Raw genomic sequence first — 57,109 nt, 5'->3', positions numbered from 1 at the left:
CAGACTGCAAAAGAAATGCTTGCCCTTTTAGTGGACGATGAATCAGAATTGATCAGTCTGTATTATGGTCAAGACATTTTGGAAGAAGATGCAGTCAGGTTCGCAAAAGAAGTAGAAGAGCTTTATCCGGACGTAGATGTGGATATGCATGCAGGAGGACAGCCGATCTACTATTACGTGCTCTCTGTGGAGTAAGCCGATGGATATAAATTCCAGGATTAGTGCTTTAAAGGGTGTAGGAGAAAAGACAGAGAAATTGTTTGCTAAATTAGGTGTCCATACAATACAGGAACTTCTTTCTTTTTACCCACGTAGTTATGAAGTGTATGAAAAGCCGGTGCCGATCAAAGAGGCAGAAGAAGGAAAGACGGTCACGATATCCGGCGTGATCTTTGGCAGAGTGATGACAGGAGGCAGCCGCTCCCTGCAGATCACAACACTCCACGTCAAAGATTTGACGGGAACGATGAAAGTAGTCTGGTTTCGCATGCCATTTTTGAAAAGTACACTGTCAAAAGGTGGAACAGTTACCCTGCGGGGGCGGGTCGTAAAGCGAAAAGGGCAGATTCTGATGGAACATCCGGAGTTTTTTTATCCGGCTTGTGATTACGAAAAAAAATTAGATACTCTGCAGCCGGTCTATTCTTTAACTGCGGGTCTTACAAATAATATGATAGGAAAACTTGTGAAACAGGCAATGGGTGTTTTGGATGACAAGTGGGACTTCCTGCCTGAAGAAATCCGCAGGAAATATGAATTGGCCGGTTATGCAGAGGCTGTAAAAGAGATGCATTTTCCTAGAGAAAAGGCATCTTTTTATCATGCCAGGAAGCGGATCGTCTTTGATGAGTTCCTGATATTTATCTTGTCTTTACGACAGGGAAAAAATAGAGAAGATCGGGCTGTAAATTCGTTTTGTTTTAAAAAGTGTCCTGAAATAGACGTTTTTTTGCATTCTCTTCCGTATGAATTGACAAGTGCGCAGAAAAGGGTATGGAAAGAAATATACAAGGATCTGGGGAGCAGACATGTAATGTCTAGATTGGTACAAGGTGATGTAGGGTCAGGAAAAACGATCGTAGCGGTGCTGGGTCTTTTATATGCAGCGCTAAATGGTTATCAGGGGGCACTTATGGCGCCTACGGAAGTTCTTGCTCGTCAACATTATGCAAATATTACCAATATGTTGGAGCAATACGGTTTTTCTGTAACAGCAGAGCTTCTGACGGGTTCTATGAGCGCAAAAGAAAAACGGCTTGCCTACGAGCGTATTGAGAACGGGAAAGCAGCAATCATTATAGGCACGCATGCATTGATACAAGAGAGGGTAATCTATCATGATCTTGCTTTGGTGATAACGGACGAGCAGCACCGGTTTGGAGTAAAGCAAAGAGAAGCATTGGCAGGAAAAGGGCGGCTGCCTCATATTCTTGTTATGAGCGCAACGCCGATCCCGCGTACACTTGCTATCATCCTGTATGGTGACCTGGATATTTCGGTGATCGACGAACTGCCTAAAAACAGGCTTCCCATCAAAAACTGTGTAGTAGATACTAGTTACAGAAATACAGCCTATGCATTTATGAAAAAACAGATAGCAGCCGGGCGGCAATGTTATATTATATGTCCTATGGTAGAAGAAAGTGAACATCTTGAAATGGAGAATGTGCTGGATTATGCTGCGGAACTAAGAGATATTATGGGAGCGAATATCCAAATCGGCGTATTGCATGGCAGAATGAAACCGGCAGAAAAAGAGGAAATCATGGAAGCATTCGCAAAAAATGAGATCCAAGTGCTTGTATCTACTACCGTAGTCGAAGTCGGGATCGATGTTCCCAATGCCACCGTGATCATGATCGAAAATGCAGAACGATTTGGACTTGCACAGCTCCATCAGCTGCGAGGCAGGGTAGGACGTGGGAATGAACAGTCCTATTGTATATTTATGAGTGCCTCAAAAACAAAAGAAACAAAAGCACGTTTAGATATATTGAACCATTCTAATGATGGATTTTATATTGCAGGTGAGGATTTAAAACTGCGTGGTCCCGGAGATTTATTTGGAATTCGACAGAGCGGAATGTTGGATTTTAAGGTGGCAGATATTTTTCAGGATGCCAGCCTGCTAAAGCAGGCAAGTGAAGCGGCCGACAGTATTCTGGAGGCCGATCCTTCTCTACATAAAGAAAGTTTGCGCAGGTTAAAAATAGTTCTGCAAAAATATATGTCGGAAGCTATGTTGGAAACAACTCTTTGAAAATTGCAGGAAGTGACAAAAAAGGAAGGAATTTCTAGTGTAAAAGAATAAAACCTCCATATACTATGGTTGTAACTTAAAAAAAGTTACAAATACTTGAGACGTAACGAAACGTTACAAAAAAGTTGCAAAAGGAGGAAAAGTAACATGGCAAATCGTTCATCTAACAGAGCAGCAGTACCGGAAGCCAAAGGCGCGCTGGACAAATTTAAGTATGAGGTAGCAAATGAATTGGGAGTACCACTTACTGACGGATACAACGGAGATCTTACTTCCAAGCAGAATGGTTCCGTTGGCGGTTATATGGTCAAGAAAATGATCGAACAGCAGGAAAAACAGATGGCTGGCAAATAAGTATTTTTTATAGAGGAAAGCACTTAGGAATTGACCTGAGTGCTTTTTTCTGCTAAAATTCACCATAGTTAAAACTCCACAGTGAAAGCGGGAGGTTGCATATGAGAGTGATCGCAGGCAGTGCGAAAAGAGCACAGTTAAAGACTTTGGATGGAATGGATACGAGACCTACAACGGACAGGATCAAAGAGACATTGTTCAATATGATCGCGCCAGGTCTCTATGATTGTATCTTCCTGGATCTGTTCAGCGGCAGCGGCGGCATAGGAATAGAAGCACTAAGCCGGGGAGCAAAAGAAGCTGTCTTTGTGGAACAGAATCCAAAAGCGATGGAGTGTATCAAATATAATTTGAAAACGACCCGTTTGGAAGGCAAAGCGCTGACGCTTACAAAAGATGTTATGACAGCGTTATACCAGTTGGAAGGTGAAAAGACGTTTGATTATATTTTCATGGATCCACCGTATCATCAGGGATTAGAGGAGAAAGTACTTCATTATTTAAAAGATTCTGAACTGGTATATGACGATACACTGCTGATCGTCGAAGCAGCAAAAGAGACCGATTTTTCCTATGTGGAAGAATATGGATACGAGATTATAAAAATAAAAGAATATAAAACTAATAAACACGTTTTTTTAGAACGTGCCGGAAAGGAAGAAGTATGCTAAGAGCAATTTATCCCGGAAGTTTTGATCCGGTTACATATGGACATTTGGATGTCATCCGCAGATCCTGCAAAATCGTGGACGAATTAATTGTCGGTGTATTAAATAATAATGCGAAAATGCCGTTGTTTTCTGTAGAAGAACGTGTTAAAATGTTAAAAGAAGTGACAAAAGACTTGACAAATGTAAAGATTGTTCCTTTTCATGGGTTGTTGATCGACTTTGCCAGAGAAACCGGGGCAGATGTCGTGATCAGGGGATTGAGGGCAATCACAGATTTTGAATATGAGTTACAGATGTCACAGACAAATCACAAGTTGGAACCAAATGTTGAGACGATGTTTCTGACGACCAGTATTGAATATTCTTATTTGAGTTCTACGACAGTGAAGGAGATTGCCGCTTTTGGGGGAGATATCACACAATTTGTGCCGGAAGCGGTGGCTGTTAAATTAAGGGAAAAGATGAACGCAAAAGGAGAGTGTAATAATGAGTAGCCGTATTGAACAGATTATTGAGGAAATCGAAGAATATATTGACAGAGACTGTAAATTCCAGCCATTATCGACAACGAAGATTATTGTAAACAAGGAGCACCTGGATGAGCTTCTGAGAGAACTCCGTATGAAGACACCGGATGAGATTAAGCGTTATCAGAAGATCATCAGTAATCGGGATGCTATCCTGGCGGATGCAAAAGCGAAGGCAGACGCGATGATCGAGGAAGCACAGGTACAGACAACAGAACTTGTCAGTGAACATGAGATCATGCAGCAGGCATATGCACAGGCAAATGAGATTGTGACGCAGGCGACGGCACAGGCGCAGGAGATCATAGACAATGCCACATCTGATGCGAATGCGATCCGGATCGGAGCGATCCAGTATACAGATGATCTGCTTGCAAATGCGGAAAGTATCATCGGACATACACTGGATAGTTATGCAACGAAGTATGATGGTCTGATAAATTCTTTGCAGGAATGTTATGATACAGTGCGTTCCAATCGTGCTGAATTGGAAATACCAGATGAAAATGCACAGGACTATCCGGAACAGAACAGCTTGGAAAATATGTAAAAGTTAAAGTATAGAATTTTTTACTAAGAGATAAATAAATGCCAGTAGACTGGCTGCCAACGAGGCAGCCAGTTTTTCTATGATATAAGGAAGTAAGGGGATCCCGGTTTTCTGTATCATACATTGCGTTTGGGCGACTGAGCAGAAGCCGCCGAATGATGTGAGGGCAAGGATTGCCGGATATTCTATCATAAATGGAAGAGAATATCGGTGCAGCATCAAAATTCCATTTGTAACTTCCAAGGTTGGGAGCGCAAAATCAAAAAGTGGATTTTTCCACGGAAATTCCTGCAGAAGTGTTAGAATAACGGAAAAGAGTATGATATAGCCTCCGACTTTTACAATAGTCTCAAAACTATTCATCATACAGGAATCCAACATAGAAAAATCCAGCGTTTTCTTTTTACAATCTCTTTTCTCGATGTTTTGAAAAGCAGACTGGTCCTTTAAGTAAAAACGACGTGTCACAAAGCTTACGAATATAGGAGCGGTCAGAAGGATCAGAAACGTAGGAAGGGCGAATTCCTCTTTTCCCAGGGTTTTCCATACAATAAAATTAAGGATGAATACAGGACTTGTATTATTACAAAAAGATAAAAGATATTTTCCTTCTGCTTCGGTGATCTTATGTGAAATAACGAGATCGGCTGCCATTTTCGCACCCATCGGATAACCACACAGGAAACCGATAAGCAGTACAAAACTTCCGTTATCTGATACGCGAAAAAGAAAACGTAGAGGACCGGCTATACTCTGGGCAATATAGTGGATACTGTCTGTTAAAAGTAAAAGATTGGTGATAAGAAGAAAGGGAAATAATGTGGGGAAAATAATCTGGAACCATAGCAGAAGGCCTTCGCTTGCACCATTGAAGACTGCTTTTGGAAATGCAAGCATGGCTACAAATGTAAAAATACATAAAATGATCGAAATATATCGTTTTGTCATAGATAGTGCCTTCCTTTCCCGTGTTCATGCCATGCAGGAGGTTCCCCTTTCTGGAGTTGGACGTAGGATGCCCCCTTCTCTTGATATATGAAGCAGTATGCTTTTTTATGCTGTATTGCAGATATATTTATAAAAGTCTTGCAAGGAACATATAGTAAAATAAAAAGAGGTTTTTTTGAAAAGAAATCGAGTAAAACGGTATCTGATTTTTAATTTCTGTCTTCTTCTATTTCTATCCACCGCATTTCACAATCTGAGGGAACATGCGGCATTAAGCAGGCTTTCCGAGACAACGGCCGCAACAGAAAAATTTCGTTCTCAGCCGGTTGATACACAGATGCAGAAACAGATACAAAATATGGAAGAGCCAGGAGAAGTCCTGGCGCTGTACTGGCTGGAACAAGACTTTGAGACGAAACAGGCAGCTAAGATGCCGACTGTGGAGAAGTTAAAGGATACAAAAGAAAAGTGGGAAAAAGCGAAAGGCTGGGATACATATAATAAAGCATGCAAAGCAATATGGGATGATTTAGAATATTTTCCGATCCCAGAAGCTTCCAACCATTCTCATGTAGCAGTCACATTTGAAAATTCGTGGATGTTTTCACGCAGCTACAAAGGGGAGAGAGGGCATGAGGGGACAGATATCATGCCTACAGTAGACAAACGGGGATACTATCCGGTCATCAGTATGACGGACGGTGTGGTAAGACAGAAAGGCTGGCTGGAACTAGGTGGCTGGCGGCTGGGGATTGAAACGGAAAAAGGTGCCTATTTTTACTATGCGCATATGGATTCCTATGCGGACATTGAGGAGGGAGATATAGTACATGCAGGAGATCTCCTTGGATATATGGGGGATACGGGGTACGGCAAAAAAGAAGGAACAAAAGGAAATTTTCCGGTGCATCTCCATGTAGGAATTTATTTGAATGTAGATGGAAAGGAGATCAGTATCAATCCTTATCCGGCATTGAAGTATTTGGAATCACGTAAGATCTCCTGTGTGTATTAGCGCATGGGTAGTTTTATGGATGGTTTTATGCTATAATCATTCACGTGTGGAGGAAAAAAGATGAATTTACCCAAATTATTTGAAGAAAAGATGCAGACGCTTTTAGGTGCTGACTATGAAAAGTATATACAGTGTTTTGAGGAAGAACGGCATTATGGTCTGCGTGTCAATACAAACAAGATTTCTGTAGAAGACTTTTTGAAAATCGCCCCCTGGCATTTAGAGCCGATCCCCTGGATACATAATGGTTTTTATTATGATGGTGAAGTGGTACAGCCGGCAAAGCATCCGTACTATTTTGCCGGACTCTACTATCTGCAGGAACCAAGCGCAATGACACCGGCGGACAGACTTCCGATCTGCCCGGGAGATAAAGTACTGGATGTCTGTGCGGCTCCGGGAGGGAAAGCTACGGAGTTGGGAGCACGATTAAAAGGGGAAGGACTTTTGGCTGCAAACGATATCAGTTCATCCAGAGCTAAGGGGCTTTTAAAGAACCTGGAACTATTCGGAATCGGGAATCTGCTTATATTAAATGAAGAGCCTGGTAATTTGACAAAAATATTTGCAGAATATTTTGATAAAATACTGATCGATGCGCCTTGTTCCGGAGAAGGGATGTTCCGCAAAGATAAAAAAATGATAAAAGCATGGGAAGAACACGGACCGTCCTACTTTTCTAAAATACAGAAGAATATCATCATGCAGGCGGCTTCCATGCTGCGTCCCGGGGGAATGATGCTGTATTCCACCTGTACGTTTGACCGCAGCGAAAATGAACAGGTGATCGCCTGTCTGTTAGAGCAGTGCCCGGAATTTGAACTATGTGAAATAGACGGATATGACGGTTTTTCTCCAGGTATTCCAAAAGGAGCAGAAGAAGAAAATCTAAATCTTAATAAAACGGTGCGTATTTTCCCGCATCGTATGAAGGGAGAAGGACATTTTCTGGCATTACTCAAGAAAAAAGAGAGGGGTTTTGAAGACGATAAGTCTCAAAAAGGGCATGCACTTTCCGGAAAGCTGCCGGAAGAATTAGAGGAGTTTCTTCAATTGGTGAAACGATCCTTTGACAGAAGCAGATTTGAAATCAATAACGGGAAAGTCTATTATATGCCTACAGGGCTTCCTAAGATGCAAAAGTTGCGATTCCTTCGTACAGGATTGTTCTTGGGAGAAGTAAAGAAGAAACGTTTTGAACCAAGTCAGGCGTTTGCGATGAACTTAAAAAAAGAGGAATATCCGTTTGTTTTAAATTTTCCCTGTACAGACGAACGTGTCATTAAGTATTTAAAAGGAGAGACACTAGATGTTTCCGACCTTGTCCAGGAGAATGATAAAGGCTGGTATCTTGTCTGTGTGGATGGATATTCTCTCGGATTCGGAAAATTATTAAGCGGTATGCTCAAAAACAAATACTTGCCGGGATGGCGCTGGCAGTCATCCAGATAGAGAATAGATACAAGAAAAGGAAAACAGCATATGAAAATAAGACTGGACAAATACCTTGCGGATATGACTGCCGCTGCAAGAAGCGAAGTAAAAAAGCAGATTGCGAAAGGTCTGGTGAAAGTAGACGGTCAGACTGTCCGAAGACCGGAGGCAAAGGTTGATACAAAAGAAAGTATTGTATGTCTGGAGGGAACTCAGATTTCTTATACTTCTTTTGTATATTATATGATGAATAAGCCGTCGGGCGTAGTATCTGCGACACAGGATAAAAGCGAAAAGACAGTACTTTCCCTTATGGAAGCTCCAAGAAAAGATCTGTTCCCAGCCGGCAGGCTGGACAAGGATACGGAAGGACTTCTTTTGCTTACCAACGACGGCGGATTTGCGCATCGCATACTTTCTCCCAAAAAGCATGTAGACAAAATCTATTATGCCAAAATAGAAGGTCCGGTAACAGAGGCAGATGTAGATGTATTTGCAGAGGGAATGGATATTGGAGAAAAAAGGCGAACGTTGCCGGGAAAGCTAAAAATCCTTTTTTCCGGTGAGATTTCAGAAATTGAACTGACCATACAGGAAGGAAAATTCCATCAGGTAAAGCGAATGTTCCAAGCCATTGGAAAAAGAGTGCTGTATTTAAAACGTATACAGATGGGCAATCTGCGATTGGATGAGACATTGAAGCCGGGGGAATACCGGGAATTGACAGAGGAAGAAAAGGAAAAGTTATGTTAAAAAAGAAAAAAGCAGTGATCTTTGATATGGATGGATCTTTGGTAGATTCTATGTGGATCTGGCCGGAAGTGGATAGAAAATACGTACAGAAGTACCACCTTACCTTACCGGAAGATTTTCACAGGGCAATTGAAGGGAAAAGTTATACAGAAACAGCGCTGTATTTCGTAGACACCTTTCCTAACCTGCATAAAACCGTGGAGGAAGTGCAGGCAGAATGGATAGAGATGACAATGGAACTGTATAAGACAAAGGTTCTTTTAAAACCAGGGGCAAAAGAATTTTTGGATAAAATGAAAGAGCGACATATACTTCTCGGGATCGCCACCAGCAATGCGAGAACTCTTGCGGAGGCGGCGCTTAAAGCACTGGATATAGACTGGTATTTTCAGTCAGTCAAGACTTCCTGCGAGGTGCCTTGCGGAAAGCCAAGCCCGGATATCTATTTGCAAGTGGCAAAGGAACTGCAGGTTTCGCCTGAAGCGTGCCTCGTATTTGAAGATATACCAAATGGAATACGAGCCGGAAAGAATGCGGGCATGGAAGTATGTGCAGTGGATGACGCGTTTTCCCGCCCGCTCACAGATGAAAAAAAGGAGCTTGCGGATTATTTCATTCATGACTATTTTGAAATATTCCAGGATACCTATGAAAGATGTTTTTAAAAAGTGGTAAAACACAGGGAGTATAAAGATGAACCGGGAATTTTTGCCGATATGCAGACAGGATATGGAGAAAAGAGGCTGGAAATATGTAGATTTTGTTTATGTCATTGGGGATGCTTATGTCGATCATCCTTCTTTTGGACATGCGATCATCAGCCGGCTTCTGGAAGCACATGGATATAAAGTCGGAATCCTTTCGCAGCCAGATTGGAAAAAGAAAGAGAGTATTATGGAATACGGGAAACCCCGTCTTGCATTTCTTGTATCGGCGGGCAATATGGATTCTATGGTCAACCATTATTCTGTATCTGGAAAAAGACGAAAGAAAGATGCTTATACTCCCGGCGGAGAAATCGGAAAACGGCCAGATTACGCGACGGCTGTGTATGGCAATCTGATCCGGCAGGCATATAAAGACGTGCCGATTATTTTAGGCGGCATAGAAGCGAGCCTGAGGCGGCTCGCTCACTATGATTACTGGTCGGACAGGCTCAGACGTTCCATTTTATTAGATTCCGCCGCAGACATGATCTCTTATGGCATGGGAGAACATTCTATCTTAGAGATCGCAGAAGGATTAGATGCAGGAATTGCGGTACAGGATCTGACTTATATTGATGGGACGGTTGTCAAAGTATCTTCGATAGATGCTGTCTATGACTATGTTGCCCTGCCTTCCTTTGAGAAAATGAAAACAGATAAAAAGCAGTATGCACAGAGTTTCTACACACAGTACTGTAATACGGATCCGTTTACAGGAAAACGTCTTGTGGAAAAGTATAGTGAACATGTATATGTTCTGCAAAATCCTCCCTCCAAACCGCTTACTGAGATGGAAATGGATGATGTGTATGCACTGCCCTATATGCGTACTTTCCATCCATCCTATAAAGAAGCGGGAGGGATTCCAGCGATTGCAGAAGTGAAATTCAGCCTGATCAGCAATCGAGGCTGCTTTGGCGGCTGTAATTTTTGTGCGCTGACTTTCCATCAGGGTAGGATCATACAGACGAGAAGTCATGAATCTCTGCTCACAGAAGCAAAAATACTTACCCAAGAAAAGGAATTTAAGGGTTATATCCATGATGTGGGAGGTCCTACGGCGGATTTCAGACATCCGGCATGTAAAAAACAGCTGCGTGTGGGAACTTGCAAGGACAGGCAGTGTCTGTTTCCTTCTCCTTGTAAAAATTTAGATGCCAGCCATAAAAACTATATACAGTTACTAAAAAAATTAAGAAATATACCAAAAGTGAAAAAAGTATTTATACGTTCCGGTATTCGGTTTGACTATGTACTTGCAGAAAAAGACCAGTCGTTTTTAAAAGAACTGTGTGAGCATCATGTGAGCGGGCAATTAAAAGTAGCCCCGGAACATGTCTCAGATACTGTGCTTCATATGATGGGGAAGCCAAAGAACAGTGTATATCGGGAATTTATAAAAGAATACACAGAAATGAACAAACGATTAAACAAGGAGCAGTATCTTGTCCCTTACTTAATGTCCTCACATCCTGGTTCTTCACTGAAAGAAGCAGTAGAGTTGGCAGAGTACTGTAGGGACTTAGGGTATATGCCGGAACAAGTACAAGATTTTTATCCGACGCCTTCTACGATATCGACTTGTATGTATTATACAGGTTTGGATCCACGAACGATGAAAGAGGTCTATGTTCCGCGTTCTCCTCATGAAAAAGCAATGCAGCGGGCGCTGATACAATACAGAAGGCCAGAAAATTATGAATTGGTTTATGAAGCACTGAAAAAAGCAGGCAGAACTGATCTGATCGGATTTGGTCCGCAGTGTCTGATCGCGCCAAGACGGATAAAGAATAAACAGGATAAAGGAAAGGAACAGCCAAAGGCGGGAAGAAATACGGAATTCAAAAACAGGAGGAAAAAGACGATACGCAATACGCACAGAAAGAAGGGAACTAGATGAAAATCGGGATCATAACAGGCGCCTCTTCCGGTATAGGAAGAGAATTTGCAAGACAAATGGAGTATTTTTATCAAACACTAGATGAAATATGGGTGATCGCCAGACGGAAGGAAAAGCTTCTCGCACTTTCGGCACAGATACGTGTCCCGGTGCGGATTTTTAACGGGGATCTGACAGAAAAAGAAATATATACAGAATTGAGCAATCTTTTGGAAACTGAAAAACCGGATATCCGTATGTTAGTCAATGCAGCCGGTTTCGGAAAGTCTGGAAACGCAGAAGATATACGGCGAAAAGAAGCAGGATGTCAGAGCCGTATGATAGACTTAAACTGCCGTGCATTGACAGAAATGACTTTTGTATGTCTGCCATATATGTCAGCAGGAAGCCGGATCTTAAACATTGCGTCCGCCGCCGCATTTTGTCCGCAGCCCGGATTTGCCGTATATGCGGCGACAAAAGCCTATGTGCTGAGTTTTTCCAGAGCATTGGGAGAAGAAGTAAAAAACAGAAGAATCTATGTTACAGCCGTATGTCCGGGACCGGTAGATACGGAATTTTTTGAAACAGCGGGCAGACCGGAAAGTTTCCTAAAAGAAAAAGTCATGGCAGAAGCGCCGCAGGTGGTACGAAAAGCGCTTTTGGACAGCCGCGCCAGGAAATCTTTGTCTATATATGGACTTCCTATGAAGGGAGCGCAGATAGCGGCGAAGGTCTTGCCGCACCGTCTTGTGTTAAAACTAGAACAAATTGGGAGAAAGTAAGGAGTCATACAGATGAAAAGAGTACAAAAAGGTACCCCGGGATTTTTAGATTATAAAAGAAAAGTAGAGATTCTGCGCACCATTATTTACTTTGGGATCGTGCTTTTGATTTTTCTGCTCGGATACAGCCAGACACATACACGGCTGAATATGCTTACAGTAGTAGCCGTGCTTGGCTGTCTGCCTGCTTCTAAAGCACTGGTAGGGGTCATCAGCAGATTTCCATACCATTCGGTCAAGGAAAATCTGGTAAAAGAGGTGAAAGCTGTCACTACACATCTGACAGTTGGTTATGATATGATTATCACGAGCCGTGAAAAGATCATGCCCATAGACTGCATTGTCATATCCGGGCATACTGTTTTTGGCTATACGCACTACAGTAAAGTAAATGTGCAGGAGGCTTCCAGATATATACGGAGTATCCTGGTTGAAAATCAGTTTTCCAATGCCAATGTAAAAATTTTAAATCAGTATAAGGCTTTCTTGGCACGGGCAGAAGGTCTTAACAATATCGCAGCTGTAGAAAAAAAAGATACAAAGGAAACGGAAGCGCGTATTTTGCACACGATCTTAAATATTTCTATGTAGCGCAAACGACGGAAGAAAAAACGAAATGGGTGGAATATGAAAGAAATTTATATCAGTGAAAAGGAAGCGGGGCAGCGATTGGATAAACTACTTGGAAAGTATCTGAATACTGCTCCGAAGAGTTTCCTGTATAAAATGCTGCGCAAAAAGAACATCACACTGAACGGAAAAAAGGCCGCAGGAAACGAGAAGCTGTGTACGGGGGACAGAATAAAGTTTTTCCTATCAGAGGAAACCCTTTCGAAATTTTCCAATACACAGATACAATATACGGAGGGGAAATTGAATATCTTATATGAAGACAAAGACGTGCTTTTTATTAATAAGCCAGTCGGCATGCTGTCCCAGAAGGCGAAACCACAGGATGAGTCTCTCGTGGAACATATAGTCACCTATCTGTTGAAGAGTGGACAGCTAAAAGAAGAAGAACTTCTTACTTTTCGCCCCTCCATCTGCAATCGTCTGGACAGAAATACAAGTGGGATCATAGCAGCAGGAAAGACACTTGCTGCTTTGCAGCAGTTAAATGCTGGATTTAAGAAGAGGACTATACAGAAGCAGTATCTTTGTCTTGTAAAGGGACAGATCACTGCATCTGCGCATATACGAGGAGTACTTGTAAAGGACAGGACACATAATAAAGTAACAATCCTGCCTTTTAAAATAGACGAAGCACAGACGGATGTGTACAGAAAAGAAGAAGCTTATATTGAGACAGAATACCAGCCTATTGCTACAGCAGATGATTCTACACTTTTAAAGGTGCATCTGATCACTGGAAAAACTCACCAGATACGTGCGCATCTTGCGAGTATTGGACATCCGTTGATCGGCGATTATAAATACGGAGAATACAGGCTCAATGAACAGTATAAAAAAGAGTTTGGCTGTCAGTCACAGTTACTTCATGCTTATCAGCTTATCATGCCGGAATGTAAAGGAGAACTGCGGCATTTATCGGGAATGAAAATTACAGCGCCTCTTCCATCTCTTTTTGAGAAGGTGCTGCGTGCAAAAGGAGTGAACACAGATGGCGACATGGAATTCAAGAGGCCTTAGAGGTTCTGCGCTGGAAGACTTTGTCAATAGGACGAATGACCGATATGGGGAACTGGGACTAGCTCTGATACAGAAGATCCCTACGCCGATCACGCCTGTGAAGATAGATAAAGAGCAACGTCATATCACATTGGCATATTTTGATAAGATCAGTACGGTAGACTACATCGGTGCTGTGCAGGGTCTTCCTGTCTGTTTTGATGCAAAAGAATGTCATGCAGATACGTTCCCGCTTCAGAATATACATGAGCATCAGGTTTCTTTTATGGAGAAATTTGAAAGACAAGGCGGCATCTCTTTTCTTCTTCTCTATTTCAGTCATAGAAATGAACTATACTATATGCAGTTCAAAGAGATTTTGAAGTTTTGGAAGCGGGCAAAAGAAGGCGGTCGGAAAAGTTTTCGATATGAAGAATTAGATCCATCCTTTTTTATGGCGTTTAAAAATGGGTATTTCGTACCTTATCTGGATTATATCCAAAAGGATTTGGATAGCAGGGATTGACAGACAGAAAGAAAATTCGTATAATGACAGAAGCAATTTAATGTATTAGCACAGTAAAGTGAGGAGGCGGAACATGGAAGAAAAACTCCATACACCGGAAGGCGTCCGGGATATTTATAATAAAGAATGTAGGATAAAGCTTGCCTTGCAGGAAAAATTACAGGATACACTACACTTATACGGATATCAGGATATACAGACGCCGACATTTGAATATTTCGATGTATTTCGAAAAGAAATCGGTACGATTTCCGTGCAGGAACTTTATAAATTTTTTGATCGGGACGGCAATATCCTGGCGCTTCGTCCGGACATCACACCTTCTGTAGCACGCGCTGCGGCAACGTTGTTTGAGCCGGAGGACTTTCCAATCCGCCTGTGCTACACAGGAAATACATTTATCAATCATTCCAGCTACCAGGGAAGATTAAAGGAAAATACACAACTTGGAGCGGAATTGATCGGATTAGATTCAACTGCCGCAGATGCAGAGATGATCGCTATGGTGATCGATGGCCTGGAAAAGGTTGGTTTAAAAGAATTTCAAGTCAGCGTAGGGCATGTGGATTTTATCCAGAGTCTAATGGAAGCGACAGGTCTTACAAAAGAAAAGAAAGAAGAACTCCATTCCCTGATCGTAAACAGGAACTATTTCGGAGTGGAAGAAGTTTTGGATACATCGCATGTGAAAGGGAGCGTAAAAGAAGCATTCCGCATTCTGCCGGAACTGACAGGAGGACCGGAAATCATGGAGAAAGCGGCAAAGATCGCGCCTTCTGTCAACGCGCGACGGGCAATTGTAAGACTTCTCAAAATCTATAAGCTGCTTGTACTGTACGGAGTCGAAAAGCATATTACCTTTGATCTGAGCATGAGCGGAAGCTATGGATATTATACAGGGATCATATTCCGCGCTTATACGTATGGAACAGGGGATGCTGTCGTAAGGGGAGGGCGCTATGATCATCTTTTAGAAAAATTTGGAAAGAATACACCTTCTATTGGTTTTGCTATTATCATCGATGAATTGATGAGTGCTTTGAACCGACAGAAAATCCCGGTTGAAACAGGACATGTAAATCTGATCGTTTACACGGAAAATACGGAAAAATGGGCGCTTTCTCTGGCTAAGAGTTTCCGCGCAAAAGGAAAATGTATCAGTATGTATAAAAGAGAAGGCGCAGAAGAAAAAGAACATTTTATCCGGTACGGCAGAAGAATGAATGCGGTCAGTATACTATATTTGAGAGAAGATTTAAAGATTGAGATGATCAATTTAAAAACCGGCGAAGAAAAGATAGCAGACGCAGCCAAAAAAGCAGACTAAAAGGAGCGAAAGATGAGATATTTGACATTTGCCCTTACGAAAGGGCGCCTGGCGAGCAAAACGCTGGAAATGCTGGAAAAGCTGGGAATCACTTGTGAAGAGATGAAAGATAAAAATTCCAGGAAGCTGATTTTTGTGAATGAAGAGTTAAAATTAAAATTTTTTCTGGCAAAAGGTCCGGATGTACCTACCTATGTAGAATATGGCGCGGCGGATATCGGAGTTGTGGGAAGAGATACGATCGTGGAGGAAGGAAGGAAAGTCCATGAGGTCTTGGATCTTGGTTTTGGAAAATGCCGTATGTGTGTATGCGGCCACGAAACGGCAAGAGAGCTTTTAAATCGGCATGAGCTGATCCGGGTCGCTACCAAGTATCCGAAAATTGCCAAAGAGTATTTTTACAATAAGAAACACCAGACGGTCGAAATCATCAAAATGCACGGTTCGATCGAGCTTGCGCCTATCGTAGGTTTATCAGAAGTTATTGTCGATATTGTAGAAACGGGATCTACTTTAAGGGAAAACGGACTTGTTGTATTAGAGGAGGTATGTCCTTTATCCGCCCGGATGATCGTGAATCCAGTCAGTATGAGGATGGAAAATGAAAGGATCAAAGAATTGATCCAGAATCTTAGAAAGTTGCTGCAAGAAGGGAATGAGAAAGATGCGCATTGAAAAATTAAATGAAGGTTCTAAGCAGAATCTTTTGGAAGCATTATTAAAAAGAAGCCCCAATAGTTATGGAATGTATGAGGCGAGTGTACAGGAAATCATTCGCGCGGTCAAGGATAAGAAAGACGAGGCGCTTTTTTCCTATACGGAAAGATTCGACGGTTTTTCTTTAAACAAGAACAATATTCTCGTGACAAAGGAAGAAATTGATCAGGCGTATCAGAAAGTAGACGGACAGTTGCTTGAGATCATCCGCAGAGCGATGAAAAACATCAGGGAGTATCATGCAAAACAGATGCAGTACAGCTGGTTTGACAGCAAACCGGATGGCACTATACTCGGTCAGAAGGTAACGGCGATCCAAAAAGCAGGCGTTTATGTTCCGGGGGGAAAGGCAGCTTATCCTTCTTCAGTGTTAATGAACATTCTTCCAGCAAAGGTAGCTGGGGTAGAAAAAATTATCATGGTAACGCCGCCGGATAAAGAAGGGAAGATCGCTCCGACTACCTTAGTAGCGGCAAATGAGGCAGGAGCAGATGAAATTTATAAAGTCGGAGGAGCACAGGCAATCGCAGCTCTTGCTTACGGTACACAGAGTGTGCCGAAAGTAGACAAGATCGTAGGGCCTGGGAATATCTATGTTGCTCTGGCTAAAAAAGCTGTCTACGGACATGTGAGTATCGATTCTATTGCAGGTCCCAGTGAAATTTTAGTACTGGCAGATGAGACAGCGAATCCACGATATGTGGCGGCAGATCTGCTCTCACAGGCAGAACATGACGAACTTGCTTCTGCTATTTTGGTGACTACAAGCCAGGAACTCGCAAAAGAGGTTTCCAGCCAGATAGATCAGTTTATCGCAGAACTATCCAGAGGAGAGATCATAGCAAAGTCTTTAGAAAATTATGGACATATATTGGTAGCGGATACACTGGAGGAGGCAATTGATGCGGCCAATGAAATCGCCTCTGAACATTTGGAGATTATGACTGCGAATCCGTTTGAGGTGATGACAAAGATCCGAAATGCGGGTGCGATTTTTATCGGAGAATATGCAAGCGAGCCGTTGGGAGACTATTTTGCGGGCCCTAATCATGTCCTGCCGACCAATGGAACGGCAAAATTTTTCTCCCCTCTTTCAGTAGATGATTTTTTGAAGAAGTCAAGTATCATCTCTTATTCAAAAGAGGCATTAAGAACCGTACATAAGGATATTGAACAGTTCGCGCAGGCAGAGAGACTGACGGCACACGCAAATTCAGTCAGAGTCCGTTTTGAAAAGGAGGACTGCCAATGAAACGTATCGGAAGATGTACACGGAAGACAAAGGAGACAGATATAACACTTAGTATTTGCCTGGATGGACAGGGTAATACGCGTATCAATACGGGAATCCCGTTCTTTGACCATATGCTGGACGGTTTTGCAAGACACGGTCTGTTTGATCTGGACGTATGCGCACAGGGAGATCTGGATGTAGACAGTCATCATACGATCGAAGATACAGGAATCGTACTTGGGCAGGCGATCGCAGAAGCGCTGGGCGATAAGACAGGTATCAAAAGGTATGGATTTTATATCCTCCCCATGGATGAAACACTTGCCTTAAGTGCGGTAGATTTGTCTGGCCGTCCGTATTTGAAGTATGATGCGGAATTTAATGTTCCGCTTCTTGGAACTATGGATACAGCGATGGTGCGGGAATTTTTCTATGCAGTATCCTACAGTGCGGCAATGAATCTGCACTTGAAGATCCTGGAGAAGGGAAATGATCATCATATGGCAGAAGCATTGTTCAAAGCATTCGGAAAAGCTTTGGATGCTGCTACAATGCCTGAACCCAGGATAAAAGAAGTCTGGTCTACAAAGGGCAGCTTATAAAGGAGAAATGAGAAATGAGCTATAAAAGATTGACTCCCTGCATATTTATAGATGGAGGGAAAGCAGTAACCTGGTTTGACAACAGAACAGTTGTGGCAGCTGATGTCGTTGCCCTGGCAAAGTATTACAGTGAGATGGGGGCAGATGAACTGATCATTTTTGATCTGTCAAATTCAGATGAAGAACATGACGAAGCGATCGATTTGATGAAGAAGATCCACCGTGTTATCAGTATTCCTATGATCGCAGGCGGAAATATCCGCAGGCAGGAGGATGTGAAAAAGATTCTCTATGCAGGCGCAAAACGGGCGATGCTTAATTTTTCAAAGCCGGTTTCTTTAGAGTTGATCGAGGATGTGGCAAAGCGATTTGGCAAAGAACGGATTGCAGTCTCTCTCAATGATTTTGATGCCTTGTTTAAACAGCAGCATCTGATTGAAGAATACAGTACAGAAATCGTATTCATGCATCGACTGGATCTGAATTCTGTTATGAATATAACAGAAATTCCATGTGTTGTAGTGACTGATACAATGGAACAGAGCGAAATCCTCAAGATTTTAAAATGTGATGGTGTAAAAGGCGTGTCGGGGATGTTTATCAGCCAGCGTGAAATGGATTTTAATGCATTCAAGGGAATCTGCGCAAAAGAAGGAATCAAGATGACATCTTTTGAAAGTTTGATGGATTTTTCTGAGTTTAAATTAAATTCCGACGGACTACTTCCTGTTGTTGTACAGGACTTTAAGACGAATGAAGTATTGATGATGGCATATATGGACGAAGAGGCCTTTGAAAATACTGTTAAAACTGGGAGGATGACTTATTACAGCAGAAGCAGGAAATCTCAGTGGGTAAAAGGGGAGACCTCCGGACATTTCCAGTATGTGCGGACTCTTACGATCGATTGTGACAAAGACACCCTTTTGGCGAAAGTGGAACAGATAGGCGCCGCATGTCACACAGGAAACCGTACTTGTTTCTACCAGCCGATTGTAGGAAATGATTATGATGCAAAAAATCCTCTGCAGATATTTGAAAATGTCTATCAAACAATCATGGACAGAAAGGAACATCCAAAAGAAGGTTCTTACACAAATTATCTGTTTGAAAAAGGGCTTGATAAAATATTAAAGAAAGTCGGAGAAGAAGCGACAGAGATCGTTATTGCTGCGAAAAATCCGAATCCTGAAGAAATCAAATATGAGATCTCAGATTTTCTGTACCATGTAATGGTCCTTATGGCAGAAAAAAATGTGACATGGGAAGATATTACGAAAGAACTGGCAGAAAGATAGACGAACATGATTGCTGTCGGCAGGAAACAGCTCTTATCAAGCAAATAGCGGGAAGTTCTAAAGATTTATAAACATACATAAATATTAGAAAGAACATCATTTGAAACAGGCAGTTATAGTCGAAAGGAGTACTGTTTATGAATGAATCTGAAAGACGGCGCCGAGAACTGCTGCGTCAGACCCGCAAGCTGTATGATGAGAATATATCTCTGCCGGCAGTTCATCCTCGATATGGGAATATTATCCATGAATTGTATGAAACGGACGAACAGGCAGAACCGAAGAACAGCTTTTTTTTTCGTGCCGCGATCGGGCTTCTCTGTTTTGTCTGTTATGTGTGTGTAGATGCAAATCAAATCAAAGTGGCAGAAGTAGGAAGTGAACAGATTGTAAACCAGATCGAGAAACAGATGGATGTAGAAGTACTGGAAGAAGTATGGAAACAATTATAAATATTTATCGGGGGCTCACAGCAGGTGCTGAATGTCTGACAGTGATTTATAGGTAAGTAGGTTTGAGCTTGAATAAAGCACGAAAGTAAAAACAGGTTTGGTTTTCTTTCGTGCTTTTTCTCGCCTCTTGAACTTCTTTTCTAAAATGTATATAATACAATAGATTAATTGTAATTTTCCGCTATTTCTTTTTATGCGGATTTTGAAAGGATAAGTATGAGAAAACTGGCTTTAAATGATGAAATATTATTAAATATCGAAAAACCGGCCCGCTATATTGGCGGAGAACTGAACGCTGTTATGAAAGAGGCGGAAAGTGTGGACATACACTTTGCGCTATGCTTCCCGGACGTGTATGAGGTTGGGATGTCCCATCTGGGGATACAGATTCTCTATGATATGTTTAATAAAAGAGAGGATGTATGGTGTGAGCGAGTGTATTCACCGTGGCTAGATCTGGATAAGATCCTGCGTGAACACGATATACCTCTTTTTGCTTTAGAATCGCAAAGCCCTGTTAAAAATTTTGATTTTTTAGGGATTACGCTTCAGTTTGAGATGTGCTATACAAATATTTTGCAGATTCTCGATCTGAGTAAGATCCCACTTCATGCTGACAATCGTACAGAAAGCGATCCGATCGTGATAGGCGGAGGTCCATGTGCCTATAATCCAGAGCCTTTGGCAGAATTTTTTGATCTGTTTTATATTGGAGAAGGGGAAACCGTATATGATGCATTGTTTGATACATATAAAAAATGCAGAAAGGAAGGAAAAAGCAGACAAGAATTTTTAGAATATGCCGCGCAGATCGAAGGAATTTATGTGCCGCAGTTTTATGAAGCCACCTATAAAGAAGACGGAACGCTTGCTTCTTTTGCGCCTGTCAATGCACATGCTCCGGCTGTCGTAAAAAAGCAGGTTCTCATGGATATGACAGGCGCTCCTTATCCGGAAGCACCGGTTGTTCCCTTTATCAAAGCAGTGCAGGACAGAGCAGTACTGGAAATTCAGAGAGGGTGTATACGTGGATGCAGATTCTGCCAAGCGGGTATGATATACCGTCCTACCAGAGAACGCGATATAGAATCTTTAAAAAAGCTGGCAAAAAAAATGTTGGAAAATACAGGGCATGAAGAAATTTCTTTGAGTTCCTTAAGCTCCAGTGACTATTCAAAATTGGAAGAACTAGTTACATTTCTGATAGATGAATTCCATGGAAGAGGAATTAATATCTCTTTGCCGTCGCTTAGGATCGACGCGTTTTCGTTGGATGTGATGGGAAAAGTGCAGGACATCCGTAAAAGCAGCCTCACATTTGCTCCGGAAGCCGGATCGCAAAGGATGCGTGACGTTATCAATAAAGGTCTGACGGAAGAAATGATATTAGAAGGCGCAGGGGAAGCATTTGAAGGCGGCTGGTCTAAAGTAAAATTATACTTTATGCTGGGGCTTCCGACAGAGACTGAGGAGGACATAAAGGAGATTGCCCGTCTATCTGATAAAGTGGCGCGCAGATATTATGAGATTCCAAAAGAAAAACGTAATGGAAAATGTCAGATCACAGCAAGTTCCTCCTTTTTTGTGCCAAAACCTTTTACTCCATTTCAGTGGGCTCCTATGCTGACAAGCAGGGAATATATGGATAGGGCAGCTATTGTAAATCAGGAATTTAAAGAACAGCTGAACCGGAAAAGTCTGCGATATAATTGGCATGACGCACAAGTAACCGTCTTAGAGGGGGTTATGGCACGCGGAGACAGGCGTATCGGAAAAGTGATAGAAGAGGCATATCGTCTGGGATGCCTGTACGATTCCTGGACAGAGTCTTTTCAAAATGATCTTTGGATGCAGGCTTTTGAAAATATGCATGTGGATATAGATTTCTATACACTCCGTGAAAGAGCGGAAGATGAATTGTTCCCTTGGGATTTTATTGATATCGGTGTGACGCGCAAATTCCTTAGAGCGGAATGGGAGCGGGCCATGAGATGTGAAGTCACTTTAAATTGTAAGTCTCGGTGTTCAGGATGCGGGGCATCTATTTTTGGAGGGGGTGTCTGCTATGAAAGTAAGAATTAAATTCAGAAAATATGGCGCTATGCGTTTTATCGGGCATCTGGATGTGATGCGTTTTTTTCAAAAAGTTATGAGAAGGGCGCAGATTCCAATCGCATTTACCGGAGGCTTTAGCCCGCACATGATCATGTCTTTTGCCAGCCCGCTGGGGATAGGACTTTCCAGCGATGGTGAATATTTTGATATAGAATTACAAGAACCGATTAATGGGGAAGAAGCAGTTCGACGTATGAATGCAGCGTGTGTAGAGGGAATCGAAGTTGTAAGTTTCAGACAGATCGCAGAAGAAAAGAAGATGACAGGAATGACGATACTCTCAGCGGCAGAGTATTTGACAACCGTTTCAAAAGGAACATTTCCGCCAGATTGGAAAGAACAGCTGAACCGGTTTTATGAACAGCCTCAGATACGAATTGTAAAACAGACAAAACGTAGTGAACAGAAAGTGGATATACGGCCTATGATCTACAAACTGTCTGTCAAAGGAGAGGCAATCTATATGCAAAACGCAGCCGGGAGTGCAGAGAATTTGAAACCTGGGCTTGTCATGGAAGCATTTTTACATTTTTTGCAGCTTCCCGCTGAAGAATTTCGCTTTTCCCATCATCGCCTGGAAATGTATGCAAATGTAGGAACAGAGGGACAGCGCAGGCTGGTGACACTGGAATCACTTGGGAAAGAAATCACGGATGTTTCTGCTCATTGATCGGGAGGCAAATTCATGTATAAAAAAAGAAAAGTACTACTGATTATAGAAGGAAAATATGTCTGGACATACTTTGTGGAAGATGGAGAAATTGCAGAGATCCATTGCTCTGCGCTTATAGAGGAAAAGCAGCAGACAGAACCTGCACTTGGAAATATCTACATAGGAAAAGTAAAAACTATCGTAGAAAACATAGGTGCTGCTTTTGTTGAAATTCAAAAAGGGGTGAACTGCTATTATGACATCAGTCAGGCTGAACACGCAATTTTTGCGCATAAACAAGGGAAAAAAACAATCAACATAGACGATGAACTTATTGTACAGATCAATAAAGAAGCGGTGAAGACAAAAGCGGCGACTGTTACGAGTAATTTGAGTTTGACAGGCAGATATGCCGTTCTGACACATGGTAATACGAGGATCGGTGTCTCAGGGAAACTGCCAAAAGATATAAAAGAGACATATAAGACACAGCTTTCCGCATTAAAAAATGATAGATTTGGATTGATCATCCGTACAAATGCTGTAACCGTACCATTTGAAACAGTTGCAGCAGAGATAGAAAGATTGCGGGAAGAATACAAAAAAATCTTGGATACGGCACAGACAAGGACTTGTTATTCTTGTCTTAGATCTGCTCCGCCTGCCTATATTACAGATTTAAAAAATGTATATACAGAAGGTCTGGAAGAAATCATCATTGATAACAAAGAATTGTATACAGATATACAAAAATATTTTCTTCAGGAACAGCCAGAGCTTCTTGCTTTGCTGAAGCTATATGACGATAAACAGCTTTCTCTTGCAAACTTATATAGTACGCAAAGTGTACTGGAAAAAGTGAGTAAAGAGCGTGTGTGGCTGAAGAATGGAGGATATCTGGTCATCCAGCCTACAGAAGCTTTGACAGTGATCGATGTAAACACAGGAAAATATACAGCTAAGAAGAAACGTAAGGATGCGGGGTTTCAAGTCAACATGGAAGCGGCAAAAGAGGCGGCTCGCCAAATCCGCCTGCGAAATCTTTCCGGAATTATCATCATAGATTTTATAAACATGGAAACGGAAGATGAAAAAAAGACTTTGGTTAAAGAACTGCGCTGTTATCTGGAAAAGGATCCGATACAGACCACGTTTGTAGATGTCACGCCACTTCAGCTGGTGGAGATCACACGAAAAAAAGTGCGTAAACCACTCCATGAATTGCTTTCTTCTATAGATTGTATACAATTATACAATAATTAATACGAGAATATTATGCCTTACCTGTGTAATAATATTGCGAAAATTAAACTGTATTTTTGTATACAATTTAAAATGGAGGAGAAATGAGTAAAAAAGAATTAAAAACAAATGCAATGCGTATTTTAGACAGAAAGAAGATACAATATACCTTCCAGACATATGCGTGTGATGTCTTTGTTGATGGAGTCACAGCAGCAGATACGGCAGGTCTTCCGCATGAACAGGTATATAAGACCCTTGTAACGGTTGGGAAAAGCGGCGAATACTATGTATTTGTTATTCCGGTCGCGGCAGAATTAGATCTGAAAAAAGCTGCCCGCAGTGTCAAAGAAAAATCTATAGAAATGCTTCCCGTAAAAGAATTAAATAAGATAACAGGATATATACGCGGGGGATGCACGGCAATCGGTATGAAAAAGAAATATACAACACTGATCGACCGTACCGCCTGTATTTTGGACTGCTTATATGTAAGCGGGGGCAAGCCGGGCATGCAGTTAAAATTGCGTCCGGATGATCTTAAGAATGTGACAGACGCCCAATATGCGGATGTCATAAAATAAAGATTTACAAGTTTTTAAAGAAGCGGTATAATATGGTACTAGAATGCGGAGAATACAGGATTTTCCCACTGAATTATAGAGAAAAACCGTTTGGAGGAAATTAAAAAAATGAAGAAAGTAGTAAAATTCGGAGGAAGCTCTCTTGCAAGCGCTGAACAATTTAAGAAAGTAGGAGAGATCATCCGCCAGGATCCGGCAAGACGGTATGTAGTTCCATCAGCTCCCGGAAAACGCTTTGCTGGAGATACAAAAGTCACTGATATGCTGTATAACTGTTATGAAGCAGCAGAAAAAGATGAGGAATTTATAAATTTACTCGAACAGATTCATGCACGCTATCAAGAGATTATAGATGGATTAAATCTAGATCTTTCATTAGATGAGGAATTCGGAATCATAGAGGAAAACTTTGAAAAGAAGGCGGGAAGAGATTATGCCGCCTCACGCGGAGAATATTTAAATGGGATCATTATGGCTGCTTATCTGGATTTTGATTTTATCGATGCAGCGGAAGTCATCCGTTTTAACGAAGATGGGACTTTTAATGACGAAAAGACAAACCGTTTATTGTCTGACCGTCTGTTAAATGTAGAAAATGCAGTTATTCCTGGTTTTTACGGTGCAAAAGAGGACAGTACGGTCGTGACGTTTTCCAGAGGCGGTTCTGACGTGAGCGGTTCGCTGGTGGCTTTGGCTGTGACAGCTGATCTATATGAAAACTGGACAGATGTATCCGGCTTTTTGATCGCAGATCCAAGGATTGTCAAAAATCCAAAATCCATTGAGACAATCACCTACAAAGAACTTAGGGAGCTTTCCTATATGGGCGCCAGTGTTTTGCACGAGGATGCGATTTTCCCTGTGAGAAAAGCGGGAATCCCGATTAATATCCGTAATACCAATGCACCCCAGGATAAGGGAACACTTATTGTAGAAGGAACTTGCAGACAACCTAAATATACGATTACAGGTATTGCAGGGACAGATGGGTTTGTTTCGATCACGATTGAAAAGGCAATGATGAATTCAGAAATCGGATTTTGCCGCAAGGTACTACAGGTATTCGAAGAAAATGAAATTTCAATCGAACACATGCCGTCAGGGATCGATACGATGACGATCTTTGTCCATAAAAATGAGTTTGAGGAGAAAGAACAGCAGATATTGGCCGGGATTCATAAAGCGGTAGATCCGGATCATATCGAATTGGAATCCGATCTTGCTCTGATTGCTGTCGTAGGACGAGGCATGAGATCGACCCGCGGGACAGCGGGCAGAATTTTCTCTGCCTTGGCTCACGCGCATATCAATGTAAAAATGATCGACCAAGGCTCCAGTGAGCTGAATATTATTGTCGGCGTCAGACATGATGAGTTTAAAAATGCGATCCGTGCATTGTATGAAATTTTTGTTCTGACACAGATTTAGGATACAGAATAGGAAAGAAAAAGGCGGAAAGACAAATGAACATTTTGTTCTTTTTAAAACCCAAAAGTGAAGTGGCATACATTTATGATCACAGTACGCTACGTCAGGCACTGGAAACAATGGAATATCATAAGTATGCCTCTATCCCTATGCTGAATAAAGCAGGCGAATACGTAGGCACGATCACAGAAGGGGATATCCTTTGGGGAATCAAGGACTATACAAATTTAAATCTGAAGGAAGCAGAATCTATTTTTATTCAGGACTTCCCGCGAAAAGCAGATTATGATGTCGTCTCTGCAGATTCCAATATGGAGGATCTTGTGAAAAGGGCGATGAATCAAAACTATGTGCCTGTTGTGGATGATCAGAAGAAGTTTATTGGCATCATTACGCGTAGGAGCATCATCGAATACTGCTATGAACGTCTAGGGGACTGCGACAAATAAATTTTTACATAGAATGAATTCATTGCTATATTTTCTAAAAAAGTTGTCAATATCTATTGACGAAACAAAAAGCGATATGCTATACTACAACAGTATGCCGCACAATGAGGTTTATAAAGTTCTGTTTTAGGACAGACACCGTAATTGGCGAGTAATGATAATAGGAGGTGCCATATGTACGCAATTATAGCAACAGGTGGTAAACAGTACAAAGTAGCTGAGGGCGATATCATTAAAGTAGAAAAACTTGGTGTAGAAGCTGGCGAAACTTATACATTCGATCAGGTACTTGCAGTAAACAATGACAAAATGGTTGTTGGAAATCCGACAGTTGCAGGTGCAACAGTAACAGCTTCTGTAGTTGGAAATGGAAAAGCAAAAAAAGTAGTTGTTTACAAGTATAAAAGAAAAACTGGATACCATAAGAAAAATGGTCATAGACAGCAGTATACGGCTGTTAAGATTGAAAAAATAAACGCTTAATCAGGTGTTTTGATGATCCAGATTACAGTATACAAAAATAAGAAGCATGAATATGTGGGGTTTGATACAGAAGGACACGCAGATTTTAGTGAAAGCGGACAGGATATTGTCTGTGCTGCAGTGTCAGCGCTAGTCATTAATCTGGTAAATTCAATTGAAAGGCTGACTTCTGACAGAACGTGTTTTGTGTCAGATGAAAAAGAAGGAAAAATTGAATTTCGTTTTTTAGATGTTCCCTCACATGACGCACAGCTTTTGCTGGACTCGATGATTCTCGGCATAGAAGAGATAGAGGACAGCGATGAGTATCATTCATATATTGACATAATTTTCAAGGAGGTGTAAATACTATGATGAAAATGAACCTTCAGTTTTTTGCTCATAAAAAAGGAGTTGGTTCTTCCAAGAACGGACGTGATTCCGAGTCAAAAAGATTAGGAGCGAAGAGAGCAGACGGACAGTTTGTAAAAGCTGGAAATATCCTTTACAGACAGCGCGGAACAAGAATCCACCCAGGTGTGAATGTGGGACGCGGCGGCGACGATACTTTATTTGCATTAGTAGACGGTGTCGTAAGATATGAAAGAAAAGGAAGAGATAAGAAACAGGTTTCTATCTATCCAGTGGCTGAATAATAGTATAGCAGTGAAGCCTCAGACTTTCGGTCTGGGGCTTTTGTGATATTTTTTAGACAGAGGAAACTAACGAAAAACAGCGATAAAAAAGGAGTATATATGTTTGCAGACAGAGCAAAAATATTTATCAGATCCGGAAACGGCGGCAATGGTCACTGCAGTTTCAGAAGAGAGTTATATGTTCCAAATGGAGGCCCAGACGGCGGTGACGGCGGTGACGGCGGTGATTTGATTTTTGAGATAGATAAAGGTCTGAACACATTGGTAGACTTTAGACATAAAAGGAAATATGCAGCTGGGGATGGAGAAGAAGGCGGAAAAAGAAAATGTCACGGAAAAAATGGAAAAGATCTGATCCTGTATGTTCCGGAAGGGACTGTTATCAAAGAGGCAAAGACTGGAAAAGTCATAGCCGATATGTCCGGCGATAATAAGAGACAGATCGTGTTGAAAGGCGGAAAAGGCGGATTGGGAAATCAACATTTTGCCACGGCAACCATGCAAGTTCCCAAATATGCCCAACCGGGGCAGCCTGCCATGGAATTGGAAGTTCTGTTAGAATTGAAAGTGATCGCCGATGTAGGATTGGTTGGCTTTCCCAATGTTGGAAAATCTACGCTGCTTTCTCGTGTTACAAATGCAGAACCTAAAATTGCCAACTATCATTTTACGACTTTGAATCCGAACTTAGGAGTCGTGGATCTAGAAGGAGCAAAAGGGTTTGTGATGGCGGATATTCCCGGACTGATAGAAGGAGCCTCAGAAGGAGTGGGATTAGGGCACCAATTCCTGCGTCATATCGAACGGACAAAATTAATCATACATGTTGTAGATGCTGCCGGTACTGAAGGGCGTGATCCAGTAGAAGATATTTATAAGATCAATGCAGAATTAAAAGCATATAATCCCGATATTGCAATGCGTCCGCAGGTGATTGCTGCAAATAAGACCGATTTGATCTATGATATTGAAGAAAGTCCGATTGAACGTCTGAAAAAACAATTTGAACCGAAGGGAATCCCGGTATTTCCTATCTCCGGAGTTTCTGGGCAGGGTATTTCAGATCTGCTCTACTATGTAAGTAAGCAGCTGGAATCTATGGACAGTACCCCCATTATATTTGCGCAAGAATATTTCCCAGAGGATGAACTGATTTATGAAGATCTCCCCTATACAGTAGAAAAGGAAGACGGCATGTATGTAGTGGAAGGGCCTAAGATTGAAAAAATGCTCGGATATACGAATTTAGATTCTGAAAAAGGCTTTGCATTTTTTCAAAAATTTTTAAAGGATACGGGCATTTTGGAAGAACTTGAACAGGCAGGTATACAAGAGGGCGACACGGTAAAAATGTATGGCCTGCAATTTGATTATTATAAGTAGAACACAGGAGAAGAAAAAATGACGACAAAACAAAGAGCCTATCTTAAAAGTCTTGCAATGACAATGGAGCCCGTGTTTCAGATTGGAAAGGCCAGTATGACCCCAGGGCTCACGCAGGCGGTTGCTGAGGCTTTGGAGGCAAGAGAACTGATAAAATTAAGTGTATTGCAAAATTGTGGGGATGACCCTAAAGAACTGGCACAGATACTGGCAGAGCGTACACATGCGCAGGTTGTACAGGTGATCGGAAAGAAAATCGTTCTGTATAAAGAAGGGAAAGAGAATAAGAAAAGAATCATTTTGCCATAAGCAAGAATAAGAAAAGGTGAAAATATGAAAATAGGAATAATGGGAGGAACCTTTGACCCTATCCATATAGGGCATCTTTTGCTTGGAGAATTTGCCTATGAAGATTTTGGATTAGATGAGATCTGGTTTATGCCAAATGGAAATCCACCTCATAAGGATACGACTGTGCACAAGGATAAAGCAGACGATGAAAAAGCCCTGCGGCAGCGAGTAGAAATGGTACGCCGTGCTATCTGCGGTGTACCGCATTTTAAATTATGTCTGCACGAAGCATCTGCCGTAAAACATTCTTATACGTATCAGACTATGCGGGAATTGAACATAGAATATCCGGAAGATAGCTTTTATTTTATTTTAGGGGCAGATTCTCTTTTTGCCATAGAACAATGGAGATATTTTAAAGAAATCTTTCCTACGTGTACGATCCTGGCAGCAATGCGCGATGATAAGGATGTAAAGGATATGGAACAGCAGATTGCGTATCTTTCTGAAAAGTATGGCGCAAGGATCGAGCTTTTGCGAGCTCCTCTTTTAGAAATTTCTTCTACGACGATACGTGAGAGAGCTGCAAAGAACTTAAGCATCCACTATATGGTGCCGGATCCTGTAGTAGAGTACATTGGTCAGAATCAGCTATACAGAGAATAAGGCAGGAAACAAAATGAAAGAGGAATATCAGACTATACAAAACCGTCTAAAAAATCAATTAAAGAAAGAACGTTATGAACATACGGTAGGAGTGATGTATACCGCCGCTTCTTTAGCCATGTGTCATGATGCAGATATACATCAGGCAATGCTTGCAGGACTTTTGCATGACTGTGCTAAATATGGCTCTTTAGACGAACAGATAAAGCGCTGCCATGAGAAACATATCGTGCTTTCCGAGGCAGAAATACAGATGCCTTCCTTGGCACATGCAAAACTAGGCGCCTATCTGGCAAAACATGAGTATGGGATAACAGATGGGGCAGTTTTATCTGCAATTCGTTATCATACAACCGGGCAGCCAGGCATGTCGCTTTTAGAAAAAATCATCTATATTGCAGATTATATTGAGCCAGGCAGAAAAGAAATACCGGGCTTGTCAAAAATTAGAAGAGCGGCATTTACCGATCTTGATAGGGCAGTAGCATTGGCGGCTAAAGGAACGATCAAATATTTGAAGATGGCAGGAAAACCTATCGATAAGCTGACGATAAAAACCTATGAATATTACAACGATGAAAAAATATTTACATAAAATAAATAGGAGGCAGAAGAACAAACTATGGAATATGGAAAAGAAATGGCGCGTCTTGCGTGGCAGGCGCTGGATGAAAAAAAAGGCGAAGATATACAGATCATCGATATTCGAGAAATCTCTATTATGGCAGACTATTTTTTGATCGCTACCGGAAGCAGTGACAATCAGGTACGTGCCCTTGTTGAAAATGTAGAGGAAACCCTTTACAAAGCAGGCTATTCGGTGAAACAGAGGGAAGGATATCAGGCAGGAAACTGGGTGCTGTTGGATTTCGGTGATATCATTGTTCATATTTTTGATAAAGAAAACCGTCTTTTCTATAATCTGGAAAGAATATGGCGTGACGGAAAAATAATAAACGCGGAAGAATTATAAAGCTCTTCCGCGTTTATTATTTTATAGCTGCTTATGCAGAATATATTTAGAAAAAACGGAATACACCGATTACTTTTCCTAATATCATTAATTCTTTGACAATAATAGGATCCATCGTATCATTTTCCGGTTGAAGACGAAATACGCCTTCTTCCTTATAAAATGTCTTTACAGTCGCACCATCCTCGATCAGTGCAACGACCATATCGCCGTTGGAAGCAGTATGTGCTTCTTCAACTAGAACCATATCACCATCTAAAATTCCGGCATTGATCATACTTTCCCCTTTTACTTTAAGCAGAAAAGTTTGCTTGTTCGGCATGATCTCCGCGGGAATCGGAAAATAATTTTCAATATTTTCCTGGGCAAGAATGGGCTCTCCCGCAGCAACCTGTCCTATAATAGGAACATTGACCAACTCACGACGGGTCAGATTGAAAGTGTCGTCTAAAATCTCAATGGCTCTTGGCTTTGTGGGATCACGTCGGATATATCCATTTTTCTCCAAAGTCTCCAGATGGGAGTGTACAGATGAGGTGGATTTCAGATGGACTGCCTCGCATATTTCCCGGACAGCAGGCGGAAAACCGCGCTCTAATATCTGCGCTTTGATATATTCTAAAATTTCTAACTGCTTTTTACTGATTTTCCCCTGTGACATGAAATTCCTCCTCATAAATCAATCTAATCTTTTTAATATAATAGCATAGCTTAAATAAAAAAGCAAACACTTGTTGCGAAAATATGTTCGATTTTTTTAAGAATATTATTGACAAACATCTGTTCGCATACTATAATAAAAATACACAACAGAACAGTTGTTCGCATATTTGATCATGTATTACGGGGGGATAAATTGTATGAACAGACAAGTAAGAAATTATGTATTAGTAGGAGTGATGCTGATTGTAGCAAGCTGTTTATTGTTCAATACCTTTTTTGTTTCTGCACACGGAAACCAGATAGAAGAACCTGTGGAATACACATATTATAAAAGTATTGTTATTGAACAAGGCGATACACTTTGGGATATCGCTGAGGAAAATATGACTTCAGACTGTCATTCTGTTGAAGAATATATAGATCTGTTAAAAGAATTGAATTCCTTAACTTCAGATGAAATTCATGCAGGTGAGAATTTGATGATCGCCTATAACGATACAACCTTTGTCCAATAGAGGTAATTTTATTTACGATATCAATATACATCCCTATGTATTGATATATAAAACTCACCCTGCGGCAGTCAGAAAGGATTCTGACTGCCGCATTTACGCAGATAGACCTTGAATTCCTATGTACTCGTGAAAAAGATGAGAATATAAATAATATATATCTATACGACAAATGCAGATTTTTCAAATAGATATAGACATTAAAACCAATACATGGTATGATACATACTATATTAAAAGGAGGTGCATAATGTGGAAGAAAAAAATCTAAAAAAAAGAAAAACATATCATGAACAGAATTATATAGATAATACACTAAAACTGCGTGAAATATTAAAAACGCTTCCGCCTTTTGCAAAAGATTATTTTCGCGCAGTGGAACCGACAACATCGGCAAGAACGAGAATTTCGTATGCTTATGACATACGGGTATTTTTTCACTTCTTGATAGAAAATAATCCCCTCTATAAAAATTACACAGCAGATATGTTTATAGTACAGGATCTTGAAAAATTAAAACCGGTTGATATAGAGGAATATCAGGAATATTTAAAAGTATATCAAAATGACTCGGATAAACAGATCACGAATACAGAAAAGGGTCTTGCCCGGAAAATGTCTGCTTTGCGCAGTTTTTATGGATATTATTTCAAACACCAGATTATTTCGAATAATCCTACGCTGCTTGTGGATATGCCAAAGTTGCATGAAAAGGCGATCATCCGTTTGGATACGGATGAGGTTGCCTCACTGCTGGATTATATCGAGCATGGCGGGGATGAATTGACAGGACAAAAAAAGGTCTATTATGAAAAAAATAAAAATCGTGATTTGGCTATTATTACACTTCTGCTTGGCACAGGTATTCGTGTTTCAGAATGCGTAGGATTGGACTTGCAAGATGTGGATTTTAAAAACAATGGAATCAAAGTTACCCGAAAAGGCGGAAATGAAATGGTTGTTTATTTTGGTACAGAAGTCGAACAGGCATTAAAGATGTATCTTTATACAACAAGAAAAGCGGTCACGCCCCTCTCCGGCCACGAGAACGCTTTGTTCCTTTCTACACAAAGGCGCAGGATCGGTGTACAGGCAGTAGAAAATCTAGTGAAAAAATATGCCCGCCAAGTAACGCCGAACAAAAAGATCACGCCACATAAACTGCGCAGTACGTATGGGACATCCCTTTATAAAGAGACCGGCGATATTTATCTTGTAGCAGATGTGCTTGGACACAAAGATGTCAATACAACGAAGAAACATTATGCCGCAATCGATGAGGAACGCAGAAAACAGGCGGCGGGCGCTGTAAAATTGCGGGAGCTCTAAGATATTTTTTCTTGTATTTCTTCTATATTCTCAGTATAATATAAAAATGACGGTACAAGACAGGATAAGGAAAAGAAAGGATAAAAGCACTATGCAGCTGCAGAGATTATTAAGTTTTACAAGAAAAGCGGTGGATGAATATGGTCTGATACAAGAAGGGGATCATATTGCTGTGGGTATCTCCGGGGGAAAGGACAGTTTGACACTTTTATACGCACTTCATGGACTGAAGCGATTTTATCCGAAAAAATTTGAATTAAGCGCGGTTTCAGTAGATCTGGGGTTTAAAGACTTTGATTTAAGTCCTGTTCGGGTACTCTGCAATGAGATGCAGATTCCGTATAAAATCGTCAGCTCTGATATTTATCATATACTGTTTGACATAAGAAAAGAATCTAATCCCTGCTCTCTCTGTGCCAAAATGAGGAAGGGAGCCTTAAATCAGGCTGTTAAAGAAATGGGATGCAATAAAGTTGCCTATGCACATCACAAGGATGATATAGTAGAAACAATGTTGCTCTCTCTCATGTTTGAAGGCAGATTTTATTCCTTTTCACCCAAAACCTATCTGGATCGAATGGATCTGACAGTCATCCGTCCGATTTTGTTTGTGGAAGAAAAAGATGTCATCGGCTTTAAAAATAAATATCATCTTCCAGTAGTAAAAAGTAAATGTCCGGTAGATGGTTATACAAAAAGACAGTATGCCAAAGAGCTTTTACACAATCTTGAAAAGGAACATCCGGGTGCTAAAGAAAGAATGTTCCATGCAATTCTAAATGGAAATATAAAAGGCTGGCCTGAGCGTATACTTCTGAATCAAAGGAAGTCTTAAAGACGAAGTATTATATAGAAGGCATAGGAAACCTGCCGGTTTCCTATGCCTTCTACACTTATATATAAGAAAAAAGCAAATCTATTTTATCATACTTTACGTTCTGCTGTTGGGATTGACTCCTTCAACGCAATATATTGTTCGAGCACTTTTGCTGTTCCCTCTATTCCAAGTTCCGAACTGTTTAGGCAGAGCTCATAACTGTCTGCATTGGACCATTTTTTGTTTGTGTAATAATTATAATAGCTTGCACGCTTTTTATCCGTCTTTATGATCATTTCTTTCGCTTTTGCATCTGTCAGATCATAGATACGTGCAATCCGCCGTATCCGCGCGTCCATATCGGCGTGGATAAATACGCTTACGACATTCTTATAAGATTCCAACGCATAATCCGCACATCTGCCTACCAGAATACATGGCCCCTCATCTGCGATCTTCTTGATTGCATCAAACTGTGCTAAAAAAACTTTGTGATTGATCGGCATATCGGTGTACGTATTGCCGGAATAACCCATGGAATATGTATCCATCACAAGAGAATATAAAAAACTATTTGTAGGTCTTTCATCATGTGTCTCAAAAATTTCTTCGCAGATGCCGCTCTCCTTTGCGGCACGTGCCAACATCTCTTTATCATAAAGTTTGATTCCGAAATAATCAGCAACTTTATAGCCAATCTCTCTTCCGGCACTTCCATATTCACGTCCTATGGTAATAATCGTGTTTGTCTTCATACCAGTCATCTCCTTTACCGAACAATGCCGTATTAGCCAGACGGCAAAACAACATGTTTCTATATGACTTATTATAACGAAAAATATCCTGTATGACAACGAAAACTTATATTGTTTTCATCTGCTGCGCAGACGTTCTAATACTACTGTAAAATATTCCGGAAGTGGCGCGTCAAATTCCATGTATTCACCAGTGGAAGGATGTATAATACCAAGCAGTCTTGCATGGAGTGTCTGTCCTTGTAAATGAAAAGGACATTTTGCAGGACCATAGACTGCGTCTCCTAAAATAGGATGTCCTATACTGGACATATGGACACGTATCTGATGTGTACGCCCTGTTTCCAGTTCACATTCAATATAAGTAAATTGTCCGAAACGTTCTAATACACGATAGTGTGTGACAGCTTCCCGACCATTTGAGGCGTGAGTACTCATTTTTTTTCTGTCTGTCGGATGCCTGCCGATCGGCGCTTGGACTGTGCCGGTGTCCTCTCTTATATTTCCGTGTACGACAGCAACATATTTTCTTGTGATCGTGTGTTCCTTCAATTGCTCCGCCAGTATTTGATGTGCCCTGTCATTCTTGCAGATCAAAAGCGAGCCAGTTGTATCCATATCAATGCGATGTACAATACCTGGACGGGCTACTCCGTTAATGCCGGACAAATGCTCTTTGCAGTGGTACAAAACAGCATTGACCAGAGTATGGCTGTAATGTCCCGGAGCAGGATGTACGACCATCTGTTTAGGTTTATTGATAACAAGAATATCTTCATCCTCATATAAGATGTCCAGTGGGATATTTTCCGGTAAAATCTCCGGACTTTCTATTTCAGGAAAATGTACTTCTATCTCATCCTGAAAGCTCAATTTATAATTTGACTTTACACATTTTTTGTTTACTGTGATATTTCCGTTCTTTAATAATTTCTGTAAATAAGAACGAGAAATATCTGGAATTTGTTCAGAAAGAAATTTATCAATCCGTATTTTTTCGTCTGTATCTGATTTTAAAAAAAGATCTTTCATACTTTATTTGGTCCTATCACACTTTTTTCTCCGTATACAAAGGCTTAGATCATGCAGTTCTTCATCTTTGTAGAAAAACAGGATCAGTATAACAAAAAGGAAACCGGCTGCTACTACGTAGCAGTCAGCTACATTAAAAATAGGAAAATCGATCCATTCAAAATACAAAAAATCAATCACATAATTTAAATGAATCCTATCTATCATATTTCCAACAGCTCCTGCACAGAGAAAGACAAAACAGATACGCAAAGGAATATATCTTTGCCTGTGAGGAAGACGGACATACATAAAAGAGACCACGAGCACAATGCATACTGCACCTGCGACGAAAAGCAGCTGTTTATCCTGAAAGATCCCGAATGCAGCGCCTCTGTTTTCCAGATAATGCAGTTGGAATACACCGTCGATCAAAGTAAATGGTTCCTTATTTTTTAGATGTGTAACGGCAAGCTGTTTTGTATACTGATCCAAAAAGAGCAAAGCCGTGAACCCGACACATGCCAGTATGATACTTTTCAAGTCTGTAGTTTTTTCTTTTTCCATATTTGCCTCCATGGATCTCCTATATTTGGTTATATATATTTATGGATTACTACATAAATCCTATTTTTCCTAGTTTTAGAAAGTTCTCCCGCGTATAAAAATTTTCCCATCCCTCTGACTGAAACAATATCTCCTTCATCGAGCTGATATCCGTTGCTTGTGACGAGTCTTCCGTTTACAAACACTTTCGCATCCTCGATCAGTGTACGCAGACGTGTACGAGAGGAGGAAAACGCAAGAGATAACAGGCTGTCCAACCGTACAGAAGCTACCGTTCCCTTGATTTCATCATACTTAGGTACATAAGAAAATTCTTGTTCTGCTTTTTCCTGCACATGAACGGCAGTATGTTTGACTCTTGTTAATTCTTCTTCCAAAAATGTTTTCATACTTTCGTGTATAAAGAGGACTGCGCTCCCATCCTCAATAAGGATATCGCCAATCTTAGAACGTTCGATGCCAAGATTCAAGATTGCCCCCAGATAATCTCTGTGCGTCAAAATTTCAGCATATTTCTGATGAAGCGGGGTTACTGAAAGAACATAAAAAGGAAACGGGAGTTGATTGCGTACTTCTGGATCCTTCCAACGCAAATAAAGAGCATCAGGGAGAAATGCCGCCATCTGACGCTCTGCTGCATCATAGCCGCCAAAGACAATATACTTTGTATATAATTCCTCCTTGGACAGGCTATGCAGTATATGTATTTCATTTAGATTTAAAAAATTTGAATACGTTATAAACTCTCTCTGATAAGCGAGTCTGGAAAGTTCAATAAGCCTTTTCTTTAAAAGCTGTTCTTCCTTATGCTGATTGTCGTTTTGCATCTTTTCTTCATTTACGCCTAATCTGTTTTAATATCTTCCTCTGACACTCGGTGTTTCCATGGAACCTCCAAGTAAATCCTGAAGATCTCCTGAAATATCTACATTCGTCGGTGTGACAAGAAATATGTAATTAGAAATTTTTTGAAGATTTCCGTTGATCGCAAAAGTAGCACCGGAAATGAAGTCGATAATCCTCTGTGCAATCTCCAGATCCATACCTTCCAGATTCAAAATCACTGTACGTCCAGAAAGAAGAGTCTCTGTGATCTCACGGGAATCATCTACAGAAGTTGGCTTTACAACACATACTTCCATATTACCGCTGTTGTTTTTTCTTGATGCAGGCTGACGCATCGGAGTCACCTTGTTTCCTGATGCCGGCTGGAATTTTTCTTCTTCCATATCAAAATCATCATATTGATCTTTGCTGTTTTTCTTTCCGAACAGAGAACGACGAGGCTGCTTTTCTTCGTAATCATCTTCATAGAATTCATCATCATCATAAAAATCATCGTCATCATAGTCGTCTTCGTTTAATTTCATGATGTCCAGAAATTTATCAAACACACCCATATTTACACTCCTATCTCATGTCGGTTCATTGACATACTTTTTTGTTTTATACTTTCATCCCAGTATTTTGTCATTTTATGTCATAATCCCTGGCACCAAAGATTCCTGTTCCGACACGGACCATCGTAGCGCCCTCTTCAATCGCAACTTCATAATCATTGGTCATCCCCATTGAAAGTATACTCACATTACTATTATCAACGTTTTTATGTCTAATGTCAACAGATAATTTCCTCAAAGCCGCGAAAATAGGACGATTTTTTTCTGGATTTTCTACAAATGGAGCAATCGTCATCAGACCTCGTACATTTATATGAGAATATTTAGAAATTTCATCCATGAATGGAATTACTTCACTCATCTTTAAGCCGAATTTACTTTCTTCCTCTGCCACATTTACCTCTACTAATATATTCGCCGTACAGTTTTTCTTTTCTGCTTCTTTTTCTATTGTCTCTGCAAGACGCAGAGAATCAACAGAATGTATCAATTCTACTTTATCTATGATATACTTCACTTTATTCGTCTGTAAATGTCCGATCATATGCCAGCGGATATCTGAAGGAAGCTGCACATATTTATCCGTCAGTTCCTGCACTTTATTTTCTCCGAAAACACGTACTCCCAGATTATAGACTTCCTTAAGCATCTGCACAGGTTTCGTCTTGCTCACAGCGATTAATGTAACATCTTCTCGTTTGCGTCCCGCCCGCCTGCATGCAGCCTGGATATTTGCCTCAACTTGTGCGAGATTTGTTTCTAACATAATTTTTTCCTGCCTTTCTTATTGAAATACTATTTCATCTTCTTTCATACTGTCTCCATTTTGTACAATATGATCGTAATTATTCAAGCCATAAGTATCACCTTCCCGGACAATATAATATTCATCACTTTCACACAGAATATCCACTTCTTTAAATACAGCATATCCTTGGTTGATATTATATACTCCTTTTAAAGGTTTTGTTTCTCTTAGTGTGTAAGTTTCAGCAGATTCTGGTTTGATAAAAGTAGTCCCTTTTGTAAAATCAGCGGTACTTACATATATTTCTCCCGATTCAGAAATGTCATAAATCTCAATCGGCGTAAATTGGGCAGAATTCCCCTCGGTCTGTACCAATACGCCTGGAGAAGAACTGTTCCCTCCGGTCGTGATATATTCCTTGGGAATTGTAAAAAATTCTTTTTCTACAACCGCTGTACGCGGAATCTTCAATCCTGTCTCATCCTCAAAGATCAGTTCCATATTCAGATAACGTTCTTGCGCATAACGTATCATGGAATTGTCAAAATCCAGACATCCATAGTATGCACCATCCTTCTCAATAATAGAAAAATCCGCCCACATTGTCTCACTGTCTTTATCAATACGGGTCTTCATGCTTGTTACATCCTGCAGAGACTTGGCAGTAGTTTCATCCAACTGTACCAATACGGACCACTTTTCACTTGTAACCAATTTGTATACAGGATCTCCTGCTTCTATTTTCATCTGGTCGTTCAGTTGTATACTCTCATAGCTGCTGCGGTCAAAATCTTTTTCTGTAAAAGAGTCTTTCGTAAGCCCTTCATATCCATCTACTGTCAGCACAAGTATTCCGTCCTGAGATGTCTGAAAGGAAGTCACTTCGAGTCCGCTTGCTTCGATCATTGCCGAGAGCTGACTTGTCTTTGTCTTACTGCCTGAAGTCTGCATTAAAGCGGTAATCTCATTTTTCAAAGAATACACAGAAGAATACTTCTGCGGATCATAATTTTCATTAAACTGCTGCATCTGCAAGATCAGATTATTCTGGAGATCTTCGCTTAAAGCAGCCGTTTCTTCCGATGTATCTTTTGCCGGAAACTTAAGCTTCTGATCAGAAACAGTATAGACAGATGCGCCTGCCTTTACTTTACTGTTTTCATTTTGATAATAATTAATATACCCGCCGGTTTCTGTTTTAATGACACTCTCCTGCCGTATTGCCAGTCCGATATAGGAATTGTCTTTTACGATACTTCCTTTGCGTACCTCATAGGCATAAACCTTTTTGCTTGTAGCGTAGGTAAAAATTGTTACGACCAGATAAATGAATATGATCATAAAAATAACAATACCTACATTCCATTCACGGCGGTTTTTATATTTTTTTATATTAATGGAATTATCTTTCCTAAACTTCAAATATCCTGTCTCCTTCTTGATACATGCTTTATATTCCTCTATCCATGCATTTCTTTCGCACTTTGCATGTTCAAGTATACCATTTTTATATGTATATTTCCAGTTTTTGTGGAAATAATGAAAGTATGGCTATGAAAAGGAGGAAATAACATGAAGTGGTTTGATAATACGGCTCTTACAATTGTCATTATCGGAGCAGTCAACTGGCTTTTAGTAGGTGTTTTCCGCTTTGATCTGGTGGCGTTTCTATTAGGAAATTTAAGCTGGGCTTCCAGGATCGTGTATACGGTCGTAGGGCTTTGTGGATTATATCTTATCAGTTTGTATGGCAGGATACACAGCATGTCAGAATCATAAAAGCAGCGGAATTTGACCTATTTTGCTCCATCGTTTATAAAAATAAAGCCTGTATCCGACAAAAAAGCATGTATAATATGCTTCCCCTGGTGGATACAGGCTTTTTATACTTTCCCAAAACTTTATCGATCTGCAATACCTCTTGCAAGCAAAGCGGTCATTTCATCATAGAGGATACTTTTATCGTCCGCTCCCATAACAATGGAAATATACGGTTGTTTTTCTATGTCCTGACTATAGAGAATTAGGCAGGAGCCTGCCTCGTCAGTCGTTCCTGTTTTTCCTCCGAGTATATTTACACCTTCCGGAGCTTCGGCTTCACCCAGCGCATAATAATTTGTCGGCTTCCAATCTTCTGTTCGAACGATACCGTCCGCTCCTGTAATAGAAGCAGAATAAGAAGTCTTTTCAATGATTTCTACATACTGTTCGTTTTGTACTGCCGCATTAAACATCAGATACAGATCATAGGCAGTCGTATAATGATCGTCGTCCTGAAGACCATGCGGATTGACAAAATGGGTCTGCGTAGCACCTAACTTTTTTGCTTCTTCATTCATCAAAGCTACAAATTCTTCTTCACTGCCGGATATATGTTCGGCGATCGCAATCCCCGCATCATTTCCCGACTGCAGCAAAAGTCCACAGATAAGATCATACAGTGTAAGTGTATCTCCTGTCCGTAAGCCGCAGACAGAGGAATCCCATTCCAGATCCGTTGCATGCTCACTCACTGTGACCATATCGTCTAAATTTCCATACTTTAACGCCACATAAGCAACCATGACTTTTGTTGTGCTGGCTGGAAATAATCGGTCATATAAATGATATCCATAGAGAACATTTTTGTTGTATATATCGAATAATCCCGCCGCATGAAGACTGGTATTATCTACAAAGCCAGATAATGCCACATCATTTTCTTCAGAAACACAAAGATTCTGCGCAAACATGTCCCCTTCAAAAAGTTTCTGATCATACGTGATCTTCTCATATTCTGCGGTATAATTCCTTTTGCTGTCTTTGTAAACAGATACACCGATGCATCCGAAAATTACCAGGATGACCGTAAGAAACACATACAGAAAAATCCGGCGCATACGCCGACGTCTCCGCCTCCTCATCACCTGTCTTTTTCTTAAATTCCTGCTGTTATCTGTACATTTCACGCCAGTCTAAATCTCCTCTGTCCAATGCTAGAATTAAAGCCTCTGCCGTTGCAATATTCGTTGCGATCGGAATATTATACATATCGCATAATTTTACGATATCATTGACATCTGGTTCGTGGGAACGTGAAGTCAGCGGATCACGGAAAAAGATAAGCAGATCCATCTCATTATGTTCGATCTGTGCTCCAAGCTGCTGCTTCCCGCCTAAGTGTCCTGCAAGATACTTATGGATGCTTAAATTCGTTACGCTTTCCACCAGAACGCCGGTTGTCTCTGTGGCAAACAAAGAATGTTTGCTCAATATCCCACGGTATGCGATACAAAAATTCTGCATCAGTTTCTTCTTCGCATCATGTGCTACTAATCCTATGTTCATATGCCTCTTCTCTCCTCTATTGATATTTATTAGGCTGTAAGCCAACATTTAAAACAAAACCTATTCCCATGAAAAAACAAACGACAGAAGTCAGACCATAACTTACAAACGGAAGAGATATCCCTGTATTGGGGAAGATCATAGTAGCCACACTGATATTGATAAAACTCTGGATCCCTATCAGTGCGGCAACGCCGGCGCAGATGATGCGCCCTGCCGTATCCTTTGCCTTTAATCCTATCAAAATGCAATCTATCACTATTAATAATAGCAAAATTATGACTATACAACAACCCACAAATCCCAATTCTTCTCCGATGATGGCAAAAATAAAGTCTGTCTGAGGCTCTGAAACAAAATTTCCATTCTTTACGGACACGCTGGAATCATTATTATATCCTTTTCCAGAAAGTTGTCCAGAACCGATCGCCCGGATAGAATTTAGCTGTTGATACGCTTCTTCTGATTCATATTTTTCCGGCTCCAGCCAAGCAAGGATACGATTCTGCTGATACCCTTTTAGAAACGGCTGATTTGGCTGAATGACTGCCGCAAAAAGAATAGCCCCTGTGGGGATTACGATCGCAAGGACAGTTCCTATAAATTTGTAGCTGAGCCCTGCCATATACATTAGGACACAAAACAACGCTCCTATACAGATCGTAGTGGACAGATTTGGCTGCTTAAAGATCAGAAGCAGGGAAGGAAAAATCAAAGCAATCCCCTGCAGGATCGTCTTTTTGTCATTTATAGCAGCTTCTCTGTCAGACAAAAATCTTGCAAAAAACAGGATCATCAGTATTTTTGTCAGATCAGAGGGCTGAAATTGTGTAATACCGATATCCAGCCAACGCTTGGCACCATTTGCAGAGATTCCGAATATAGGTACTGCGATAAGAAAGAGAAGATTTATGACATATAAGAGCCAATAAAAGTTCAAGATCCATTTATAATCGATCAAAGAAATAACTACCATAGCGCCAATCCCGATAAATACACCCACGATCTGCCTTGTCTGCAGATCCGGTCTTGCGCTTCCCACCATAAAAATACCTATAATAGATAGGATAAGCACAAGGATGACCAGGCTAAACTTATATTCTTTTATATGATACCGCTGTTTGATATTCTGAAGGTAAAACTTTAATTTCAATGATTTTCTCCTGTATATTTTATATGTATATCTGTACGTGTTATCTCTATATCAAAATTTTCAGGTTTTATTTCTATGTATTTTGAAATTGTGTGATAAAGATCCGACGATAAGCGTTCACACGCGTCGGGCATTGTACAGTGTATCCTGTCTGCATTCAGCAGATTTTTCAGTCTCTCTTTTGCAACAAAAACAGATGGCGCATTCATGTAAGACCTCCTAATTTTTCCTGAAAAGATTAGAAAATCTGGCAAGCAGTCCCTCTGCATGAGAGAAATCTGTGATCGGGAGCGCTTCCCCTAAGAGCCTGCGGCATACTTTCTCATAGGCCTGTCCGGAAGGGCTGTCCTCTCCCACAACAGGCTCTCCCTGATTCGTAGCGATCACGACCTTTTCATCATCAGGGATTACGCCTAATAAATCAATAGCAAGTATTTCTGTGACATCTTCCACAGACATCATATCTCCCTTCTTTACCATATCTATTCGCAGACGGTTGATCAAAAGAGAATTATTTTTGATCCCTTTTGCTTCCAGCAGTCCGATAATACGATCTGCATCCCGGATAGCTGATACTTCAGGGGTTGTTACGATAATAGCACGTCCAGCTCCGGCGATCGCATTTTGAAATCCTTGTTCGATTCCTGCCGGACAGTCCAAAAGAATATAATCAAACTCACTTTGAAGATCTTCGATCAATTTTTTCATTTGTTCCGGTGAGACGCTTGTTTTATCTTTCGTCTGCGCAGAAGGAAGCAGATACAGCTCCGGGAAGCGTTTATCTTTGATCAAAGCTTGTTTCAAGCGGCAGCTCCCTTCTATGACATCCACCAGATTATATACTATCCTATTTTCTAATCCCATGACAACGTCCAGATTACGCAGTCCTAAATCTGTATCTATTACGATCACCTTTTTGTTAAGCCGCGATAGCCCAATGCCTATATTTGCTGTTGTCGTCGTTTTACCAACGCCGCCTTTTCCTGATGTAATGACAATCACTTCGCCCATGTCTTTTTCCTCCTACAACTTCTTATTCCTTTGATCACTCTACAAGTGGATCGAGATAAATATGGTTTCCATCTATGAATGCGATTTTCGGACCATTTATGGAGAGATTTTCTTTATGGAACCTTTGACAGTTTGCCTCTATTTCTCCTATACAAAGTTGTTTAGGCTGCATAGACAATGCAGCGACAAAAGCATTCCTGTCTCCTGAAGCACCGGCTTTTACAGTGCCGGAAAGTCCGCCAACGACTACGACATTTCCTTTGGCGACCACTCTGGCTCCAGACTCCACATCTCCTAAGATCACAATACTGGAATCGGATTCTAATACTTGCCTTTTACTCAAAGTACCTCTATAGAATTGTCCATCTTTCTTGTAAATATTAGAAAGCGTTTGTTCTACAATGCTTTTGTACATTTGATCTTTTTGTTTGTCCTGTTCAATGATACATACGATTTCAATTCCTGTTAAGGCAGAAATCTGTTCCAAAACATTTTGTTCTTCTTCTTTTGAAAGAGAACGCCCTACCAGTGAAAGAGCCATATGTGCTCCTTCAAAAAAACGAGTAGAATTCTTTAGTTTCAAAGTAAGTGCTCTCATCAGTTCACCAAAGGGAGCCTTCGGATCTAAATGAATCTCCATTCCGTAACGACTGCTTTTGATGGATACCAGTCTGTCCATATATACCATCACATCCTTTATTAATCCCCCGCGAGCGCTGTTCCTAATTCTGCTGCTGAACCAGTGATCAGTTCATCAGAACCGGAAAGTCCATATTTGATCCTAACGATATCTCGCCCAATCTCAGCCGTATATCCAGAGTTGTATCCATTGGCAATCCGGACTGCAATAGCGATCTCTGGATCTTCTGCCGGAGCGAAACCGACAAAAAGAGCATGATCCGGGTGCAGATCACTTTGCTGTGCTGTACCGGTCTTTCCTGCCATTGTCACTTCAAGTCCACTGAAACTTGGAGTACTTGCCACCATGTCGATCATACCTTGATGGACAAGATCCCATGTATTGCTGCTGACTCCATCCATGGTGCCCGCCACATCCGGTTCATACTCTTTGATTATCTTTCCGTCTGAATCTGTCGTTTTCTTCAGCAATGTCAGATCATATACTGTTCCGCGGTTTGCAACAGTGGCTACATAACGATTCAACTGGCTTACAGTGTAGTTATTTGTTCCCTGTCCTATGGCAGAGAGGATAGAGTATTCATCTGATATCTGCGGTTCTGATTCAGGAATTTCCAGTCCGGATTTTTCTCCCAGACCGAATTGTTTTGCATATTTTGCTAGTGTATCTGTTCCCCTGTCACTATCATAATTGCCCTCCGCATCCAGACTCATATCATATCCCAATTCATAGAAAAACACATTACAGGAAACATCCAACGCTCCGACTACATTGAGATCCCCATGTCCGTTTGGATAAGACCAACATCGTGGACTCGGTGTTACTTCGGAGAACTCTCCGTTGCAATAATGCAGCGTGTCTGCGTCAATATAACCTTCCGTCAGACCTGCAACAGCGGAAACCATTTTATATGTGGAGCCGGGTGCTGTGCGTTCCTGTGTCGCATTATTATAGAATGGGCGTGACAGTCCTGTAACCAGTTTATTATAGTATTCCGAGTCCATTGTATTGGCAAGACGGTTATTGTCATATCCCGGATAGGAAACACAGGCGAGTACCTCACCGGTATTTGGATCGCTGACTACAGCAGAGCCTGTACACGGCTCCAGCGCCAGCTGTCCGGGAGTGATTTCCAGATTTTCTATCTTCCCATATAACCAGGAATAGGAATTCACACTGCCGTCCAAAAGTCCATTATAAGATGCTTCATCCATAGGAAGAACTTCCTGCTCATACACAATGGCACAGATCTGTGCACCACTGATACTACCTGATTTTATAAGATATTTGTAGAGAAGTTTGTCGAAATTCATATCCGAAACTAAATAATCTTGCAAAAAACTTAAAATCCCCTGATAAATTTCCGCAGAATCCGAATATTTTTCTTCTGAAACATAATCACTTAGTTTAGAAGTATCAATCCAATTCTGTGAAATCGCATAATTTAAATACTGATACAAATTGATATTTTCTTGTTTTGTCCATGCCTGATATGTTTCATCATTTGTATCGATCGCATCACTTATCAAGATTCCTTTATCTTTCAGGAGTACGTCAATCGACACATAATCCAGATAAGCCTGCATTTCAGAAGAAAGTTCATTGTAAGGAGCTGCATCTGCATCCTGCATATATTGGATAATCTCCGGTACAGCAGAAGCTCTTTTTTCCTCAAATACAGCATAGACCGCCTTTTCGGCAGGTTTCGCGTCTTCTGCTCCAAAATGTGTTTCATCGACGATTTCGTTTGCAATAAAGGCATTATAGGCATCCCCTATAGGAATGATGATATCTTTGGCATCTTCAGCCGTACTTGGATCATAATCCAAGATATCATGCAGTTTGGAAAGGATGATACCGGCAAGTTTTTCTTCCAGAAGCTGGTATGTTTTTTCCTGCAGGTCTTTATCGATCGTCAAATATACATCATTTCCGGCGTCAGGCTCTGTAGTACTCACCGTCTCTGTTACCTTGCCCATACTGTCCACATAAAAAATTGTCTTTCCCTTTGTTCCCTGAAGTGTTTCATCCATCGTCTGTTCCAGTCCAGATTTTCCGATTATATCTGAAAGCGAATACTTTTTCTTATCCGACTTATCGAGAGCATCGTATTCTTCTTGTGAGATTTTTCCAGTGTATCCGATAATAGAAGCAAAATATTTACTGTCCGTATAACGCCTCAGAGAGTCTTCTTCTATATCTACACCGTTTAGGGAATCTTTATTTTCCATGATTGCTGCCACAGTCTCTTCACTTACATCTGACGCCAGTGTAGTGGAAATATATTTTTGAAAACTGTTTAGATTGATGGCATAACGCATATTTACCATTTTCAGGATATATTCTTTTTCCAGTTTTTTATCATCCAGTCCATATCCATAAACTTCATCTGTACAAAGATAATGTATAATTTCTTCCGCAGATTGTTTTTTTTGTTTTTCTGTCAGCTTATCGATCGTAGCCAGACCGTATACATCTGCCACAAAACGAAGCCGTAGTGTTTCGTCGGTTTGAGAGAATTCATAATTTCCGGCAGCATCCAGCACGATACCAAAATCACTGATAACGGAATCACCGTGGGATTCTACGATGGACAGTACAGAATCTAGTATTCCGTTTAAGATTTCATTTTTTTCGGTTACAGTATTTGCCGTTATATTGTCTTCGATCGTTACAGAGTATGCAAGTTCATTATAGGCCAGCAGATTTCCGTTTCGGTCATAAATATTTCCCCGGGTTCCCGGTATCTCTTTTGTCTTGCGGATAGTCAGTTCATAGTTTTCCAGATAGTCTTCTCCCTTTATAATCTGGAGATAAAATAATCTGCCCGCTAAAATGACAGACATGATGGAAAACACGAAAAGCAGCACGAAAAGCCGTGATCTAAACATCTGTATGATTCCATCTTTTATACGGTCCAAAGTATCTCTAAACAAATTTACTAGCACTCCTTTTTTCTTCCGCTTCCAGTCTGTGATTGATAAATAAGATCAGCGGATACAATCCAAGTGTTATCACGATAGTATAAATAAGTTCTGGAATAATAATGTGGTTCAAATAAAACCAGAAATAGAACTCGCTGCGCAGCATAAACATAAAGAAGTAAACAACCAGTCCAAATACAAATTCACTTGCTGCTATTAAAAAAAGCGGCAGTTTTATATCCTCATCATAGTACATCTGCATAAAAAGTCCGTTGATATATCCGGTCAACAAATAGATCAACGCATACATTCCGATTATGGATCCAAATTGGATATCGATCAGCAGACCGGAAAAAAAACCGACAAGCATGCCTTCCTTTGAACCTCTCATAAATCCTATTGAAGATGTCAGGATGATCATGAGATTGGGTTTGATGCCTGCGAGCTCCAAAGAAGAAAATACGGTACACTGAAGCAGATAACAGGCGAATATCAGAACAGCTGTTATGACTCCCCGCTTTATCTTTATCTTTTTCATATACACAGCTCCTTCTATTTACTTTCCCCTGTCAGGTCTTTCTTGGTTGTCAGTATGACCAGAACTTCCTGCAGATTTTTGAAATCAACTGCCGGTGTGATATACCCGGAACGAGTCAGATTATTGGAATCTACATTAACTTCACTGATATAGCCGATCAAAATTCCTTGCAAGTATTTGTCACTGATATAGGATGTTACGATCTGATCTCCTACAGCCACTGTATTTTCATTGTTCTCCATTTGTTCAAAACGAAGTTTCCCCTCATTCATAAGTGTCAGGTCTCCGTTTACGATACAGCGGTCAGAGGTAGAAAGAACCATGCCGCTTATATTACTGGAATCATCAATGACAGAACGGACTGTTGCCCAGGTAGGTCCAACTTCGGTCACGATACCGACCAAACCGCTCCCTGCCATAACATTCATATCTTTTTTGATCCCATCAGAACTTCCCTTATCAATAGTAAAGGTGCTGAACCAGTTGCCTGCGTCTTTACCGATCACATGGGCGGCAGTTTTGCTATAATCAGCATAACTTTGATCCAACTGATACAATTCCTGAAGACGTTCTAATTCGTACTTCTCCCCCTGCAGATTATTATTCTCTGTAACAAGTTCATCAACCCTTGCCTGCAGTTTTTCATTTTCTTCACGTACTTGAGAAAGTGTCTCAAAATTTTCACTCATATCGTTTAGCCAGCCGCCGATCTGATTGAAGCCTTGCTGCATAGGAATGACAGTAATATTTGCTAATACTTTAAATGGTCCTTTTGTTTTCTCGGAAAAAACAGAAAGAAGCATAAGCGTAATGCAGAGAAGAGAAAGTCCCAATAACCAGTATTTATTTGTTCCGGAAGTCTGATTCTTCTTTTTCATTTTATCTTAACCACCTATAATCTTCATCTAACATGGAATATGTCAGTTTCCTGAATTCTTTATTCAATATGATCGTCTTCAAGCCTCTTACTGCACAAAGCTCCGGATCTTTTGCTGTTGTAACAGGCAAACCAGTACTCTCTTGCAGATATGTAGAAAGCCCCCTTAAATTTGCCAATCCTCCTGTGAGATAGATCCCATTCTTTTCAATCCCTCTGCGCACATCCGGCGGTGTTCTGTCGTACATGGAACGAATCGCTTCTACACAGACCTCCAGAGGTTCTTTCATCGCTGCTCTTACAAGACCTATAGAAATAGCCTTCTCCTGAGGTACCCCTTGGACAAGATCTCTGCCTGAGACAGTAAGGGAGGCGTTCGTTTCCTGATCGAATACACCGAATTCCCTGCGAAGTCTTTCAGCTGTCATTCTGCCGATCAGAAAATCCCTGTGATGGCGGACCAGGTTTAAGACAGACATATCAAAATGTTCTCCGCCGATTTTTACAAGACGGTTTAAAACGATGCCGCCGCTGGATAATACAGAAATTTCTGTTGTTCCACCTCCAAAATTCGCGATCATCATTCCCTTTTCATTCCATATATCCGCACCATATCCAATGGCGTCCGCTATACCCCGTTCCACAATCTTTACGGATTTTGCTTTTGCCGCCGAGTGAAAAACAAGATCATAAAACGCCCGTTTTTCTACTTCTGTTACATCTGTAGGCACAGCGACAAGATATTCGCAGCGGGAAGAAGCCCGTTCTCCTTTTAAAAGACTCTCTAGTAGATACTGCATATCATCAAAATGCGCGATCACCCCATTTTTCATAGGAAAAACAACCTGAATGTTTTCTGGCGCTTTCTCGTACATTTCATAGGCACTGTCTCCTGTGGAAAAAACATAATGTTTGTCTTTCATGGCAATGACATCTTTTTCCCTGCGGATCTCATCTTTTTTCTTATCATATATTTTTATTTCATATGTCCCCAAATCTAAACCATAGACATTTCTCGCCATTTATAACCCCTTCTTTAAGTTCCTATATAAACCCCTTTTCTTTTAAACTGGCAAAACAGTTATTTCCAATAATGATGTGATCGAGCAGTTCTATCCCGATCAATTCACCTGCATCTCGGATCCGTCTGGTCACCAGGATATCTTCTTTGCTGGGAGTAGGGTCTCCGCTTGGATGATTATGCAGGAGAATAATAGAAACGGCATTTTTCTGCAGTGCCTCCACAAATAACTCTCTTGGTGATATAAGAGAGGCATTGACGGTTCCTTTCGAAATATTCGTCTCACCGATCAATTTCACCTTTGTATTCAGCAGCAGCAGTTTCATACTCTCCTGCTTTAAATGCCGCATATCTTCCATATAATACTGTGCGATCGAGGAAGGCGTAGAGAAATTTAATCCGGTATGCGCCGATGCTTTTGACAGACGTTTGGCAAGTTCAGACAGGCATAAGATCTGTATGGCTTTTACCTTGCCGATCCCTTTTACCTGCATGAGCTGTTCCATAGACCACTGATGGATATTTAAAATACCTTCCTGGGCAAAAACAGGATGCAAGAGCTTTTCTGCCAGCTGGATCGAGTTTTCCCCTCTCGTGCCTGTACGCAGCAAAACTGCAAGCAGCTCTACGTTTGTCAGATTGCCTGCTCCAAACTGTTCACACTTTTCATATGGACGTTCTTCACTGTACATTTGTTTGATCGTATTCGTATGTGTCATTTCATTTTGCTGTGATGTCACAATACAATGATTTATTTTAGCATAATTTAAAAATCATGTATAGGTTTCCATTCTTAATTTTTTGTGAAGAATCTCATAAAAAACCTACTGAATTGATAGAACTTTCAGGACAGCTTCTGCTGTTTTCATACCGTCCATGGCAGCGGAAGTAATACCTCCGGCATATCCGGCGCCTTCTCCGCATGGATAGATCCAGGGTATATTGCTTGTAAAGTTTTTATTTCTGACAATCCGCACGGGTGAAGATGTACGGCTTTCCACACCTGATAACAGCGCGTCCCCGTCTGCAAAACCATGCATCCGTTTGTCCATCATCTGTATCCCCTGTTCGATAGACCGAGCAAGTTCACAAGGAAAGATCTGCCGGACATTTGCCAAAGAGTATGCGCCCTTCATATTTGGATGCACAGCATGGAAGGCTGTGCCGGCTTTATTTCCACAGAAATCTTCCAAACGCTGTACGGGTATTTTCCCTCCTCCGACCTGCCATGCATTTTTCTCCAACATTCTTTGAAAATGCATGCCTGCCAATGGATGAGAATTCCCGAAATCTTCAGGTGATACCGTAACGACAATGGCACTGTTGGCATTGTCTCCAGCACGTCCATGATAGCTCATCCCGTTAACTGCCAGATATCCTTCTTCAGAAGAAGCATTGACTACATAACCGCCCGGGCACATACAAAAAGAATACACTCCCCTGCCGTTTTGAAGCTTTTCCGCCAGTTTATAGGAAGCTGCTGAGAGCTCTCTTCTGTCTTCTCTTCCATACTGCCATGTATCGATCCATTTCTGAGGATGCTCGATACGCACGCCTACTGCAAAAGATTTTGCTTCCATAGATAACTTTTGCTCATATAACATTTCAAATGTATCTCTTGCGCTGTGTCCAAGAGCCAGAACCAGTATCTTGGCATCCATCCATTTTTCTCCATTGATCTGGATCTGTTTCTGTTTTGGATCAATTCCTGTCAGCGTATGGTGGAAACGGATTTCCCCACCCAATTCAGTGATGGCATTTCTCATATTTTTTATGACTTGTATCAGTATGTCCGTACCAATATGCGGTTTTTGTTCATAGAGGATATCTTCAGGTGCTCCAAATTTTACAAAGGTTTCCAATACATAACGATTTCTCCCAAAGGTATCTTTTACAAGTGTATTCAGCTTTCCGTCAGAAAAAGTTCCGGCGCCGCCTTCTCCGAACTGGACATTCGACTGCGGATCCAAAACCCCGGTTTGCCAGAATCGTTCTACTGCCTTTTTTCGTTCTTCTACGCAGCCGCCTCTCTCCAGTATAATGGGGCATAAACCGGCCTGCGCCAACAGATATGCACAGAATAATCCTGCAGGTCCACTCCCCGTCACAACCGGACGAAAGTCAAGCTGTCTATCTGCTTTCTTTACGATTGGATAGACAACATCTGTTACTCTGCTGACTTTTCCTTTCATTCTTTTCAGCAGTTTTTCCTCCTGTTTGACAGAAAAGTCGATCGTATATACAAAAAACAATTCTGGTTTTCTGCGTGCGTCCAGTGATTTCTTTCGAATTTCATAATGTAGCAATTCAGAAGAACTGACAGAAAGTATTTTCAGCAATCTTTGCCGTATGTCATCCGGCGTATGGACTTCTTTCATTTTCAATTGATGTATCCTAAGCACTCTTAGCAGCCTCCTTTCCTGCAATTTGTCCGCACGCCCAACAAAACTGCAGGTTATAACCGCCTGTTGCGCCATCTACATCGAGAAGTTCTCCGGTAAAATAAAGTCCTGGAACATACAGAGACTCCAGCGTATCTGCATCGATCTCCCGTGTATCTACGCCGCCCGCGCAAACCTGTGCATGCTCAAAACCATTTGTCTTTGTGACGGTCACTGTGAAATGCAAAATCAAACGGACAAAGACGGCAAGTTCTCTTTTTGTCCAGTCTTTTACCTTTTTCGTACGTGGTACGCCGCTTAATTTTACCCAAAGCTGCGCCAGATTTTTATGAAAAAGCCCGATAAAGAATTCTTCCGTCGTCTTTTCAGGGCGCGCCTGGATACGGGCAGTCAGAAAAGCAGTAAACGTATCCTCTGAAAAAGCAGGCATAAAGTTTAAGACAGCTTTTACTTCCTGTCCATGATAAAGCGCGTTCGATGCATAGCGGCTGACCTGAAATATCGGAATACCGGATATGCCGTAATTTGTCAGCTGGATCTCCCCAGTTTCTTGCGCAATACACACATCTTTCACATAGAGAGATACTTTTCCCTCTGCACGAATACCTGCGAGACTCTTAAAAAACGTTTCCTTGCAATGCAGCTGAACCAGCGCAGGCAGTACCGGAACAATCCGGTGTCCCAGCTGTTTTGCCAGAGTATAACCAGAACCGTCAGAACCGGTAAAAGGCGCTGCTTTCGATCCCGCCGCTAAAATGACCCTATCGGCGTAGAGATTTCCTTTATCTGTCCGTATGCAGAAATTTTTCTTGGACGGCAGAATCTCCAGACATTTCGTCTGTGTCTTAATCTCTACATGTAGCCGTTCTAATTCCATGCGGAAAGCATCCAGCACAGCGCTCGCCTGATTAGAATGTGGATATAAATATCCGTCTTTGTTTCTGGAGTAAACTCCGAGCTGCAGGAAAAAGGAGATTGCATCCTGTGCATGGAATTTTTCTATGATATGCCATGGGAACTGTGTGTTTTCCGAATGGTAAAACACAGGCTCCTGGCGCAGATTTGTAAAATTACATCTGCCGTTTCCTGTAGATAAAAGTTTTTTGCCGATCCGCTCCTTTTGTTCAACAATAAAAACATCTGCCCCTTCTGAGGCTGCGGCGACTGCCGCCATCATTCCGGATGCGCCGCCTCCGATCACAGCGATCTTCATACTACTCTATCCTCCTCTAAAACCCCTGCATCCAGCATTGCCTGCACGGATTTTAGTATTCCAAGTTTTGCGTGATACCAGGTCAGTCCCCCCTGAAAATATACTGCATAAGGCGGTTTGATCGGTCCGTCTGCGCTTAATTCAATGGAGGAACCTTGTACAAATGCGCCTGCCGCCATGATCACATCACTGTCATAGCCCGGCATTGCCCATGGTTCCGGACTGACGTAACTGTCTACCGGTGCAGCCGCCTGGATTCCTTTACAGAAAGCAATAACCCCTTCTGGTGTGCCAAGCTTTACAGCCTGGATGATATCATGACGAGATTCCTTCCCGTCCGGAACCACTGTGTATCCCAGCTGTTCATAAATATTGGCTGCAAATACAGCTCCTTTGAGTGCGCCGCAAGTAACCGTCGGAGCCAGAAAAAAACCCTGATAAAAAGAAGTCATCACACCAAGACTTGCTCCGACTTCTCTGCCAAGTCCCGGTGAAGTAAGGCGGTATGCGCAGGATTCGATCAACTCTTCTTTTCCTGCGATATATCCGCCGATAGGCGCAAGTCCGCCGCCCGGATTTTTTATCAGGGAACCGACGATCATATCTGCACCCACATCGCTTGGCTCTATGCGCTCTACGAATTCTCCGTAGCAATTATCCACCATGCAGATAATGTCCGGACGGCGCGCCTTGATAAAAGCAATGAGTTCGCCGATCTTTTCCACAGAATAGCTTGGACGAGTCTGGTACCCCTTAGAGCGCTGAATCGTCACCAGTTTGGTACGATCATTTAGTGCTCTTTCAATGGCAGGATAGTCAAAATATCCGTCTTCCAAAAGTTCTACCTGCTTGTAAGTGATCCCATACTCCGCAAGTGATCCCTTGGATTGTCGTATACCGATTACTTCTTCCAATGTATCATATGGTTTTCCTACAGGAGACAAAAGTTCATCCCCTGGACGCAAGATTGCAGATAAAGCCAGGGCAAGAGCATGTGTGCCGCAGGTAATCTGCGGCCGTACCAGCGCAGCCTCTGTATGAAAGGTACTTGCATAGACTGCTTCTAACGTATCTCTTCCCATATCATTGTAGCCATAGCCGCTGACATAGTTAAAGCAAGCTTCATTTACTTTATTCTTCTGCATGGCATGCAGCACTTTCAGCTGGTTATACTCTGCTGTCCTGTCAAATTCCTGAAAGCGTTCTGCCAACTTTTTTTCTACTTTTTCTCCAAACTCCCATACCTTTTTTGAAATCCCAAGTTCCTGGTACATTTTTTCCATATCTGTCATTTTCTTTTATTCCTCTTTATCCTCTATTATTTTTTTGATTCGCAGGACATGGAGTATTTCCTCTAAGATCGCCGTCTGATCACAGGCAAACTTCTGCCTGTTAAGCCAGATAACTTCCTGTTCCCGCTTAAACCATGTAATCTGGCGTTTTGCAAAATGGCGTGTATCCCGCTTGATGATATAGACAGCCTCCTCTAAAGTAAGTTCTCCGTCTAGATAAGCAAGCAGTTCTTTATACCCAAGTCCCTGCATCGACACCATGCTCTTGTCCAGTCCCATTGCCTTTAATCGCTGTACTTCCTCTAAAAGCCCTTCTTCCATCATTTTATCTACACGTTGGTCAATTCGTGTGTAAAGTTTCTCCCTGTCGTCTGTCAACACAAAGTAAGCAGCCATGTATGGCGAGATTTTTTCTCGTTCTCTTTCATTGTGCTCTGATATTTTTTCTCCGGTCAGATGATAGTATTCTAAGGCACGGATGATCCGCTTTGTGTTATTTACATGAATCTGGTCTGCTGCTTTTTCATCTGTTTCTTTTAAGATGGCGTGCAGCCATGCACTTCCTTTTTCTTCTGCCGTCTTCCGGAGTTGTTCTCTGTATAGCTTGTCGCTTTGTTCTTCCGAGAAGTCAATGTCTTTTAAGAGCGCTTGGATATAAAATCCAGTTCCTCCTACGACAAGTGGTATTTTTCCTTTTTCATAAATAGCGTTTACAGCCTCTTTTGCCATTTTTTGAAATGTTACGACATTAAATTCCTCCTGCGGATTAAGCACATCGATCAAATGATGTATGATCCCCTGCCTCTCCTCAGGCTTGATCTTAGCCGAACCAATATCCATGTGACGATATACCTGCATAGAATCTGCCGAAATGATTTCCGCATTCACTGCTTTGGCAAGACGGATGGAAAGTTCTGTTTTTCCGACAGCCGTAGGCCCGGTTAATATGATCAGTGGTTTTTTTTTGCACATTTTTGCTTACCCTCATACAATCCTTTTAAATTTTTTTTCCAATTCCCGGCGCGACATAGCAATGATCGTTGGTCTTCCATGTGGACAGTGATAAGGATTATCCAGCGTAAGAAGTTCCCCCAGCAAAACATCCATCTCCTGCGCTGAAAGCCGGTTATTTCCTTTTACTGCTGCTTTGCAGGAAAGGGAGGCGATCTTTTCATCTATTAAATCTGGCGTCATCGTTGTTTTAACACCATCTGACAGAGCATCCAGCATTTCCATAAGCAGTTCTTTTTTTGCGATACTGAACAAATTATCCGGCACAGCACGGACAGCGTATTCCTCCCCACCAAAGGGCTCTATCTCGAATCCGATCTTTTGAAAGCGTTCCATATTTTCCTTCAAGGCTTCTTCCTCCTGCATGGACAGACTTAAAATAATAGGAGGGCTTAAATATTGAGAAGTAAATTCTCTGCTTTTCATATTTTTTAAGGTTTTTTCATACAATACTCTTTCATGAGCGGCATGCTGGTCAACAATATAGAGCGTATCCTGAAATTCCACCAGCCAGTATGTATTGAAAACCTGACCGATTAATTTGTATTCGGCTTTTTTTTCTCTTTTTAACAGATTTTCCTCAAACAGGTCAAGCTGTTTGGGATTTTGTGCAGACGATTTGTCATCTGATTCTTGCCTACACTCCTTATCAGGCTGACTGGAATATGTACCGTTCTCACGCAATATTTCTTTTGTCTCTTGTTTTTTTGCCTGTCTGACAGATTCTAAGATCCGTTCTTTTTGCACAGAGGGTTTAAATATACTCTCTTTATCCGGCACTTCTGCACTAGACTGACGCTGGTGGTATGCGGTGACACGTTCCCGCATTTTGCGGATAAAGTATTCCTCATCCTTAACTTCAGCAGCTGCGGGTTTAGACTTGGGCCGCAGCAGAAACGGACTTTCTACATGTGCAACGTCCGAGCGCTCAGCTGTTTTTTCAGGCACTGCTGCGGGTGGAACTTCTACTGTCTGGATCAGTTCTGGTTCTAAAAGCTGTCTGTGGATCCCTTCAAATACAGCACCATATATTTCTTGCTGCTTTTGAAAGCGCAGTTCCATCTTAGTCGGATGCACATTGACGTCCACCTTTTCTCCCTCTACATGAAAATGGAGAACGACAAAAGGAAATTTATGCTGCATGACGAAATCTTTGTATGCGTCTTCAATGGCTTTAGACAGCATGGCGCTTTTTATATATCTGCTGTTCACAAATATATTTTCAAAATTTCGATTTCCTCTTGTAATAACCGGTTTACCTAGATATCCGGTCATGCGAAAACCATCTTTTTCAAAGTCTATCTCCAGAAGATTAGCAGCAATGTCCCT

The 57,109-nt window shown here is 41.3% G+C and carries 64 protein-coding genes (2 of these 64 cut by a window edge); 39 read left to right on the top strand and 25 right to left on the bottom strand.

What is annotated here, in order from left to right; genetic code table 11:
- The 6 genes from WKT01_RS00865 to WKT01_RS00840 form a co-directional block, all read left to right on the top strand.
- Positions 1-195, top strand: partial view of a DAK2 domain-containing protein gene (locus WKT01_RS00865; protein ID WP_059069577.1) — the end only. Its footprint begins 1,458 nt before the window's first position; 195 of the gene's 1,653 nt are visible here — the last part of the coding sequence; its start codon lies beyond the left edge, outside the window; it ends in the stop codon at positions 193-195.
- A 4-nt stretch (positions 196-199) separates the two neighbouring features.
- Positions 200-2,260, top strand: a complete 2,061-nt coding sequence (gene recG / locus WKT01_RS00860; protein ID WP_340311313.1) for an ATP-dependent DNA helicase RecG — start codon at positions 200-202, stop codon at positions 2,258-2,260.
- Between the two features lie 147 nt (positions 2,261-2,407).
- Entirely contained in the window at positions 2,408-2,614 is a 207-nt protein-coding gene (locus tag WKT01_RS00855) for an alpha/beta-type small acid-soluble spore protein (protein WP_059069574.1), read from the top strand.
- A 101-nt stretch (positions 2,615-2,715) separates the two neighbouring features.
- The gene (rsmD, locus tag WKT01_RS00850) at positions 2,716-3,285 is read left to right on the top strand and encodes a 16S rRNA (guanine(966)-N(2))-methyltransferase RsmD (RefSeq protein WP_059069572.1); all 570 of its coding nucleotides are present in this window, start codon (positions 2,716-2,718) and stop codon (positions 3,283-3,285) included.
- Positions 3,279-3,779: a pantetheine-phosphate adenylyltransferase gene (gene coaD, locus WKT01_RS00845; protein ID WP_059069570.1), complete on the top strand. Its 501-nt coding sequence runs from the start codon at positions 3,279-3,281 to the stop codon at positions 3,777-3,779. Before rsmD ends, coaD begins: the two co-directional genes overlap by 7 nt.
- On the top strand, positions 3,772-4,362 hold the full coding sequence (locus WKT01_RS00840) for a hypothetical protein (protein WP_059069568.1): 591 nt from the start codon (positions 3,772-3,774) through the stop codon (positions 4,360-4,362). The genes coaD and WKT01_RS00840 overlap by 8 nt, the downstream gene beginning before the upstream one ends.
- 3 nt (positions 4,363-4,365) lie before the next feature.
- Here WKT01_RS00840 and WKT01_RS00835 read toward each other — a convergent pair whose 3' ends face one another.
- Entirely contained in the window at positions 4,366-5,310 is a 945-nt protein-coding gene (locus WKT01_RS00835) for a transporter (protein ID WP_117974209.1), read from the bottom strand.
- Between the two features lie 175 nt (positions 5,311-5,485).
- Here WKT01_RS00835 and WKT01_RS00830 point away from each other — a divergent pair, with 175 nt between their 5' ends.
- From WKT01_RS00830 to rsfS, 29 genes are all read left to right on the top strand, one after another.
- Entirely contained in the window at positions 5,486-6,325 is an 840-nt protein-coding gene (locus WKT01_RS00830; protein WP_270394701.1) for a M23 family metallopeptidase, read from the top strand.
- A 60-nt stretch (positions 6,326-6,385) separates the two neighbouring features.
- Positions 6,386-7,777 (top strand): RsmF rRNA methyltransferase first C-terminal domain-containing protein, encoded by a 1,392-nt coding sequence (locus WKT01_RS00825; protein WP_059069562.1) that lies wholly within the window; start codon positions 6,386-6,388, stop codon positions 7,775-7,777.
- Between the two features lie 30 nt (positions 7,778-7,807).
- The gene (locus tag WKT01_RS00820) at positions 7,808-8,512 is read left to right on the top strand and encodes a pseudouridine synthase (protein ID WP_059069560.1); all 705 of its coding nucleotides are present in this window, start codon (positions 7,808-7,810) and stop codon (positions 8,510-8,512) included.
- A complete protein-coding gene (locus WKT01_RS00815; RefSeq protein ID WP_059069558.1) occupies positions 8,506-9,177 on the top strand; it encodes an HAD family hydrolase in 672 nt (223 codons plus the stop codon). The genes WKT01_RS00820 and WKT01_RS00815 overlap by 7 nt, the downstream gene beginning before the upstream one ends.
- A gap of 28 nt (positions 9,178-9,205) precedes the next feature.
- Positions 9,206-11,119, top strand: a complete 1,914-nt coding sequence (locus WKT01_RS00810; RefSeq protein WP_059069556.1) for a YgiQ family radical SAM protein — start codon at positions 9,206-9,208, stop codon at positions 11,117-11,119.
- The gene (locus tag WKT01_RS00805; RefSeq protein WP_267303993.1) at positions 11,116-11,883 is read left to right on the top strand and encodes an SDR family NAD(P)-dependent oxidoreductase; all 768 of its coding nucleotides are present in this window, start codon (positions 11,116-11,118) and stop codon (positions 11,881-11,883) included. The genes WKT01_RS00810 and WKT01_RS00805 overlap by 4 nt, the downstream gene beginning before the upstream one ends.
- Positions 11,884-11,895: 12 nt before the next feature.
- On the top strand, positions 11,896-12,474 hold the full coding sequence (locus WKT01_RS00800; RefSeq protein ID WP_117974215.1) for a hypothetical protein: 579 nt from the start codon (positions 11,896-11,898) through the stop codon (positions 12,472-12,474).
- Between the two features lie 36 nt (positions 12,475-12,510).
- Positions 12,511-13,533 carry an RluA family pseudouridine synthase gene (locus WKT01_RS00795; RefSeq protein ID WP_059069550.1) on the top strand — a complete coding sequence of 341 codons (1,023 nt, stop codon included), beginning with the start codon at positions 12,511-12,513 and terminating at the stop codon, positions 13,531-13,533.
- On the top strand, positions 13,505-14,038 hold the full coding sequence (locus WKT01_RS00790; protein WP_059069548.1) for a Holliday junction resolvase RecU: 534 nt from the start codon (positions 13,505-13,507) through the stop codon (positions 14,036-14,038). The genes WKT01_RS00795 and WKT01_RS00790 overlap by 29 nt, the downstream gene beginning before the upstream one ends.
- Positions 14,039-14,111: 73 nt before the next feature.
- Positions 14,112-15,365 carry an ATP phosphoribosyltransferase regulatory subunit gene (gene hisZ, locus WKT01_RS00785; protein WP_117974217.1) on the top strand — a complete coding sequence of 418 codons (1,254 nt, stop codon included), beginning with the start codon at positions 14,112-14,114 and terminating at the stop codon, positions 15,363-15,365.
- Positions 15,366-15,377: 12 nt separating this feature from the next.
- Positions 15,378-16,040 carry an ATP phosphoribosyltransferase gene (hisG, locus tag WKT01_RS00780; RefSeq protein WP_059069544.1) on the top strand — a complete coding sequence of 221 codons (663 nt, stop codon included), beginning with the start codon at positions 15,378-15,380 and terminating at the stop codon, positions 16,038-16,040.
- On the top strand, positions 16,030-17,334 hold the full coding sequence (gene hisD, locus WKT01_RS00775; RefSeq protein ID WP_059069542.1) for a histidinol dehydrogenase: 1,305 nt from the start codon (positions 16,030-16,032) through the stop codon (positions 17,332-17,334). Before hisG ends, hisD begins: the two co-directional genes overlap by 11 nt.
- Positions 17,331-17,918: an imidazoleglycerol-phosphate dehydratase HisB gene (gene hisB / locus WKT01_RS00770; RefSeq protein ID WP_117974219.1), complete on the top strand. Its 588-nt coding sequence runs from the start codon at positions 17,331-17,333 to the stop codon at positions 17,916-17,918. Before hisD ends, hisB begins: the two co-directional genes overlap by 4 nt.
- A gap of 14 nt (positions 17,919-17,932) precedes the next feature.
- Positions 17,933-19,216: a bifunctional phosphoribosyl-AMP cyclohydrolase/phosphoribosyl-ATP diphosphatase HisIE gene (hisIE, locus tag WKT01_RS00765; protein ID WP_059069538.1), complete on the top strand. Its 1,284-nt coding sequence runs from the start codon at positions 17,933-17,935 to the stop codon at positions 19,214-19,216.
- Between the two features lie 137 nt (positions 19,217-19,353).
- Positions 19,354-19,668, top strand: coding sequence for a hypothetical protein (locus WKT01_RS00760; protein WP_059069536.1), 315 nt, complete (start codon positions 19,354-19,356; stop codon positions 19,666-19,668).
- Positions 19,669-19,884: 216 nt separating this feature from the next.
- Positions 19,885-21,750 (top strand): TIGR03960 family B12-binding radical SAM protein, encoded by a 1,866-nt coding sequence (locus WKT01_RS00755; RefSeq protein ID WP_059069533.1) that lies wholly within the window; start codon positions 19,885-19,887, stop codon positions 21,748-21,750.
- Positions 21,734-22,453, top strand: coding sequence for a TIGR03936 family radical SAM-associated protein (locus WKT01_RS00750; protein ID WP_059069531.1), 720 nt, complete (start codon positions 21,734-21,736; stop codon positions 22,451-22,453). The genes WKT01_RS00755 and WKT01_RS00750 overlap by 17 nt, the downstream gene beginning before the upstream one ends.
- A 15-nt stretch (positions 22,454-22,468) precedes the next feature.
- Positions 22,469-23,698 carry a ribonuclease E/G gene (locus WKT01_RS00745; RefSeq protein WP_059069529.1) on the top strand — a complete coding sequence of 410 codons (1,230 nt, stop codon included), beginning with the start codon at positions 22,469-22,471 and terminating at the stop codon, positions 23,696-23,698.
- Between the two features lie 83 nt (positions 23,699-23,781).
- A complete protein-coding gene (ybaK, locus tag WKT01_RS00740; RefSeq protein ID WP_059069527.1) occupies positions 23,782-24,261 on the top strand; it encodes a Cys-tRNA(Pro) deacylase in 480 nt (159 codons plus the stop codon).
- A 108-nt stretch (positions 24,262-24,369) separates the two neighbouring features.
- Positions 24,370-25,689 carry an aspartate kinase gene (locus tag WKT01_RS00735; RefSeq protein WP_059069525.1) on the top strand — a complete coding sequence of 440 codons (1,320 nt, stop codon included), beginning with the start codon at positions 24,370-24,372 and terminating at the stop codon, positions 25,687-25,689.
- A 35-nt stretch (positions 25,690-25,724) separates the two neighbouring features.
- A complete protein-coding gene (locus WKT01_RS00730; protein WP_059069523.1) occupies positions 25,725-26,138 on the top strand; it encodes a CBS domain-containing protein in 414 nt (137 codons plus the stop codon).
- Positions 26,139-26,312: 174 nt separating this feature from the next.
- Positions 26,313-26,621: a 50S ribosomal protein L21 gene (gene rplU / locus WKT01_RS00725; protein ID WP_059069521.1), complete on the top strand. Its 309-nt coding sequence runs from the start codon at positions 26,313-26,315 to the stop codon at positions 26,619-26,621.
- Positions 26,622-26,633: 12 nt separating this feature from the next.
- The gene (locus WKT01_RS00720; RefSeq protein WP_059069519.1) at positions 26,634-26,966 is read left to right on the top strand and encodes a ribosomal-processing cysteine protease Prp; all 333 of its coding nucleotides are present in this window, start codon (positions 26,634-26,636) and stop codon (positions 26,964-26,966) included.
- Between the two features lie 5 nt (positions 26,967-26,971).
- Positions 26,972-27,256 carry a 50S ribosomal protein L27 gene (gene rpmA / locus WKT01_RS00715; RefSeq protein ID WP_059069518.1) on the top strand — a complete coding sequence of 95 codons (285 nt, stop codon included), beginning with the start codon at positions 26,972-26,974 and terminating at the stop codon, positions 27,254-27,256.
- 99 nt (positions 27,257-27,355) lie between these two features.
- The gene (gene obgE / locus WKT01_RS00710; protein ID WP_059069516.1) at positions 27,356-28,639 is read left to right on the top strand and encodes a GTPase ObgE; all 1,284 of its coding nucleotides are present in this window, start codon (positions 27,356-27,358) and stop codon (positions 28,637-28,639) included.
- 18 nt (positions 28,640-28,657) lie between these two features.
- A complete protein-coding gene (gene yhbY / locus WKT01_RS00705; protein WP_059069514.1) occupies positions 28,658-28,948 on the top strand; it encodes a ribosome assembly RNA-binding protein YhbY in 291 nt (96 codons plus the stop codon).
- A gap of 24 nt (positions 28,949-28,972) precedes the next feature.
- Complete coding sequence (gene nadD / locus WKT01_RS00700; RefSeq protein WP_059069512.1) at positions 28,973-29,596, top strand: nicotinate-nucleotide adenylyltransferase; 624 nt, start codon at positions 28,973-28,975, stop codon at positions 29,594-29,596.
- Between the two features lie 13 nt (positions 29,597-29,609).
- The gene (yqeK, locus tag WKT01_RS00695; RefSeq protein WP_059069510.1) at positions 29,610-30,191 is read left to right on the top strand and encodes a bis(5'-nucleosyl)-tetraphosphatase (symmetrical) YqeK; all 582 of its coding nucleotides are present in this window, start codon (positions 29,610-29,612) and stop codon (positions 30,189-30,191) included.
- Between the two features lie 27 nt (positions 30,192-30,218).
- A complete protein-coding gene (gene rsfS, locus WKT01_RS00690) occupies positions 30,219-30,569 on the top strand; it encodes a ribosome silencing factor (RefSeq protein ID WP_059069509.1) in 351 nt (116 codons plus the stop codon).
- Positions 30,570-30,615: 46 nt separating this feature from the next.
- Here the strand turns inward: rsfS and lexA are convergent, their stop codons facing one another.
- The gene (lexA, locus tag WKT01_RS00685; protein ID WP_059069507.1) at positions 30,616-31,230 is read right to left on the bottom strand and encodes a transcriptional repressor LexA; all 615 of its coding nucleotides are present in this window, start codon (positions 31,228-31,230) and stop codon (positions 30,616-30,618) included.
- Positions 31,231-31,429: 199 nt separating this feature from the next.
- On the opposite strand from lexA, the gene WKT01_RS00680 reads away from it, so the two are divergent.
- From WKT01_RS00680 to WKT01_RS00670, 3 genes are all read left to right on the top strand, one after another.
- On the top strand, positions 31,430-31,747 hold the full coding sequence (locus WKT01_RS00680; RefSeq protein WP_059069505.1) for a LysM peptidoglycan-binding domain-containing protein: 318 nt from the start codon (positions 31,430-31,432) through the stop codon (positions 31,745-31,747).
- Positions 31,748-31,996: 249 nt separating this feature from the next.
- Positions 31,997-33,073, top strand: a complete 1,077-nt coding sequence (locus WKT01_RS00675; RefSeq protein WP_059069503.1) for a tyrosine-type recombinase/integrase — start codon at positions 31,997-31,999, stop codon at positions 33,071-33,073.
- A gap of 91 nt (positions 33,074-33,164) precedes the next feature.
- On the top strand, positions 33,165-33,908 hold the full coding sequence (locus WKT01_RS00670; protein WP_340311312.1) for a tRNA 2-thiocytidine biosynthesis TtcA family protein: 744 nt from the start codon (positions 33,165-33,167) through the stop codon (positions 33,906-33,908).
- A gap of 89 nt (positions 33,909-33,997) precedes the next feature.
- On the opposite strand, the gene WKT01_RS00665 is transcribed toward WKT01_RS00670, so the two are convergent.
- The 7 genes from WKT01_RS00665 to WKT01_RS00635 all read right to left on the bottom strand — a co-directional run bounded on the left by WKT01_RS00665 (position 33,998) and on the right by WKT01_RS00635 (position 39,793).
- A complete protein-coding gene (locus WKT01_RS00665; RefSeq protein ID WP_059069499.1) occupies positions 33,998-34,645 on the bottom strand; it encodes a cytidylate kinase-like family protein in 648 nt (215 codons plus the stop codon).
- Positions 34,646-34,762: 117 nt separating this feature from the next.
- Positions 34,763-35,677, bottom strand: a complete 915-nt coding sequence (locus WKT01_RS00660; RefSeq protein ID WP_340311311.1) for an RluA family pseudouridine synthase — start codon at positions 35,675-35,677, stop codon at positions 34,763-34,765.
- 3 nt (positions 35,678-35,680) lie between these two features.
- Positions 35,681-36,223: a signal peptidase II gene (gene lspA / locus WKT01_RS00655; RefSeq protein WP_340311310.1), complete on the bottom strand. Its 543-nt coding sequence runs from the start codon at positions 36,221-36,223 to the stop codon at positions 35,681-35,683.
- Between the two features lie 29 nt (positions 36,224-36,252).
- Positions 36,253-37,050, bottom strand: a complete 798-nt coding sequence (locus WKT01_RS00650; protein ID WP_340311309.1) for a YlmH/Sll1252 family protein — start codon at positions 37,048-37,050, stop codon at positions 36,253-36,255.
- Between the two features lie 27 nt (positions 37,051-37,077).
- Positions 37,078-37,623, bottom strand: coding sequence for a cell division protein SepF (locus WKT01_RS00645; RefSeq protein ID WP_059069494.1), 546 nt, complete (start codon positions 37,621-37,623; stop codon positions 37,078-37,080).
- 70 nt (positions 37,624-37,693) lie between these two features.
- On the bottom strand, positions 37,694-38,389 hold the full coding sequence (locus tag WKT01_RS00640; protein ID WP_059069492.1) for a YggS family pyridoxal phosphate-dependent enzyme: 696 nt from the start codon (positions 38,387-38,389) through the stop codon (positions 37,694-37,696).
- 18 nt (positions 38,390-38,407) lie between these two features.
- Positions 38,408-39,793, bottom strand: a complete 1,386-nt coding sequence (locus WKT01_RS00635) for an HlyD family efflux transporter periplasmic adaptor subunit (protein WP_340311308.1) — start codon at positions 39,791-39,793, stop codon at positions 38,408-38,410.
- A gap of 150 nt (positions 39,794-39,943) precedes the next feature.
- Between WKT01_RS00635 and WKT01_RS00630 the strand changes: the two genes are divergently transcribed.
- On the top strand, positions 39,944-40,150 hold the full coding sequence (locus WKT01_RS00630) for a DUF378 domain-containing protein (RefSeq protein ID WP_059069488.1): 207 nt from the start codon (positions 39,944-39,946) through the stop codon (positions 40,148-40,150).
- A gap of 122 nt (positions 40,151-40,272) precedes the next feature.
- Here the strand turns inward: WKT01_RS00630 and WKT01_RS00625 are convergent, their stop codons facing one another.
- The 16 genes from WKT01_RS00625 to mutL form a co-directional block, all read right to left on the bottom strand.
- Positions 40,273-41,250, bottom strand: coding sequence for a D-alanyl-D-alanine carboxypeptidase family protein (locus tag WKT01_RS00625; RefSeq protein ID WP_340311307.1), 978 nt, complete (start codon positions 41,248-41,250; stop codon positions 40,273-40,275).
- A gap of 52 nt (positions 41,251-41,302) precedes the next feature.
- Positions 41,303-41,698 (bottom strand): methylglyoxal synthase, encoded by a 396-nt coding sequence (locus WKT01_RS00620; protein WP_059070455.1) that lies wholly within the window; start codon positions 41,696-41,698, stop codon positions 41,303-41,305.
- A 16-nt stretch (positions 41,699-41,714) separates the two neighbouring features.
- Positions 41,715-42,851, bottom strand: coding sequence for an FtsW/RodA/SpoVE family cell cycle protein (locus tag WKT01_RS00615; RefSeq protein ID WP_059069484.1), 1,137 nt, complete (start codon positions 42,849-42,851; stop codon positions 41,715-41,717).
- Positions 42,848-43,060 (bottom strand): cell division topological specificity factor MinE, encoded by a 213-nt coding sequence (locus WKT01_RS00610; protein ID WP_059069483.1) that lies wholly within the window; start codon positions 43,058-43,060, stop codon positions 42,848-42,850. Before WKT01_RS00610 ends, WKT01_RS00615 begins: the two co-directional genes overlap by 4 nt.
- A 10-nt stretch (positions 43,061-43,070) precedes the next feature.
- Complete coding sequence (gene minD, locus WKT01_RS00605) at positions 43,071-43,862, bottom strand: septum site-determining protein MinD (protein ID WP_340311306.1); 792 nt, start codon at positions 43,860-43,862, stop codon at positions 43,071-43,073.
- A 34-nt stretch (positions 43,863-43,896) separates the two neighbouring features.
- Positions 43,897-44,541 carry a septum site-determining protein MinC gene (locus WKT01_RS00600; protein WP_340311305.1) on the bottom strand — a complete coding sequence of 215 codons (645 nt, stop codon included), beginning with the start codon at positions 44,539-44,541 and terminating at the stop codon, positions 43,897-43,899.
- 20 nt (positions 44,542-44,561) lie between these two features.
- Complete coding sequence (locus tag WKT01_RS00595; protein ID WP_340311366.1) at positions 44,562-47,393, bottom strand: penicillin-binding transpeptidase domain-containing protein; 2,832 nt, start codon at positions 47,391-47,393, stop codon at positions 44,562-44,564.
- Between the two features lie 37 nt (positions 47,394-47,430).
- Entirely contained in the window at positions 47,431-47,964 is a 534-nt protein-coding gene (mreD, locus tag WKT01_RS00590) for a rod shape-determining protein MreD (protein ID WP_340311304.1), read from the bottom strand.
- A 14-nt stretch (positions 47,965-47,978) separates the two neighbouring features.
- Entirely contained in the window at positions 47,979-48,842 is an 864-nt protein-coding gene (gene mreC, locus WKT01_RS00585; protein ID WP_059069477.1) for a rod shape-determining protein MreC, read from the bottom strand.
- A 1-nt stretch (position 48,843) separates the two neighbouring features.
- Positions 48,844-49,863, bottom strand: coding sequence for a rod shape-determining protein (locus WKT01_RS00580; protein WP_059069475.1), 1,020 nt, complete (start codon positions 49,861-49,863; stop codon positions 48,844-48,846).
- A 22-nt stretch (positions 49,864-49,885) separates the two neighbouring features.
- Positions 49,886-50,581: a RadC family protein gene (gene radC, locus WKT01_RS00575; protein ID WP_340311303.1), complete on the bottom strand. Its 696-nt coding sequence runs from the start codon at positions 50,579-50,581 to the stop codon at positions 49,886-49,888.
- 105 nt (positions 50,582-50,686) lie between these two features.
- Positions 50,687-52,264: an NAD(P)/FAD-dependent oxidoreductase gene (locus tag WKT01_RS00570; RefSeq protein WP_340311302.1), complete on the bottom strand. Its 1,578-nt coding sequence runs from the start codon at positions 52,262-52,264 to the stop codon at positions 50,687-50,689.
- Positions 52,257-53,477 (bottom strand): BaiN/RdsA family NAD(P)/FAD-dependent oxidoreductase, encoded by a 1,221-nt coding sequence (locus WKT01_RS00565; protein ID WP_117974234.1) that lies wholly within the window; start codon positions 53,475-53,477, stop codon positions 52,257-52,259. The genes WKT01_RS00570 and WKT01_RS00565 overlap by 8 nt, the downstream gene beginning before the upstream one ends.
- A complete protein-coding gene (locus WKT01_RS00560; protein WP_340311301.1) occupies positions 53,474-54,769 on the bottom strand; it encodes a methionine gamma-lyase family protein in 1,296 nt (431 codons plus the stop codon). The genes WKT01_RS00565 and WKT01_RS00560 overlap by 4 nt, the downstream gene beginning before the upstream one ends.
- Positions 54,770-54,775: 6 nt before the next feature.
- Positions 54,776-55,741: a tRNA (adenosine(37)-N6)-dimethylallyltransferase MiaA gene (miaA, locus tag WKT01_RS00555; RefSeq protein ID WP_340311300.1), complete on the bottom strand. Its 966-nt coding sequence runs from the start codon at positions 55,739-55,741 to the stop codon at positions 54,776-54,778.
- Between the two features lie 12 nt (positions 55,742-55,753).
- On the bottom strand, positions 55,754-57,109 hold the 3' portion of the coding sequence (mutL, locus tag WKT01_RS00550; protein WP_117974236.1) for a DNA mismatch repair endonuclease MutL. It continues 642 nt past the right edge of the window; only the last 1,356 of its 1,998 coding nucleotides appear in the window; the start codon falls outside the window, past its right edge; the stop codon is at positions 55,754-55,756.

Origin of the sequence: Mediterraneibacter sp. ICN-202921 (genome assembly GCF_037890075.1) — a bacterium.
Taxonomy (GTDB): domain Bacteria; phylum Bacillota; class Clostridia; order Lachnospirales; family Lachnospiraceae; genus Mediterraneibacter; species Mediterraneibacter massiliensis.
Note: the sequence above shows the minus strand (reverse complement) of the source record. Positions and strands in the feature narration are given on the sequence as shown.

What these genes read in the sequence shown, in the direction of transcription:
- WKT01_RS00625 (WP_340311307.1), bottom strand. Translation starts at nt 41,250, where the DNA reads ATGCGCCGGATTTTTCTGTATGTGTTTCTTACGGTCATCCTGGTAATT.
- WKT01_RS00835 (WP_117974209.1), bottom strand. Translation starts at nt 5,310, where the DNA reads ATGACAAAACGATATATTTCGATCATTTTATGTATTTTTACATTTGTA.
- mreD (WP_340311304.1), bottom strand. Translation starts at nt 47,964, where the DNA reads ATGAAAAAGATAAAGATAAAGCGGGGAGTCATAACAGCTGTTCTGATA.
- WKT01_RS00840 (WP_059069568.1), top strand. Translation starts at nt 3,772, where the DNA reads ATGAGTAGCCGTATTGAACAGATTATTGAGGAAATCGAAGAATATATT.
- mreC (WP_059069477.1), bottom strand. Translation starts at nt 48,842, where the DNA reads ATGAAAAAGAAGAATCAGACTTCCGGAACAAATAAATACTGGTTATTG.
- WKT01_RS00755 (WP_059069533.1), top strand. Translation starts at nt 19,885, where the DNA reads ATGAGAAAACTGGCTTTAAATGATGAAATATTATTAAATATCGAAAAA.
- rsmD (WP_059069572.1), top strand. Translation starts at nt 2,716, where the DNA reads ATGAGAGTGATCGCAGGCAGTGCGAAAAGAGCACAGTTAAAGACTTTG.
- WKT01_RS00815 (WP_059069558.1), top strand. Translation starts at nt 8,506, where the DNA reads ATGTTAAAAAAGAAAAAAGCAGTGATCTTTGATATGGATGGATCTTTG.
- WKT01_RS00800 (WP_117974215.1), top strand. Translation starts at nt 11,896, where the DNA reads ATGAAAAGAGTACAAAAAGGTACCCCGGGATTTTTAGATTATAAAAGA.
- rsfS (WP_059069509.1), top strand. Translation starts at nt 30,219, where the DNA reads ATGGAATATGGAAAAGAAATGGCGCGTCTTGCGTGGCAGGCGCTGGAT.
- lexA (WP_059069507.1), bottom strand. Translation starts at nt 31,230, where the DNA reads ATGTCACAGGGGAAAATCAGTAAAAAGCAGTTAGAAATTTTAGAATAT.
- WKT01_RS00645 (WP_059069494.1), bottom strand. Translation starts at nt 37,623, where the DNA reads ATGGGTGTGTTTGATAAATTTCTGGACATCATGAAATTAAACGAAGAC.
- WKT01_RS00660 (WP_340311311.1), bottom strand. Translation starts at nt 35,677, where the DNA reads ATGAAAGATCTTTTTTTAAAATCAGATACAGACGAAAAAATACGGATT.
- WKT01_RS00720 (WP_059069519.1), top strand. Translation starts at nt 26,634, where the DNA reads ATGATCCAGATTACAGTATACAAAAATAAGAAGCATGAATATGTGGGG.
- hisIE (WP_059069538.1), top strand. Translation starts at nt 17,933, where the DNA reads ATGAGCTATAAAAGATTGACTCCCTGCATATTTATAGATGGAGGGAAA.
- WKT01_RS00810 (WP_059069556.1), top strand. Translation starts at nt 9,206, where the DNA reads ATGAACCGGGAATTTTTGCCGATATGCAGACAGGATATGGAGAAAAGA.
- hisB (WP_117974219.1), top strand. Translation starts at nt 17,331, where the DNA reads ATGAAACGTATCGGAAGATGTACACGGAAGACAAAGGAGACAGATATA.
- WKT01_RS00670 (WP_340311312.1), top strand. Translation starts at nt 33,165, where the DNA reads ATGCAGCTGCAGAGATTATTAAGTTTTACAAGAAAAGCGGTGGATGAA.
- WKT01_RS00620 (WP_059070455.1), bottom strand. Translation starts at nt 41,698, where the DNA reads ATGAACATAGGATTAGTAGCACATGATGCGAAGAAGAAACTGATGCAG.
- WKT01_RS00760 (WP_059069536.1), top strand. Translation starts at nt 19,354, where the DNA reads ATGAATGAATCTGAAAGACGGCGCCGAGAACTGCTGCGTCAGACCCGC.
- radC (WP_340311303.1), bottom strand. Translation starts at nt 50,581, where the DNA reads ATGACACATACGAATACGATCAAACAAATGTACAGTGAAGAACGTCCA.
- hisD (WP_059069542.1), top strand. Translation starts at nt 16,030, where the DNA reads ATGCGCATTGAAAAATTAAATGAAGGTTCTAAGCAGAATCTTTTGGAA.
- rplU (WP_059069521.1), top strand. Translation starts at nt 26,313, where the DNA reads ATGTACGCAATTATAGCAACAGGTGGTAAACAGTACAAAGTAGCTGAG.
- miaA (WP_340311300.1), bottom strand. Translation starts at nt 55,741, where the DNA reads ATGTGCAAAAAAAAACCACTGATCATATTAACCGGGCCTACGGCTGTC.
- WKT01_RS00650 (WP_340311309.1), bottom strand. Translation starts at nt 37,050, where the DNA reads ATGCAAAACGACAATCAGCATAAGGAAGAACAGCTTTTAAAGAAAAGG.
- WKT01_RS00750 (WP_059069531.1), top strand. Translation starts at nt 21,734, where the DNA reads ATGAAAGTAAGAATTAAATTCAGAAAATATGGCGCTATGCGTTTTATC.
- recG (WP_340311313.1), top strand. Translation starts at nt 200, where the DNA reads ATGGATATAAATTCCAGGATTAGTGCTTTAAAGGGTGTAGGAGAAAAG.
- rpmA (WP_059069518.1), top strand. Translation starts at nt 26,972, where the DNA reads ATGATGAAAATGAACCTTCAGTTTTTTGCTCATAAAAAAGGAGTTGGT.
- WKT01_RS00795 (WP_059069550.1), top strand. Translation starts at nt 12,511, where the DNA reads ATGAAAGAAATTTATATCAGTGAAAAGGAAGCGGGGCAGCGATTGGAT.
- WKT01_RS00680 (WP_059069505.1), top strand. Translation starts at nt 31,430, where the DNA reads ATGAACAGACAAGTAAGAAATTATGTATTAGTAGGAGTGATGCTGATT.
- WKT01_RS00820 (WP_059069560.1), top strand. Translation starts at nt 7,808, where the DNA reads ATGAAAATAAGACTGGACAAATACCTTGCGGATATGACTGCCGCTGCA.
- WKT01_RS00855 (WP_059069574.1), top strand. Translation starts at nt 2,408, where the DNA reads ATGGCAAATCGTTCATCTAACAGAGCAGCAGTACCGGAAGCCAAAGGC.
- WKT01_RS00735 (WP_059069525.1), top strand. Translation starts at nt 24,370, where the DNA reads ATGAAGAAAGTAGTAAAATTCGGAGGAAGCTCTCTTGCAAGCGCTGAA.
- WKT01_RS00640 (WP_059069492.1), bottom strand. Translation starts at nt 38,389, where the DNA reads ATGTTAGAAACAAATCTCGCACAAGTTGAGGCAAATATCCAGGCTGCA.
- WKT01_RS00610 (WP_059069483.1), bottom strand. Translation starts at nt 43,060, where the DNA reads ATGAATGCGCCATCTGTTTTTGTTGCAAAAGAGAGACTGAAAAATCTG.
- yqeK (WP_059069510.1), top strand. Translation starts at nt 29,610, where the DNA reads ATGAAAGAGGAATATCAGACTATACAAAACCGTCTAAAAAATCAATTA.
- ybaK (WP_059069527.1), top strand. Translation starts at nt 23,782, where the DNA reads ATGAGTAAAAAAGAATTAAAAACAAATGCAATGCGTATTTTAGACAGA.
- lspA (WP_340311310.1), bottom strand. Translation starts at nt 36,223, where the DNA reads ATGGAAAAAGAAAAAACTACAGACTTGAAAAGTATCATACTGGCATGT.
- hisZ (WP_117974217.1), top strand. Translation starts at nt 14,112, where the DNA reads ATGGAAGAAAAACTCCATACACCGGAAGGCGTCCGGGATATTTATAAT.
- WKT01_RS00665 (WP_059069499.1), bottom strand. Translation starts at nt 34,645, where the DNA reads ATGAAGACAAACACGATTATTACCATAGGACGTGAATATGGAAGTGCC.
- WKT01_RS00595 (WP_340311366.1), bottom strand. Translation starts at nt 47,393, where the DNA reads ATGTTTAGATCACGGCTTTTCGTGCTGCTTTTCGTGTTTTCCATCATG.
- WKT01_RS00745 (WP_059069529.1), top strand. Translation starts at nt 22,469, where the DNA reads ATGTATAAAAAAAGAAAAGTACTACTGATTATAGAAGGAAAATATGTC.
- nadD (WP_059069512.1), top strand. Translation starts at nt 28,973, where the DNA reads ATGAAAATAGGAATAATGGGAGGAACCTTTGACCCTATCCATATAGGG.
- WKT01_RS00730 (WP_059069523.1), top strand. Translation starts at nt 25,725, where the DNA reads ATGAACATTTTGTTCTTTTTAAAACCCAAAAGTGAAGTGGCATACATT.
- minD (WP_340311306.1), bottom strand. Translation starts at nt 43,862, where the DNA reads ATGGGCGAAGTGATTGTCATTACATCAGGAAAAGGCGGCGTTGGTAAA.
- WKT01_RS00580 (WP_059069475.1), bottom strand. Translation starts at nt 49,863, where the DNA reads ATGGCGAGAAATGTCTATGGTTTAGATTTGGGGACATATGAAATAAAA.
- WKT01_RS00600 (WP_340311305.1), bottom strand. Translation starts at nt 44,541, where the DNA reads ATGGACAGACTGGTATCCATCAAAAGCAGTCGTTACGGAATGGAGATT.
- yhbY (WP_059069514.1), top strand. Translation starts at nt 28,658, where the DNA reads ATGACGACAAAACAAAGAGCCTATCTTAAAAGTCTTGCAATGACAATG.
- obgE (WP_059069516.1), top strand. Translation starts at nt 27,356, where the DNA reads ATGTTTGCAGACAGAGCAAAAATATTTATCAGATCCGGAAACGGCGGC.
- coaD (WP_059069570.1), top strand. Translation starts at nt 3,279, where the DNA reads ATGCTAAGAGCAATTTATCCCGGAAGTTTTGATCCGGTTACATATGGA.
- hisG (WP_059069544.1), top strand. Translation starts at nt 15,378, where the DNA reads ATGAGATATTTGACATTTGCCCTTACGAAAGGGCGCCTGGCGAGCAAA.
- WKT01_RS00630 (WP_059069488.1), top strand. Translation starts at nt 39,944, where the DNA reads ATGAAGTGGTTTGATAATACGGCTCTTACAATTGTCATTATCGGAGCA.
- WKT01_RS00825 (WP_059069562.1), top strand. Translation starts at nt 6,386, where the DNA reads ATGAATTTACCCAAATTATTTGAAGAAAAGATGCAGACGCTTTTAGGT.
- WKT01_RS00565 (WP_117974234.1), bottom strand. Translation starts at nt 53,477, where the DNA reads ATGAAGATCGCTGTGATCGGAGGCGGCGCATCCGGAATGATGGCGGCA.
- WKT01_RS00805 (WP_267303993.1), top strand. Translation starts at nt 11,116, where the DNA reads ATGAAAATCGGGATCATAACAGGCGCCTCTTCCGGTATAGGAAGAGAA.
- WKT01_RS00790 (WP_059069548.1), top strand. Translation starts at nt 13,505, where the DNA reads ATGGCGACATGGAATTCAAGAGGCCTTAGAGGTTCTGCGCTGGAAGAC.
- WKT01_RS00560 (WP_340311301.1), bottom strand. Translation starts at nt 54,769, where the DNA reads ATGACAGATATGGAAAAAATGTACCAGGAACTTGGGATTTCAAAAAAG.